The sequence below is a fragment of the Williamsia sp. Y721 genome (genome assembly GCF_059683565.1).
The window spans coordinates 1-57,671 of sequence record NZ_JCASNH010000001.1 but is presented as its reverse complement, the minus strand read 5'-3'; the positions used below and the strand labels follow the sequence as shown (position 1 = coordinate 57,671).

Here is a 57,671-nt window from a genome sequence, read left to right as displayed (position 1 = left end):
TGTCGCGCTGAAGGATCTGGGCCTGCGTCTCGACGAGGTGCGCCAGATCGTCGACGACGAGCTCACCGGTTCAGACCTGCGCGCGATGTTCCGGCTGCGCCAGGTGGAACTCGAGTCGCAGATCCGCCACGACCAGCATCGCCTCGCCCGGGTGGAAGCCAGACTCCGACTCATCGAAGGAGAAGAAGGCATGTCTGCATCCATCATCACCACCAAAACCGTTGCACCGACAAAGAATGTGGGGTTGCGCGCGTTGGCCGCCAGCACCACCAACGAAGACATCGGACCGACCATTCGCCAGCTGTACCCGCGCATCATCGAAGCACTTCATGCCGCGCGCGAGACTCCCGTGGGCCCCAGCCTGGCGTACTACTCGCCCGCCCCCGAGGAATCCGAGGACGCGGTGTGGATCCATGCCACCTTCCCCGTACTGTCCGGATCGGTACCAGGCCTCGACACCTTCGAGATCCCGGGTGGCGAGGTCGCCTCGCTGATCCACCACGGAACGATGGACTCGATCGACTCTGCGTACCAGACCCTCAACCGCTGGGTCACCGATCAGGGGTTCACCCTCACCGGGCAAGGCCGGGAAACCTATCTGGAAATGGCAGACAAGGAATCCGATTGGGTCACCGAAGTCCAGGTCGACTTCGTCCGCTGATTCGCACATTCCGAACGCACCCCTTGGGTTTCGGGCCCGACCAGCCTCATTCCGGTTGGTCGGGCCCGGGTTCGGTTTCTTCGTCTGACTCATGCGGCCGGGACGGCGGCGACACTCCACATTCGCGTTTTCGTTGTTCGAGTTGCTCGTGACGGCGGGATCGCATCAACTCCCGCGCCTCGGCGAGGGCCTCGTCAGGGTGATGGGCGCGATTGACCAGTGGTCTGCGTTCCGGATCGATGAATACCGGCGGAATCCACGCACACCGACCCGCATCCGGCCCTTCGGTGAGCATCACCGTCTGCCATTGATTGATCCCCGGGCCGATCAGCTTGTGATGCTGTGGACACGCCGGAGCCTCGTTGACGATATCCGTGAACCCGCCGAGCACCCATTCCCGAATGTGATGGGCTTCGGCCCACATCGCCGGATTCGAACATCCCGGAGTCGAGCAACCGCGATGAGCCGCAAACATCGCCAACCGCTGAGACTCGCTCGCCAACCGGCGTGCCCGCCCGAAGTACAGGATCTCGTTCGAGTGATTTTCGAAGATCGCCAACGATTTGTCGCTGCGCACAGCGAGTTCCACTGCATCACCGATGGGGAGAATCGTTCCGGTCGCCGTATACGCCACACCTGATCCCTACGGCCGCACCGGATTCCGGCTGCCACATGGCACCATCTCGACCTCGACCTCGACCTCGACCTCGACCTCGACCTCGACCTCGACCTCGACCTCGACAATGTCATCGTTGTAGTCGTCGCTGTCAATGACCACTTCTGCACCAGATGAGGGTCGCACCGATTCGTCGAGCTGATCTTTGGTCATCGAGATGATCACCTGCACCGGCAGACCACGGTGCGATTTGCCCAGTTGCCCGGACTCGATCAAATACAACAACGCGGCCTTCAGCGCATCGTGATTGCGCTGCGCCTGACTACGAATGTCGTTGTCAGCAGCGGCCTGCAGGATGTCTTTGTCCAGTGCCGGGTCATCTACCGCACCCGACGGGGACAGCGGGTCACCAGGATTGTTCATCCCTTTCGCGGCCCAGACCGTCAACATCACGTCGAGCAATGCGCGCGTCACCGGGTCCAGATGGCCCGTGATCTTCGACATCAAGTTTGTGGACTGCTTACCCAGACTCAGACCGCGATGGCGGGCGCGGTCCGCGTCGTCGGTCAACGTGCCGTCGGGATCGAGATACTCGACAATCCGCTCACCGATCCGCTCCACTTCTGTCGGGGTGTACCGCTGGCACAACTGCGCCATCGCGGCCTCGGTATTCTCCCGCTTTTCCGCATCGACCTTCGCGGGGATCTTGGCCATCACGTCCATGACGATCGCAGCATGATCGAGATCGATCGCACCGTCCCGTAACGCCGCCGCCGTCTCCGGATACCGCGGCTCGATGACCTCGCCACTGGGTGTCACCGATGCTGTCAGAGCGTCCATTGCCTCCAACCGTTTACGGGCCGCCCCGGGCCGCAGCCGCAACAGTTGTTTGAGCATCGCTACCGGTGAGCCGAAACCTGCTTTCGAAAATGCGCGTCGCACAGTCACTTCGCGCAATACCGGCAAACCAGCGGCCTGCAGCCGTCGCGTCGAGGTTTCGATGCGCTGGAGCACCCGCACACAGTCCTCATCAGACAACGGCGTCAAATCCATTGTGGCGATGCGCTCAACAGCAGCATCAAGCTCGAGCAACGCAGCATTCGTGGGCATGTCGATAGCGAACTGATCTGACACCCCGGACCCCCCAGCCCCTGTGAAACGAATACGAACAGACGTAGTGATTTCTTGGAATCGGAATCCACGTATTTCGGAAGCGCTTGAGCACCAGTGTAACCCAAAATCGCCCGCTGTTCAAACGTATGTTCGATATGATTCTCGCGGTGCCATTCCTCGTGCTCGTAAAAGCAAGAACCCCTGCACCGATGTGGCGCAGGGGTTCTTGTTCAATTACTCAGCCGGGTCAGCCGACGACCAATGTCTCGCCGTCGTCGCTGGTGGTCACCGGGACCACGTCGCCGTCGGTGATCTTGCCGGCCAGCAAAGCCCTGGCAAGCTGATCGCCGATGGCCTGCTGCACCAACCGGCGCAGTGGACGAGCACCGTAGAGCGGATCGAATCCGCGTGTGGCAAGCCACTTCTTGGCGTCCTCGGAGACCTCCAGTTGGAGTCGGCGTTGTGCCAGACGCTTGCCCAGCTGTCCGAGCTGGATGTCGACGATCGACACCAACTGTTCAGCCGTCAGCGCGTCGAACACCACGACGTCGTCGAGTCGGTTGATGAACTCAGGCTTGAATGCCGACCGGACCGCAGCCATCACCTGGTCCTTGTCGCCGCCTGCTCCCAGGTTGGACGTCAGGATCAAGATGGTGTTGCGGAAGTCGACCGTGCGGCCTTGACCGTCGGTCAACCGGCCTTCGTCGAGCACCTGCAGCAGGATGTCGAACACGTCCGGATGAGCCTTCTCGACCTCGTCGAACAGCACCACCGTGTAGGGGCGACGCCGAACGGCCTCGGTCAGCTGACCACCGGCCTCGTAGCCGACATAGCCCGGAGGCGCACCGACGAGCCGTGCCACGCTGTGCTTTTCGCCGTACTCGCTCATGTCTATGCGAACCATGGCATGTTCGTCGTCGAACAAGAACTCGGCAAGAGCCTTGGCCAACTCGGTTTTACCGACACCGGTCGGCCCGAGGAACAGGAACGATCCCAGTGGCCGGTTCGGGTCGGCGACACCGGCCCGAGCGCGACGAACCGCGTCGGACACAGCCTCGACGGCCAGTTTCTGGCCGATGACCCGGGAGCCCAGTTCGTCTTCCATCCGAAGCAGTTTCGCGGTTTCACCCTCGAGCATGCGTCCGGCCGGAATACCGGTCCAGGCTGCGACCACCTCTGCCACATCGTCGGGTCCGACCTCTTCCTGCAACATCACGTCGCCGGTCGGGTCTGCACCCGACTTCTCCATGGCGGCAGCAAGTTCCTTCTCCAGAGTCGGGATGGTGCCGTATCGCAGTTCGGCTGCCCGGCCGAGATCGCCATCGCGTTCGGCCCGCTCCGATTCACCGCGAAGTGTTTCGAGGCGTTCTTTGAGGTCACGCACCGAGTCGATGGCGTTCTTCTCACCCTGCCAGCGGGCGGAGAGCTCGTTGAGCTTCTCACGCTGGTCGGCGAGCTCCTGACGGAGCTTGTCGAGACGAATCTTCGACGCGGCGTCGGTTTCCTTCTGCAGCGCGACCTCTTCGACTTCGAGGCGGCGAACAATGCGTTCGACCTCATCGATTTCGACTGGGCGCGAATCGATTTCCATACGGAGCCGCGATGCCGCCTCGTCGACCAGGTCGATGGCCTTGTCGGGCAGGAACCGCGACGTGATGTAGCGATCGCTCAGTGTCGCGGCGGCCACCAGTGCGGAGTCCGTGATCCGGACGCCGTGGTGCACCTCGTACCGCTCCTTGAGTCCACGCAGGATGCCGATGGCATCTTCGACCGACGGTTCGCCGACGTAGACCTGCTGGAATCGGCGTTCGAGGGCCGCGTCCTTTTCGATGTACTGACGGTATTCGCTGAGTGTGGTGGCACCCACCAGGCGCAGTTCACCGCGGGCGAGCATCGGCTTGATCATGTTGCCCGCGTCCATCGCGGAATCGCCGGTGGCACCGGCACCCACGATGGTGTGCAGCTCGTCGATGAACGTGATGACCTGTCCGGCAGAGCCTTTGATCTCTTCCAGAACAGCCTTCAGGCGCTCTTCGAACTCGCCGCGATACTTGGCACCGGCGACCATCGAGCCCATGTCCAGGGACACAACGGTTTTACCCCGCAGACTCTCCGGGACGTCGCCGGCGATGATGCGCTGGGCTAGCCCCTCGACGATCGCGGTCTTACCCACACCGGGTTCACCGATGAGGACCGGGTTGTTCTTGGTCCGGCGGCTGAGCACCTGGACCACGCGGCGGATCTCGGTGTCGCGGCCGATAACCGGATCGAGCTTGCCTTCACGCGCGGCGGCGGTCAGGTCGGTGGAGTACTTCTCCAGGGCCTGATAGGTGTTCTCCGGGTCGGCGGAGGTCACGCGAGCGCTGCCGCGGACTGCGACAAACGCATCCTGGAGAGCCTGGGCGGTCGCGCCGGCGCCGGACAGAAGTTTGGCGACGTCAGAGTCACCCTTGGCCAGGCCGACAACCAGGTGTTCGGTCGAGACGTACTCGTCGTCGAGTTCGCCGGCGAGCTGTTGAGCTGCCGAAATGGCCGCGATGCTCTCGCGGCTGAGCTGCGGCGTCGAGCTGGCGCCGGAGGCCTTGGGCATCCGGTCGACGAGCTGTTGTGCCGCGGTGCGAATCTGAGCAGGATCAACGCCTACCGCCTTGAGCAGCGGCGCGGCGATCCCGTCGGACTGATCGAGAAGGCCCACAAGCACGTGAGCAGGCCGGACATCGGGGTTTCCGGATGCGGCTGCATCCTGGATCGCGGCCGACAACGCGGCCTGTGTCTTGGTGGTGGGGTTGAAGCTGTCCACGAGTCACCTTCCTTCTAACGTCAATACAAGTACATTACGACCGCCATTGCGCCCGTTCATGACCTGCAACGCACAGAGAGTTGAGTCTGTTCCACTCAATTCTAAATCAATGCAGACCTCGTCGAGTCGACTAGTTTGTGCTTGCTACACCAGCTGGATCGCGGTCGCAACATGCGCCTGTTCGATATCGCCGACGTACTCGGCGCCGGCGCCAGCGAGCTACGGCTGGGAAACTATGCCGGAGAATGCAGCCCTGCCAGAGACATAGCAAATTCCACCGGGTTCGCGGTGGAAGCTGCATACAGGCCGAGATGGCGACAGATCGCCGTCCTCGAACGGTCCATTCGTCTGCCGAGTCGGTCTCCAATTTCGCGCATGCACTTATCACGGCGCCAGGGTACGAGCGACAGTTCCGCGAAGTGTCGGACCCTTCGTGCATCCTGAACGGCTGCACGGAAGTCCCGAGCGGCAGGAGGTCACCCATGTCCACAGCACGCGTCCCGTCGGCCACTAGAGTGTCCACTGTGATTACTGGCGAGATGAAGAGCAAGATCGATCGAATCTGGGACGCCTTCTGGTCCGGTGGCATCAGCAACCCCCTCGAGGTCATCGAGCAGATCACCTACCTGCTGTTCATTCGCCGTCTCGACGACATCCAGACCCTCGCAGAGAAGAAGTCGCGCGTCACTGGAGCAACCATCGAGAGCCCGGCGTTTCTACCCGGCCAGGAGCACCTTCGGTGGAGCCAGTTCAAGAACACCTCCCCTGAGCTGATGTACAAAACCATCGCCGATGAGGTCTTCCCGTTCGTCCGCAACATCGGCGACGGCACGACCTATAGCGAGCACATGAAGGACGCCCGCTTCACCGTCCCGACCCCGGCTTTGCTGAGCAAGGTCGTCGACATGCTGGACGACATTGAGATGGCTGGCCGCGACACCAACGGGGACCTTTACGAGTACTTGCTATCCAAAATCGCTGCCGCAGGCGTCAACGGCCAATTCCGCACACCACGCCACATCATCGACCTGATGGTGAAGATGACCGCCCCACAGCCGTCGGATGAGATCTGCGACCCCGCCTGCGGGACGGCAGGGTTCCTCGTCGCGGCCAGCGAGTACTTCCGTGAGACCTACTCCGACGCGATGCTTAACGCAACCGAGCGGTCGCACTTTCACCGATCAATGTTTCATGGTTACGACTTCGACTCCACCATGCTCCGCATCGGAAGCATGAACATGCTTCTGCATGGCATCGAATCCCCAGATATTCGCTACCGCGACTCGCTATCTGAGGGGGCGAGTGAAGACGCCGAAAAGTACACCCTCATCCTCGCTAACCCACCGTTCGCGGGATCGCTCGACTACGAAGCAACGAGCAAGGACTTGCAGCGAGTCGTGAAGACGAAGAAGACAGAGCTACTGTTTCTCGCCCTCTTCCTCAAACTGCTCAAGCCCGGCGGGCGCGCAGCGGTGATCGTCCCCGACGGGGTACTGTTCGGATCATCCAAGGCGCACACGACATTACGGCAGACTCTCGTTGAAAATCAGAAGCTCGACGCGGTCGTGAAACTCCCAAGCGGCGTTTTTCGGCCGTATGCCGGTGTTTCGACAGCAATCTTGTTTTTCACCAAGACCAACTCCGGCGGCACCGACAACGTCTGGTTCTACGACGTCAAGGCCGACGGTTTCTCCCTCGATGACAAACGAAACCCACTCGATGTCAACGATCTTCCCGACGCTCTGGTGCGGTGGCAGAACCTCGAGGCCGAGAAAGAGCGGGCCCGCACCGAGCAGTCCTTCCTCGTGCCCAAGGCCGACATCGTCGCCCAGGGCTACGACCTCTCGCTCAACCGGTACAAGGAGATCGTCCATGACGATATCGAGTACCGAGCCCCCTTGGAGATTATCGCCGACATCGAGCAGCTCGAAGACGAGATCGCCAAGGGCCTCGTCGACCTGAAGGCAATGCTCTCGTGACGAAACTTGGCGAGATCATGGTGACGCGAGGCGGATCGCTGAACCCCAGCGTTTTCCCTGACGAAGAGTTTGAGCTATACAGCATCCCGGCCCACGACCGGGGTGGACCCGAGGTCATGCGCGGATCGGAAATCGGATCATCGAAGCAGATTGTTCAGCCTGGCGATGTGATGATCTCGAAAATCATTCCCCACATCCGCCGTGCACGTGTAGTAGGACCGTATAAAGGAAGGCGTCAGATCGCCTCTGGCGAATGGATAGTCTTCCGTGGCAAGGGCTTCGACGTTGACTATCTTCGCCACTTCTTGTTGAGCGACCGATTCCATGGACAGTTCATGAACACCGTAGCTGGCGTCGGCGGATCGCTCGTCCGAGCTCGTCCGGCCCAGGTGAAACTTATCGAAGCCCCTCTCCCGACTCTCCCCGAGCAGCTCCGCATCGCCGCGATGCTCGACCATGCCGACGCTCTCCGCACCAGGCGCCGCCAAGCTCTCACCCATCTCGACTCCCTCGCCCAGGCGATCTTCAACGATATGTTCGGCAACGTTCGAACCAACGAGCGCCAGCTCGCTAAGGTAACAATTGCCGAGGTTGCCGAGCGCGTCACCGACGGTGAGCACAAAACACCGCGACGGTCACAGACGGGCGTCGCGCTCTTGTCTGCGCGTAATGTACGTGATGGATGGATCGACTTCTCGAACACTGACTTCGTGGATGAGCCCGAGTACGCCGCCCTGAGCCGTCGGATCGAGCCGCGTCTCGGCGACGTTTTGATCTCATGCTCGGGCACAATCGGACGGGTAGCCCAGGTGCGTGCTGGACACCGCTTCGCGATGGTCCGGAGTGCAGCCTTGGTCCGACCCGGCCCTTCTGTCGACCCGACTTACCTGGAGAAAGCGCTCGCCACTCCGACGCTCAAAGCCATCATGATCGCTCAAGCAAACTCGTCGGCCCAAGCCAACCTTTTCCAGAACCAGATCAAACGCCTGCCGATACTTGTCCCGCCGTTCGACGAGCAGCGTGAGTTCGCCGTACGGGTCGACCGCATCAACGACGTGCGTTCGCTCATGCAGGACGCGATGGTCACCGAGGACACTCTTTTCGCTTCCCTCCAATCCCGCGCTTTCCGCGGTGACCTTTAAGCGGGCGCACCCAGATGTCGGACAGTGACTTCAAGCCAATCATCGATGACATCTGGTCTGCCTTCGAGGAGTTCGGGATCGAGGACGGCTACGACATCGTCGCTCAAGCGACCCTGCTGCTGGCGGTTCGACGGCTCGACGTGATCCACGTCGCTGCGGAAAAGAAGGCGAATCTCACCGGCAAGCCGATCAAGAATCCGATCTTCGACGCCGAGACAGACCATCTACGCTGGTCGAAGCTTAAGAACACCGCATCCAGCACGATGTTCACTTTGTTTGAGACCGAAGTTGTTCAGTTCGTGCGCGAACGCGGCGGGACTTTCTCCGACGTGATATTCACGGTCCCTTCACCCGCCGCTTTAGGTCGACTGGTCGACACAGTCGACCGAATCCCGTACTCAGACTCGCAGACCAACGGGTCCGTCTACGAATACCTAATCTCAAAGATCACGACGAAGAACAGCGCCGGTGGCTTCCCGACACCGCGACACTTGGTCGACTTGATGGTCAAAATGGTCGATCCACAGCCGGCTGACATCATCGCCGATCCAGCGAGCGGCACGGGCGGCTTCCTCATCACAGCCGCGAACTACCTGCGGGAGAAGTATCCCGAGCTCCTTCTTGATGAGGTACGCCGGAAACACTTCCACAACGGGCTATTCCACGGGTTCGACAATGACCCGGCGTTCGCACGCATGTCCACCATGAATTTGCTCCTCCATGGAGTCGATCACCCCGACGTCCGCCGCCACGACTCGATCGCACCCATGCCAGACGATGTCGGCAGCTACTCACTGGTACTGACGAACCCGCCGTTCAACGGGTCAGTCGAGAAGTCGGCCCTCGACAAGGATCTGTACCGCGATGTGAAGTCGACAACGAAAGCACCGTTGTTCGTCGGTCGGGCTCTCAGCCTTCTACAGACTGGCGGCAGAGCAGCGGTCATTGTCCCCGAGGGCGTGCTGTTTGGTTCTCAGAAGGCACAAGTAGCCCTGCGCAAGACCCTCGTCGAGGACCACAAGCTCGATGCCGTAATCAAAGTACCGCCCGCCGCCTACGAACCGTTTTCGTCAACTCAGACTGCGATCCTTGTCTTCACCAAGACCGGTGTCGGCGGCACCGATCGTGTCTGGTTCTACGAAATCCGGGCCGACGGCCGATCACTCGACAAGAAGCGCGCGCCAGTCGCGGAGAACGACCTCCCTGACGTCCTCGCTCGGTGGACGACGCTGACAGACGCTGACAGCCCGGAGTCATCCCGCGCACGAACTGATCAGAGCTTCTCCGTGTCCTGCGAGGAGATTGCTGCCAACGACTATGTGCTGACATTTAGCCGCTATCAAGAGATCCCAAGCGACGCCATGCCTACGCGTCCGCCCAGTGAGATCCTTGCCTGCATCAAGGCCCTCAACGCGGAGATCGATACGGGCATCGCCGCGTTGGAAGATTTGTTGGGATCGTGGCCTTCGGCCACGTAGGTCACGCGATACGGCAAGATCTACCACGTGAGCAATTTCGCCTTCGCCAAGCAAGCGCTGCCGTCGCTATTCGACGACTGCGCGCGGTCAGAGGCATACCTCGCTTCCGACCCGCGCGCAGCGTGCGTCTATGCCCGTCGCGTGGCTGAGTTACTCGTCGCCTACATCTACGACGTCGCCGGTTTGCCGGAGCCATACCATGCCGATCTCGCAGCGAGGGTTGCTGCGCCGGCATTCAGAAATGTGGTGGGCCAAGGCATCGCCACGAAACTCACGCTCATCCGCAAGGTCGGCAATAATGCCGTCCACGAGCAGACCCCCGTGCAGAAACAGACAGCCTTGCAAGTCCTGCGCGAGCTGCACCACGTCGTCACCTGGACGGCGTTTCACCACTCTGCTGCCCCCGGGGTTGTTCCGACTTCAGCACAGTTCGATCCGAAGCTCGCGGCGCAGCGGGCTCCTCTCTCGCGCGAGGAGGTCGTTAAACTTGCCGAGAAGTTCAACGCCCAGGACCAGGCCCACGCCACGCAGCTGGCGGAGAAGGACGAGCTTCTCAAATCCCACGAAACCGAGATCGCGGCCCTGCGCGAACAGATCAAGGCCGCCCAGGCGTCAGCCAAGACGGATGACCGCGACTACAACGAAGCCCGAACGCGGGATCTCTTCATCGACTTGCTGCTCGCTGAGTCTGGCTGGAAGCTCGACCAGGCCAAGGACCGCGAGTACGAGGTCAGCGGTATGCCCAACACAAGGGGCACAGGCTTCGTCGACTACGTACTTTGGGGTGCTGACGGGCTGCCATTGGCAGTAGTGGAAGCGAAGCGCACGAAGAAGGATCCGAAAGTCGGCCAGCAGCAAGCCAACCTGTATGCCGATTGCTTGGAAGCCGCGTTCGGGCGCAGACCGGTGATCTTCTACACCAATGGGTACGAGCACTGGCTATGGGATGACGTGGGCGGCTACCCGCCCCGGGCTGTCGCAGGTTTCTACACGCGGGACGAACTGGAGCTGATGATCCAGCGCAGAACAAGCCGCCAAGCCTTGGCTGGTCAACCAGTCAATAACGCTATTGTTGAGCGCCCTTATCAGACGCGCGCAATCAAGGCCGTCGGCGCTGCTTTCGATGCTCAGCAAACTGACGCGTTGCTGGTCATGGCGACGGGATCTGGCAAGACTCGCACGGTGATCGCTCTGGTCGACCAGCTGATGAAGGCGGGTTGGGTCAAGCGCGTCCTCTTCCTCGCCGATCGGATTGCGCTCGCAAACCAGGCGGTCAACGCATTCAAAACCCACCTATCGCAGGTGACCACCGTCAACCTCATCACCGAAAAGCGCACCGACGGCCGGGTCTACATCTCGACGTACCCGACGATGATGGGCTTGATCGACGAGGTCGAGGCCGCTGGCCGACGTTTCGGCCCTGGCCATTTCGACCTGATCGTGATCGATGAGGCTCACCGCTCGGTCTACGCCAAGTACGGCGCCATCTTCGAGTACTTCGACTCGCTTCTAGTCGGCCTGACGGCCACCCCCAAGGATGAGGTCGACCACAATACCTACCGTCTCTTCAACCTCGAAGACGGTGTTCCCACCGACTCCTACAGCCTCGATGAAGCCGTGTTCGACGGTTACCTCGCACCGCCGCGAGCCGTGAAGGTCGGCACCAACTTCCTTGAACGTGGCATCAAGTACGCCGATCTCTCCGATGAAGAGAAAGACGAGTGGGACATCATCGACTGGGGTGACGACGGCCCGCCCAGCGAGATCAACGCAGCAGCAATCAATCAGTTCCTGTTCAACGAGGACACCGTCGACAAAGTTCTCGAGACTCTGATGACCCATGGCTACAAGGTGGCGGGCGGCGATCGGCTCGGCAAGACGATCATCTTCGCCAAGAGCCAGAAGCATGCTGACTTCATCGAGGAGCGTTTCAACAAGGCCTACCCGCAGTACGCTGGGCACTTCGCCCGGACGATTACCTACCAGCAGACCTATGCCCAATCACTCATCGACGACTTCGCCTCGAAAGACAAGAACCCCCACATCGCGATCAGCGTCGACATGCTCGACACTGGCATCGACGTCCCCGAGGTGCTCAACCTCGTCTTCTTCAAGACAGTCCACTCGAAGACGAAGTTCTGGCAGATGATTGGCCGAGGCACGCGCCTGTGCCCGGACCTTTTGGGCCCGGGGCAGGACAAGCAGGACTTCTTTGTCTTCGACTTCTGCGGCAACTTCGAGTACTTCAGCCAGAACCTGCCAGCGGTCGAAGGCTACACACAGAAGTCGCTGTCGCACAGGATCTTCGAGTCCCGCCTCGACCTCATCGAAGTCCTCGACCACACCGACGAACTCGGAAAAGTGCCGGTGTCGGACGAGTCAGACGACGGACTGCGCACAGCCACCGCTCGCATTCTGCATTCGGTGGTCGCTGGCATGACGTCGGCCAACTTCCAGGTTCGCCCATATCGCAAGTCGATCGAGATGCTGGCGGAGTGGGACGTCTGGGACCAGCCGTCGATCGATGAGGTTGCCGAAGCCGCCCGAGCTGTCGCCGGGCTCCCCTCAGCCGGAACACCCGCCGACAACCAAGACGCAAAGTACTTCGACCTGGTCGTTCTTCGACGTATGCTGGCCCAGCTCGACGGCGACGTCGCGGTTGCTGAGAAGATGCGCGAGAGGATCCAGCAGATCGCGAGTGGGCTTCTGGCCAAGCTCACAATCCCCGACGTTGCGAAACAAAAGGTGCTGCTCGAAAGCGCAGCGAGCGACGAGTGGTGGGTCGACATCACCCTAGAAATGCTGGAACTCCTTCGGCTGCGAGTTCGCGCCCTCGTCCAGTTCCTCGACAAGAACCAGCTCGCGCCCGTCTACACCGACTTCGAGGACACGCTCTCCTCACCCGACGAGGTTCCCATCCCCGGTGTCTCGACCGGCGTCAACATCGCACGTTTCCGTTCCAAGGCTGAGGCATACCTCCGGCAGCACCTCGACAATGTCACCCTTGAGCGCCTCCGCCGAAATAGGCAGCTCACCGCGACCGACCTCGACTCGCTCGAAGACATGCTGGTTACTTCTGGAGCCGGCCAGAAGGTCGACATCGCATGGGTGTCCGAGCGGGCCGGCGGCTTGGGAATCTTTGTACGCGGACTGGTCGGCCTCGACCGCGCGGCCGCCGTCGATGCCTTCGCTGATTTCCTCGACGAAGGGAAATTCGCCGTCGAGCAGATCCGCTTCGTAAATTTGATCGTCGACGAACTCACCAAGAACGGCGTCGTGGAGCCCGGTCGCCTCTTTGAGTCGCCCTACACCGACTACGCCCCGACGGGACCCGACGTGGTCTTCCACGATGACCAGGTCGAAGTCATCGTCGACACTCTGCACCACATCAAGCGGACTGCGGTTCCCGAGGAGGTTGCGTGAAGTGGGGCCGCCACTCAGCAGTCCAGATCAATTCAGATTGAAGGTCGCCCCTGCGCCGCAGAATATATCGTTTAGGCACAGGTTGGCGATTCGGCGATTTGGTCCCCGTTTTACGGCTCCCCACCGAAGTCCGGAACAGCAAGCTAGGCCAGTCAGAAACTACGCAGACCTAGAACAGGAATTACCATTTATCAAACATTCTGGTGGGCCTCAGCACTGAGCCGATTTGACACCCGAGACGCATTGGCTCATGTCTTCACGCGCAATGTTGCCGGAACTATGACTACGGGGGTACCACCCGAGGAAGTCACAACCTTCAATCTGGTTCGGCGACTCGCCTACCAAGCGATTGCAGGAGGGCATCGCGCAATCGCCCTGCACAGCCGCCCTTTGGAAGGTGGGAACGCTCGTACTGGTCGACGGCCGAGCGGCATCGACCTCGAGATGGCAATCGAAGTGAGTCCAGGAAGTTGGCGGGATCTTGTATTTCAAGCCAAGAAATTCGATCCGCACTCTGGACGATATATCGGCTGGAAAACTAACCAGAATTACAATATGCAAATTTGGGCCAGGAAGCACGGCGCCCGCACACCGGCAATGCTCCTTTACAATACGATGACTCCGCCGTTCCCGACAGCAACTGGCATTTACAGCGACCTGTTCAAGAGTTGCTGCGTTCAGCCAAAGCAGTGTCACGGGGGGAAATGGCCGGGATCGATAATGCACCCGTTTGGACTCCCCGACCATAGGACGCCGATGGCAGTGAGCATTGTCCACGACAGTACGATGCTGTCGACACTGAATGACCCAAGACCCACTGATGTAGCTCAGGGCGCGTACCCGTGGGAGTGCCTATTTTGCCCTACCAGCCCGTTGGCGGGTGCGGCGTTGTCCACACCCCCCGACTGGGCGGCAGACATTCTCGAACTACAACCCGCCATTCCTGAAACCCCCGACGATGCGAGCAATTCGGACGCCGATGAACGTGACTCCAGCGCCGACGAAGTCGAGGACCTAAACATCCCGGCCTTCTCGCTCGTGCTGCCCTTCGACTAGCCTACGAAACGAGACCGGGACTGCTGCATCGAATCAGACCTGTCACGTCTCCGCACCAGCGAAGATCGCTTGCGCTAGAAATCCCTGAAGCTTATGGATCGTCGCTGGCGAAGTGCTGCCATAGTGTCGGTACCACCCGCTATCTTCCAACCGTGTCTAACTGGAGCAGCGATCCTGAAAAGTGGTTGGCTGCCGTCGATGCAACCGGCAAAGTTGGTGCGAAGCACCACATCGTTCCCCAGTTTCTTCTTAAACGTTGGGCCAACGACAGAGGACAGGTGCAGGCCTTCAGCCGTGACGACGAGCGGTACTCACGGCGAGCTGTTTCCGATGTTGCGGTCCGCGACTTCTACACGTTCATCGACCTCGACGGGCACTCGAATTCAACCTTCGAGGAACTACTCTCGCAGATCGAGGAGGATGCATCGGATGTCATAGCAACACTGCTGAGTGGATTCTTCCGGCCCGGGAGACGCATCGCGTCTGACAAGCGTGACGCTCTGGACATTTTCGTCGCCTTTCAGTTCGTACGCGGACCGCGAAGTCGGCGCGAAATCGAACTGCTCGCTGACTACTTCGCGAAAACCTCGGTCGAAGGAGAAGTCGCAGAAGACGAACTAGCGTTGATTGAGATCTCACCTCATCAGAACGAACACATCTCGGGCATGAGCGAGCGTGCGCTGAGCATCTCGCTGGCGCTTCACGCGCGCCCGATATCCATCGTCCGTCTCGACGGGCCGTTGTTGTGGTTCTCCGACGAACCGGTGGTCGTAGAACGTGAGGAGAGCAACGATCACCACCATCCTGATTGCAAACTCAGTAACACTCAGTTGAGGCGAAAGGTGAGGGCGGCCCACCGCGCCGGCACCGACTACTCCGTCGTTCGGCACGTCCGGACCGAAAGGCGGCAAGGGGTGATCGACGCGCCCGCGATCGCTATGCCCCTGGCTCCAGACATCGTTCTGGTCTACGGCCCCACACAGTCTCAACGAAACCTCGCAATTAACTTCAGTCAGGTAGCGGGACAGTCCGCCATCGGGCTAGCTCACGACCTCAATACTGAAATAGCCTCCGCCGCACTCGATGTAATCATCGGGCGTACCGACGACTCAAGTTTTCGAGCTGGTCCAATGCCTGAACGTAGACCGATCCTGCATATCTGTGGCCCACGCTCAGCCCTCGACCACGCACTCAATGCAACACCGCGACGATTACGTCCGAATCGCTACTCGAATGATGCCCAGCCTATCGGCGAGTGCAATCCCCCCTGACCGGTTGTCCTCAAAATGCAGGCGCCGCGGCGGAACGCTCTCGTTACGCGAGGTCCAACGATGTTTCAGTTCGGCAGCGATACCCGAACCCCTCGGCGCTAGAGGCTAGTTCGGACCGCTGATCGCGATTCTCTCTGCTAAGGCATCTGAGGCGTTCAAGTTTGAGGATTCTGACAACTTAGTGAGAATCCACAGGTGACAAGTTCATGAGAAAACCCAGGTCACGTCTGACGCGCACGATGAGAACCTACACCAACCCGAGGACTCACGCCATCGTGTAGGCCCACGTCCACACAAACTCCATGGGAAGAACGCCTAACCCCGAAACGATATGGACGACGGTCGCACAGATGTTGCATGCTCCGACCACCAGGCGCGCTGCGCCAGAAGTGCTTCAACTACAGCGGCCTGAGCAACGTAGTGAGGGCAGATCAGACCACGTTCTCGTGCACAGCTTGACCACCCTTCGCCGATGCGGCTCCCACCGGTGAAATCGACCATTGACCATTGACCACCGACATGCGGGACCAATCCGCTGCGCCGGGGCTATCCACCCTCTGCGTGGCCGGACCAGATGGGTCTAACATCGCTGAACGACCTCGTCGCCCTACGACTGACGCTTACCAAGTGTTGACCCGTGGCGTATACGGGTCCCGACGCACCGGGTCCGCGTCCACCTAGCGCGGTTCCTCAGACGTCGTGCACCTCATTGCCGTCGCTGTCCTTCTCCACATGGCGTCTATGTGCGAATATTGTGTACCAATGATTGAGCCGTTGCCGACAGAACCCCCGTGAAAGTCGGGAGTTTCACTCTCGGGGCCGGATGTTGATCACACACTCAACGTTTGGCGTTCTGCGGACGCGATTCTCGAAGGCTTTGCAGATCTCGTTGATCAAGTTAAACACCCGACTTCCACAGGAATTCGAAACGCGCAGCACAACTCGGCGCGAACTTCCTTGAGTTCTTACAGTGGGTGTGCCAGGAGATTCATCGACTGTTCTTCCAATCGCCAATTCCCATTCTGCCGGCATAGCGAGCCGACCCTGGTCAAGAATCAACTCCCACAGATCGTTACCTCGTTGAGTTCGTCGCGATCCCCGATGTCGAAGAACTTGCTGAATACCTACAGCAGATGCTCGGCGACTATTTTGCACGAGGAAGCAACTGGCCGGAGCATGTGACGTCATTCTTGTTGGTCTGGCTTGCTCGTGTGGCTTCCAACGGTGCCACCGCCGAGCGAGACAACCTTGGCTCCCGCGCTGGTTCACCCCGTTTCGCTGTCATGTACGAGGCCACGACCAACATGGATGCGGCCGCAAAGCAATGGCAAGCTGAACTTTCTGAGCTCGCAAGAGCGTACGACAAACGCCTGGATGACGCGCTGTCCACTGTAATCGCGGGTGCCGCAGCGGACAGCGCGATTCGTTCAGCAGAGCGAGCTCGGGAAGCAGCTGGCATCGCTGGTACAGCAACGCTCTCGCACTACTTCAACGAACTGGCAGCCTCCCGAGCGAAACACTGCTCGCTTCTGGTCAGGAGTCGTGACGATTGGTCTGCTCGGAACTGTCGCCGTTGCCGCATTGGCACTCTGGTGGCAGGCAGGAGACACCTGGACCGATCAACTTTTACATCTCGCGCTTACATTGCCCTTTGCAGCACTGGCTGCCTACGCAGGAAAACTGTCTGCACACCACCGCAGCCGCTGGTGGTGGGCAGAAGCTACTGCCGTGCAACTCAAATCAGTCGGAGTATTCGTGCGGCAGCTGAACGACGATCAAGCAGCCGAGGTGATGACTGAAGTTGCGCGCCGGGTGTTTGGTGCACCTAACCTCGACAAGACTGCCAAGATCGACGACGCGTCGATACTGGCGATCGCCACACAAGTATTTGAACGCCTCAGCACCAGCGACGATAAGTGAAGTGATACGTCCAGGACGACGCACACCACCAACGGCGATGCTCCGGGTTCCGACAAAAAAACTGCGCAGCACGCGGACCCAGACCTTTATCGATCATCGTAGATTACAAGGCAGAACGCAGGTTCACTAGTTGAAGCAGAAGTCGCAACTTGACGCTCACAAGTCATCAACCGTCAGAACATCCACGAGACCTCCAATGGCGGATCCTCCGACTGCGGCTAAGGCACGTGATACGTCGGGAACGAACATCACGATCGCAAGTGATTCCCTTGCGCGAGAAACACACACGTAGAACAAGCGACGAGTGCGCTCGATCACGGAGTCTTTGCTCTGTGCCTGATTCTCAATGTCCTTGTCGGAAAGTTCCTTTAGGCCAAAGTACTTTTCGTAAGAATAGAGCGAATACGCTCCTTCGGCGTCATCGAGTACAACGATCACTCGCTCATATTCCGAGCCCTTCGTTCCGTGCTGGGTGGAGTAAGGAGACTCTTGCTTCACGTAGGTGTAGTAGCCCTCAAGCTCGGAGAAGCGACAGCTCATCATGGCGCTGATCACTGCCAACGTCTTCTCGTCCAGAACCACGTCTTGGTGTTCGCCGTCCGGATCGAGATATGTCGCCAAGCGCGGATCCAGTTCCAAGAGCTGCCGCTCGGATGCGTGTCGCAGGAGTTGACCGAGGGTCACTTCCGAGTCACCGCGAACGAGTTCCCGCAATTCGTCGACTGCGGTGCGGCTCGCCGCTAACGCCTCCCTAAGTTGCCGAGACACACGTCCGGCCCGCAGCAATGGGCTGCGCTCCTTGAGCACGGCCAGAACAGTCGGCGAACTGGCTTCTTCCGCAAGGCAGAGCGGAAGAATCAAGTCTCGAAAGGGAGTGAGTGGCCATGCAGTTCCCTCTTCGAAGGACTGGCTAAGGCCATTGGCGCCGTTATCATTAAACGCGGAATAGAGGGTTTCGAATCCGAGCCGTCGAGCAGCCATGCGATGCACGATCATTAGGGCTTTCGAACCGCCCTCGCGCGCACTACGCGTCCAGTTGCCAGCGTCACTGTGTCTATCCAGCCATGAACGAACCAATTCCAGATTCTCGCTGCGCCGGTCGTCCGATGGCAGGACAAAACAGAATGCCTCGCCCTCCGACTGCCTCTCGCCGAGGCCACTGATTTGTTTCAGAGAGTCACCCTCGGAGCGAATCGCATTGACACACGAGAGGACACGTCGAGAGGAACGAAAGTTCTCGGGTTTGTCGATGTTGCCCCAGCCGGGCTCCGGCGGAACGGAAACGACACCCTGCTGATAGATCTGCTGCATCGGATCGCCGAAGAACCCGAGACACATCTTTCCTTCTGCAAGTGACCAGACATGCTTCAGACATTCGACAACTTGAGGGAACGTGTCCTGGCTTTCGTCAACGAAGACGAACGGGAATTGCCTCGCCATGAGCCTCGCTAACAAGGGGCGCTCTAGGAGCATCTGCGGAACCATCTTAAGTATGTCGGCGTGGCCAAGGACGCCGCGCGCGTAGTCTCCACCGATGCCATAGTTCCAGCGAGTCACGGTCTTCACAGCCAACTTTTGGTGTCGCCGCTTCTCAAGATCGGCCGCGTCCTTCTCCTTCGTGGTCGCGCGCGTGCCTGGTTTGTAGCCCTTTTGCTTGATGAGAAGGAGCTCAATCCGCTCGTCGACACGCGCGGACACCCAAGCTCCTATGTCTTTTTGGAACGGCCTCACGAGCGACCACATGAAGCTGTGGATCGTCGACACCGACGCGAGCGGGTCATTGCCAATCTCTCCGTGTATCTCTCGCGCCGCGATCTCGGTGTACGTAATGCATGCCACCCGTTGCGTCTTCGCTAGCAGGGACGGCCCGCGTGTCCTCGTGACATGCGCCAACGCCTTCACAAGTGACGTGGTCTTGCCCGACCCCGCACCTGCGACCACTGCGAAACCGATCAGGTGGTCCTGATCCAGGATCTCGCGAAGTTGACGGTCTGCGTCCGTATCCGGGGCATCGACTCTTGATGTCATTGTGACTCCGGTGCTGGGGAACTGTCGGTGTGGACTTCTTCAGGGATAACGAGTTCGAGCCTCTCGCGCAACCACTCGAGTCCTTCCACGATGTATTCGGGAGACTTCCAAGTTCGGTCGGTCTCTGCGATAACACCGAGCGCGAAACCTGTCTTGTCAAAATGCGAACCTTTGATGCGTGTGTAGAGCTTGTCGTGCAGATCTTTGACAGACAGATCGGCAGCCTTCGCAATCTTTAGACCCAAATGCTTGCCCTCGTCGGCTTGTGTCCACTCGAGATTCTGCAGCGCGAATGCTTCTTCCAAAGTTCGTCCTGCGCGGGCATCGGCAGCGCCTTGCCACGTCACTTCTTCCTTCGTTTGGTAGGCGACTCGAACAAAACCTGCAGATCCATCGGCGGCCTCTGGGGCTTTCGCATCGACGTCAGCGCATAGCAGGTCTTCGATGCCGTCGATCTTCGGCAGCCATTGCTTCAAGGTCTCATTCGACGTCAGCGCCCCAGGAGTATCGACGGTGCACGACGACGCACGCAGCGGCTCATCGTCATCAGATTCATTTCCCGATCCAGCCGACACACTGTCGAGATCAGTAATCACAAGCGTCGGTAGGCCGAGGAAGTCCACCAGCTTCTCGAAGCGATGCGCGAAGGAACCCCCCACTTCGAGAATCGTCAGGTGGCACGAACGCAGGCCCGGCACGGATTGCTCGATGACCAGTGGCAGCAGCAAACGCTCGACGTTGCCTTCGACCAGCACCGCAGCATCCGCGAAGAACAGATCGCAGTGGGTGAGCTTGATGTACTGCTGCAAGAACTCCCGGGTCGCGTCTTCCTCTTCGAGGTAGAACGTCGAGAGGTTCTTGACGTCGCTTAACTGCAGACCGTTCGAAGCCGACCGGCAAAAGTAGCGAATCGGTTTAAAACTGCTTTCGTAGATGATGTGCGGGGAGTGGGTCGTGACGAGTAGCTGGGTCTGGAACTCCGGCTCCGATTTCGGCAAGATCTCAAGGATCTTCCGGATGAACACCTGCTGCAGTTGGGCGTGCAAATGCGCCTCAGGTTCCTCAATCATGACCAAATGAATCGGCGGACGGTCCTCCTCCGAATCGGCCCACGCCTGATGAAAGTCCAGCATCTCAACCACCATGTATATGAGGTTCTTGAACCCCAAGCCGTTGTATTGGTCGGGCAGTGTCTGTTTAATCGCTGGTCCCCCCACCTGAGAAGGCAACGCATAGTGCACTTTCGCGCTCGTGCTGAGGATGCTATGCGCGTTGAACGACGCCTTGACGACTAAACCAGGGCTGGCGACGCCGGGATATCCCACCTCGCCGAGCCGGTTGAGAGTCGGCCCGAAGACCTCCGCGAAGTGCGTGTTCAATCGCTCCTCGGAGTCAGCGATGACGCCGAGCGCATCCAGATCGCTGTCGAGCTTTTGCAGGTTGCGCTCGTAGAATCGGCTCAACCGCTTCGAGAGGTCTTCGCTTCTCCCGTGCGAGTCGTAGTCGGACAGATGCCGCTGAGCATTGAGGAAGTCAACCCTGACAATCGAATCGATCACCTTCGACGCACCGCTCGTATGCGTGCCAAGGAAGAACGGTTCGTAGCCCTCGTTCGGCATGAACTCCTTGTCACACTGATGGGCGTCGAGCACGAAATACTTGATCTCGTATTCCTGCTGCAGACGCTTGCTCAGGTACTCAAACATCGTCTGGGGCCAGGGCTTGAAGGAGGACTCCTTCACGCCCTGCGCGGCCTCCGCCTTCGCGCGGGCCTCCTTATAGTTTGCGACGAGCTTCTCGCCATTCCTAGGTCCATACAACATTCGAACACCCAGGGGCTCTCCTGCCCAATCCAGGCTGGGCAGTAGATCCAATGCCCGGTGCAGGTTATTGTCGTCCACGTCGAACCAGAGGTCGAACGTAATCTCTGGGAGATCTAGGACGGAGTCACCGGAGTCTGGATCGAATGTGTTGAACGCCTGCCAACAGTCAGCTGTGAAGTCATAGATCTGGAACGGTGCCCTCGGCTGCTGGCCAAGGAACATCTGGAAGAGATGAGTGGCGGACGTCTTACCGCTATTGTTCGCGCCAACGAAGATCGTTCGGTCGTCTTCCAGATCAATACGCACGCTCTTCAGCCGCCTAAAGTTCTGCGCACGAAAAGACTTAATATGCACTCATCCCCCAGTTCTCTAAGTTCCACAATGATTCCAAACGCGTGTTCCCCAAGCCCTTGCAAATCAACAATATGCCTGCCAGACGAGAGTTGCTTTGACACGCCCACCCATCGACTCCCACGCCGTCTGGACCGCGAATCTGAGGACCAGAGGATCGCTCACGCGGGCCGGCGTCGTCGAAATCGAACTCAATTGGTGTTACACCACCGTGGCGATCCCACTCGAAGTTGAAAGGCGCGACACCGGTCTGCTTGGTGCTTCCTGAAATGACGTGGGTGCCAACGACGAGCGCGTTGGCTGCCTCACCGAATCGGAGTAGTGAAGTTTCCCAGCCCGGTTCACTATGGAACGCGTCGCGAATCGAAGAGCCTGCGGCAGGGTCCCGCATAGCAGCTAGATAGTCGTCGCGAAGCTTCGTGGGCAATCCCATCAGTTTTTCGTAGTACTCAGCGGACTGCCCTAGCGAGCAATACTTGTTATCTAGCACCGTGAAGCTGGCGGTCATGTGAGTAGGTCCTTCAGCCTGCCCATGAACGAAAATCTTGACGTTGCCCAGGGATAGCTGGCTGCCGCCTTCGAGGCAGATGTCCACCCTGAACATCTTCTTGAAATGGTAGTCATCCCAGCCGTCGCGACGGAGCAACGCGTAAGGTCGCCCCTGCCCAGGCGCTGTGTTCCTACGATCTACTGCAAATCTCAACATCGCCACGTCCTCTACGCCTGGCGAGACTCTATCGGTAAGTTCGTTGCCACGGATTGTCCGATGGGTCGGGGAGTGTGAGCGACTGTTCGGGTTCGGCACCGACCTGTCTACAGCGGTCACACGTCGGTATCCGGCCGACGAGCCGGCGGGCGCCTAGTCAGCCTCAACCGCAGGGGTGACAATTCATTCAGTCGCGCCGCACTCGTAATAGTGATCGCGGCGTAGATGCGTGTAACGCTAGATGCGCTTCCCATTGAGATCCGTTCGGCGGCAGTATCATTACTCTCGGTTTTCAGAATTCGGACGTTGCGTATTTCCCAACCCTGCGCGCCCCGACACAAAGGAGCTGGCCTTGAAATTATCCATCGTCGATCTGGGAACCGTTGCCCCCGGAACCACGGAGAAGGAGGCGCTGGCCGATTCCCTGAGGGTCGCTCGCCACGCCGAAAGTACAGGCTTTCACCGCATCTGGTTCGCCGAACATCACCTGAGCCGATCGGGCGCCTCCCATCACCCGGAACTGCTGATCGCGGCCGCGGCAATGCAGACTTCCCACATCCGACTCGGTTCCGGCGCTGTGCTGATGAACCATTACAGCCCGTTCAAGGTTGCGGAGATGTTCAAACAACTGGAAACAATGGCCCCCGGCCGCATCGACCTGGGCATGGGCCGCGCGACCACAGGTCCTGTCATCGATATGGCACTGCAGCAGAACAGGGAGCACCAGGCTCACGTCGACCACCAGCAGCAGATACTCGAGACCCTGTCGTGGCTGTATGACGCCTTCCCCGACAACCACCCGTTCGCCGGACACCAACTCATGCCGTCGGTACCCGAGGTCCCGCAGACCTGGCTTCTCGGGTCGAGTCCGAACGGTTCGAATCTGGCGGCAGGTCTCGGCATCGGCTACACGTTCGCAGGCTTCATCCGTCCGACCGATGCGGCACCGGCGCTACGCCACTACCGCAAGAACTTTCGGGCCCAGGGCTTCGGACTCGACAGTCCTCGCGCAATCCTGGCCGTCAACGTCACCGTCGGCGAAACCAGGGCCGACGGCGAACACCTCGCGAACTCCGCGAAGGGGTTCTACGCACGCCTGAGCCGAGCCGGGCGCTCTGCGGGATCGGTGAGCATTCCGTCCGCTGACGAGGCGGTCCGGGAGATGACCGATGCGGAGAAGAGTGAGCCCACGACCATCGTCGACGGACGCTGGCCCCGGTTCGTGGCGGGCGGTCCTGACGACGTGCGCGCGACCCTCGAGCAGATGGCCGAGGAGAGCGGCGCCGATGAACTGATGCTCCAAGATCTCATCGCCGAACCCATCGCCCGTCGACAGTCCCACGACCACATCGCGCAGGCGTTCGGCCTGTCGCCGCGGCACGGTTTCACCAACCCTGTTGGGCAGGCTGCTCATTGAAATCCCCCGCGCCTGTCGACACCGTCGTGACCGAGCCAGGCCCGCGGATCACGACCGGTGATGGCCACCGTCCGGTCTAGCAACGACATAGTCTCGCTGCCGTCGACCTGCTCGCCCCACAGTTCTGGTATCGGGGCATTCGGGACAAAAACCGCCACGTGGCCATGGCAGGCGCGCACCAGTTGTTCGGGTGCGGCAAACCCGCGGCCGGTGGCCACTGCCAGATCCCAGCCGTGGACGATGACCTCGGTCAGGGCAATCTTCCCCAGGTCTCGTTCGATAGTTCGAGACCACCCACGTCCGAGTCCCCGACCCAGGCCCGCGCCTGCAACCAAGCGCTTCCCAGGTCACGTACGTGGTCGCCGACCTGCAGTCGGGATGCGTGGTCCTCGACGGCGCCGACGGCGGGGCTCGACATTGCGCCATCGGCCACCGCTGTGAATCCGATGGCGCCCTCGTCGATGTGCATCAACAGGTCGGCCACGGTGTAGTCGTCGCACGGTGTCGGCCGCTCGAGATCATCCGTCCCCACCTGCGCAATGAGATCCGCCAATGCCTCCGCTGCCGCCCTGAAGTCGATCATCAACGCCGCCTTCCCGTCGACTGTCCCGAACTTATAGACCGAAGAGAATGCCCGACGTCATCGGTGGCGGCAGGCCAGGGAATTAAACGGACCGCAGTTCTATTTATATGGTCATGAAGAACATCGGATTTCTGTCGTTCGGGCATTGGTCGGACTCGCCGGGCTCACAAACGCGGTCTGCCGCGGACACTCTCCTGCAATCCATCGATCTCGCCGTTGCGGCCGAAGAACTCGGTGCGGACGGCGCCTACTTCCGGGTTCACCACTTCGCCCGCCAACTCGGCTCTCCGTTTCCGCTGCTCGCAGCGGTTGGCGCAAAAACAAGTCGGATCGAGATCGGCACCGGTGTGATCGACATGCGCTACGAGAACCCGATGTACATGGCCGAAGATGCCGGCGCAGCCGACCTCATCTCAGAAGGCCGACTGCAGCTGGGAATCAGCCGCGGATCCCCCGAGCAGGTGATCAACGGTTACCACTACTTCGGTTACGTCCCCGGTGAGGACTCGAACGATGCCGATATGGCGCGCGAGCACACCGACATCTTCCTCAAGGTCATCTCCGGCGCGAAGTTCGCCCAGCCCAACCCGTCGCCGATGTTCCCGAATCCGCCCGGTGCGCTCGGTATCGAACCGCAGTCGCCGGGTCTGCGCGACCGGATCTGGTGGGGCGCGGGCAGCCGCGCGACCGCCGAGTGGACCGCGCAGCAGGGCATGAACCTGATGAGTTCGACATTGCTGGCCGAGGACACCGGTGTCCCCTTCCACCAGCTACAGGCCGAGCAGATCGAGCGATTCCGCGACACCTGGAAAGAGGCCGGTCACGAGCGGGAGCCACGAGTATCGGTGAGCCGCAGCATCTTTGCACTCGTAGACGACCGCGACCGCGCCTACTTCGGTCGTGGCGGCGATGACGCCGATCAGGTCGGTGTCATCGATGGAGGCATCGCCCGGTTCGGTCGCAGCTACGCCGACGAACCGGACCGACTGATCGAGCAGCTCCGCGAGGACGAGGCGATCGCCGCGGCCGACACTTTGCTGCTCACCGTGCCGAATCAGCTCGGCGTCGACTACAACGCCCACGTCATCGAATCGATCCTCGAACACGTCGCGCCCGCACTCGGCTGGCGCTGACGGCCGGGCCGAGAGGAGCCGCCGACACACGTCCCGCCCGACGTACCATCACATTATGGACGAACCCGGGCGACCATGGCCGGGTCGGCGGGGTCGGCCGGAGATCCGAATTGCGCCCCCGCAGGAATCCGCCGCCGATCACCGACCCCAACTCGTCGACGCCGCCGCGGTCGTATGGCTGGTCGCGGCGGCGACGTTGGTGACCGCCGCCGTCGGGACCGCGCTCAACCAAGCAGACGTGCGCGATGCGGTGTCTGATTCCTTCGCCGCCGAGCACCCCGCGACCGATCGAAACGACACCGCCCGGACAGTGGACTTCATCATGATCGGCAACGCCACCGTGGCGCTGTTGATCGTGGCGGTCGCGGCCGTCGGGATCATCCGGGTTCGCGACCGGCTCAACTCGGGACGCACGGCGCTGGCCGTCATCGCCGCAATCGCGGTGGCCGTCGAGATCCAGTACTGGTGGGTCTCCGAGCCTGCCCATGAGGTGGTCGGCGGGGTGATCGCCATTCTGCCGCTCGTGATGGCCGGTTTCGCGGTGATCGGTAGCTCTCTCCTGTATGCACCCGCCGTGGGCACGTGGCTCGATGCACCCATACTCGCGGACCGCTGATGACCAGTGCCGAAACAATTCGCTACATAGACCTTGTATTGAAAACAGACGCGTTGTAGTTTGGGTGTGTGTCGACGGCCAAGGAAGACGCCGAGGCAGTGGGTACGCCACCAACAACACGTACCTACCGATCCCCGCGGCGACGTTTACAGGCGGCTCAAACCCGGGCCGCCGTCCTTCAGGCCGCCAACGAGTTGTTCGCCGCGAACGGGTGGGTTGGCACCAACATGGCGCTCATCGCGCGCACCGCTGGTGTGTCCGTTGAAACCATCTACGCCACAATCGGATCCAAAGCCGAAGTGTTGAAGCTTGTTGTGGACGTGGCGGTCGCCGGTGACGACGAACCCGTCGCGTTGGCAGACCGACCCGAATACGCCGCGCTCGGAAGCGGGCCCACGCTCCGAACCAGAGTCCGCGCGGCGGCCGAGTTGATGGGCGCCATCAACGAACGAACGTCCCGACTCGACGCCGCCTTGCGTCAGGGTGCGGCAACGGACGACCGCCTCGCCGAGCTTCTCTGCACGCTCGACCGAAACCGCCGCGAGCAAACTGCCGCCGGTGGTCAACTGATCGCGGGCCGCAAGCTCCGCGACACCGAATTCGACGAGATCTGGATGCTCACGAGCATCGCGGTTCACGACCTGCTCGTCCGCGACTCCGGCTGGAGCCGGGATCGGTACGAGAACTGGCTCGCCGACCGCATCGAGGAACTGTTCTCACGCCCGGCGTGACAAGCCAGGCCCGCCGAAAGGCAATAAAGATGAACACCGATCCGACCGCACCCGCCGATACGCGGATCAACAGCATCGTGCACACCGCGCTGCGCCGAGACATCACCCGAACGAAGACCGCGCTTCGACAACAACCTTCGCCAGATGCCGTCCAGCGGACGGCGATTGCCGACCACCTGATCTGGATGACCGAGTTCCTGCACCGGCATCACACTGCCGAGGATGGGTTGTGGCCACTGATCCGGCAGCGCAACCCCGCCGCCGGTCCGCTGCTCGATGAGATGGAGGCCGACCACGCGCGCGTCTCGCCGGCGATCGACCGCTTGGCCGCAGCCGCCACGAACTACCGCGCAGACGACTCGGCACTGCCGGAGCTGGCGTCTTCGGTCGAGGCGCTCGAGCATGAGCTCCTCCCGCATCTGCGTCGCGAGGAGGACGAGATGATGCCGATCGTCTCGCGCACTCTCACCCGTGCCGAGTTCGACGAGTGGGACCAGACGACGAACATCGCGCCGAAGAGCAAGCGCGAACTGGGGATCGAGGGACACTGGCTCATCGACAGTCTCGACCAGGAACGGTACGACCTCGTCGTCAACCTGGTACCCCCGGTTGTGCGTTTTGTCGTGCTCCACGGGTTTGCCCGACCGTATCGGCGTGCCTGCACCGCACGGTGGGGACCGGCTGTCGACGTTGCGCCGCGACTGCAGCGCGCCGAAGGCGGGTTTCGCACCGATGGAACGGTGAGCCTGCACATCGACGCCGAGCCGAAAGTTCTATATGACGTCATCGCCGACGTCACCAACATCGGTGAACGAAGCCCCGAATGCCGCTCGTGCACATGGCTTGCCGGATCCCAGCCGGGAACCGTCGGCGCTCGGTTCCGCGGTCACAACAAGTCCGGGCTCGCGCGCTGGTCCCGGGTCTGCGAGGTCGCCGCCGCCGATCCCGGCGTCGTGTTCGCGTTCCGCACGATCCCCGAGCGCATCGACCGGACCCGGCACGACTCGACCACCTGGACGTACACGTTCACGCCCGAAGGCAACGGAACGCTGGTCACGCACTCCTACGACATCACCGTGCTGCCCCCGCGACCACTGATCTGGCTCTATTCCAGACTCTTCCCACACCACACCGACATGCGGCCGCACATGCTACAAAACCTCACAGCTCTGCAGCGGCAGACCGTCGGCACCGAGGTTCACGCAGGCGCCCGGCACACCTGACGCTCGGATCCGTGGTCTCGGTAGGGTTCCTTCCATGGTCCGAGCCGGTACGAGCGTCAGCTGATGGAAACCGTCTTGCTCGGGTCCGGTGCCGCCGACGGATGGCCGAATGCGTTTTGCCGATGCGATTCCTGCATCTCCGCATTGCGTCGTGGTGACATACGTGGGCAGACGGCGGCCCTTGTCGACAACACACTCCTGATCGATTGCGGACCGGAGGCGCCTGCTGCCGCGAGCCGACTCGGACGCACGCTGGCGGACGTCGGCACCATCCTGATCACCCACGACCACCCGGATCATTTTGGACCGCAGGCGTTGTTGTTCCGATCATGGATCACCGACGCCGGCCCGATCGACCTGGTGGGCCCGGTTGATGCACTCGATCGGGCAAGGGACTGGATCGGACCGAACGATCCGGTCACCCTACGGCCGGTCGCTGCCGGTGATCGAATCATGCTGTCCGGCTATGAGATCCGGGCGCTGGCAGCGAACCACCACGTCTACCTCGACGGCGACTGCGTGCTGTACGACGTCACAGGTCCGGACGGCTCGCGACTCCTGTGGGCCACCGATACCGGTCCGCTGCCAGACGAGTGGTACTCCGAGATCGCCGGTGCTCACTATGACGCGGTCTTTCTCGACACCACCTTCGGCGACACACCGCACTCCCCCGGCCATCACACACTCGACGACGCTCTCAAGACGATCACTGCCCTACGGGCCTGCGAGGCCGTCGACGACCTGACGGACGTCGTCGGGGTGCACCTGAGTCATCACCATCGGTCGATCGATCACGTTGCGTCGCAACTCTCCACCGTGGGGGCACGGCCCGGCGCCGACGGCGACATCATCGGTCGTCCGGTTCCACCGGCGCGGCTTGCTCCGTCGCAACAAACCACAAGCTCAGGATGACCTCGTTGGTTGGCGCATCCAGGTAGACGGCCGCGGTCGCTATCCTGGCCCGGTGGCCCCTTCACCTGCCGGCACGCGCCGCTGTCCCTGCACCAGTGGTCTGACGTGGGAAGACTGCTGCGGACCCATCTTGGCCGGTGACCGGCAGGCCCCCACCGCCGAAGCGCTGATGCGTTCCCGCTTCTCCGCCTTCGCGGTCGGTGACGGCGACTACCTCTTGCAGAGCTGGCACCCGCGAACGCGGCCCGATTCAATGGACCTCGACGAGTCCATGCGCTGGTATCGCCTCGACATCGAATCCACAAGCAAGGGTTCGCTTTTCGACACGGTCGGAGAAGTCACCTTCACCGCGTTCTACCGGATCAAAGGCGACGGTGCCGGAACCTTGCACGAGCACAGCAGGTTTGAGCGGCTCGACGGACGCTGGGTGTACGTCGACGGCGTCGTCACCGACTGAGCCGTGACGGACTGAGCGATTTCGATGACCCGACGGTGATCAGGATCCTGTGGTCGAACCGATCGATGACCCACCACCGGTGGAACCGGAGTCCCACCCCGCGCCGAGTACAAGCGCGCCAGTTGCACCAATCAGGTCGGAACTCAGGTTGCAGATGCTCACCACCACATAAACCCCTTCGGGGATGTCCTCAAAAGTCCCGGACACCACGTTTTCACTGTTGGCACCTCGCAGCAGGTTTACCGCGGTGATCGCACCAGCGTCGTCCAGTTCCTGAAGCAGGGCAAGAACATCGATGTCGGGGTTACCCAGGATGTAGTCGACCAACACCGGTCCAACCACCGGCGCGGCTCGAACCGCGTCGACCACAGCGGTGGTACACGAGCCCGGCAATGTGAGCGATCCGATGAGCGGCACCCGCGGCACATCGGTGACCGTGTAGATGATGGAATGGCCGCTAACCTGGACGGAGTACCCGACCCCTCGTTCAATACTAATTGCCGGCACGACACCGGGTTCAGCGGGTCTCGCGTTGACGAGCGCGGGAGCTGCAAGAACGGTCGCAGCCACAGTCGCGAGGATGAGCACGATTCTTGCGAGCACGTTACGAAGCATCGCTGCACCCTTACGTCGGGTCGGTATATACCGTTTCGATCACCGATGCTAGCTGCGCATCACAATCCGCACCGCGAATCCGCTCAATGTGTCTGCTCAGCGTCTGGGTCGGGTGTGACGAAGCGGCGGGAGAGTTCGTAAATCTCCCTGAACACGCGCCTGGATGATTCGGCCCACGGCATGAGGATCGGGAAGACGTGGAACATCCCACGTTCTTCCATCGCGTGTACCCGCACGCCTGCACCCTCGAGGTTGGCGACAAACTCCCGGATGCCGTCGCGGAACATCTCGTCGGCGCCCCAACACACAAATGTCGGCGGGAACCACGCCGGATCGGCGGTGGCGTACACCGCGGACACCCGTTCGTCGTTCGGTTGGACGCCCTGCAGGTACGGCGCGGCCGGCAGGTTCCAGGGCAGGATGTCGAGCTGCGCGTTCTCAGTGATCGACGGGTGGTCGAAGTCGAAATCGACCTCAGGGGAAAACAATGCGATCGCGGCCGGAGCGGGCAGATCTTGCCGGTGGAGATGCGAGATCAGGGATGTTGTCAGTCCACCTCCACCGGAGTCACCGGCGACAACGAGGTGCTCCGCCTCGACACCACGGTCGAGGAGTCCCCGATAGACGTCCGCGGCGTCGAGCATGCCGGCGGGGAACGGGAACTCAGGGGCCATTCGATAGTCGGCGATGAAGACTTCGGCTCCGGTGATCCGCACCAACGATGAGGCAAAGGCGGCATACATGATCGGTGAAGTACCGATGTACCCACCGCCATGGAGATAGAGGATGGTCGCGCCGATCTCCTGTTTGTCGTCGGATTCATCGACGTACGCGTCGGTGCTGGCCTTCGCCCGGCACCAGATTCCATCGATCCCTCCGATCGTGTCGTCAGTGATCTCGACACTGTCGGTGGCCTCGACGAACGGCGGCACCACCACTCGGCAGATCTCGTCGAGAATCTTCTCCATCGACCGGAACTCCTCGATGGGTAGCCCCATCGAGTAACCCATGAACGAACGGACGGCCTGCCGGGTGACCGATTGGCCGATGTTGTCGAGCAGACCGCCGGGCCCTTCCCACGGTCGCCGGAAAGGCACCTTGGCCAGCCCGTTCAGCATGCTATCCGCCAGACCCATCACGGCCAGCGCAGTCACCGGCTTGGACGCTGTCTTCACATCGGGACGATCAGCCATCACCATGCCATCCATCCTATGGGCGGATGGTCACAGATTGTGGCCGTCGCGCCGTCACCGAGATCCGAACTGAACCAGGCTGTGATAATTTGCCGAAAACATCGAGGGGGGCTCCGGTGCCGTATTTCGCGTTCATGGGTACGTCTGCGCTACCCTATTCAGTGGTGATCACAGGCGTGCTCCTGTTTGCGGCAGCATTCGGGGCCATCGACGTACTAGGCAAGAACAGCAGCACAATCCGACACCTCCCCCAGTGGGGGTGGCTGTTGGTGGTCGTGGCACTGCCGGTGCTCGGATTGCTCATCTGGTGGGCCCTCGGCCGGCCTCGTAAGCGTCGTACGCGCTCGCAACAGTCCCCGGCCGTGATCTCGGCATTCCCTGAATATGACCGAAAAGGCCGCTTTGTTCCGCAGGATCCGGTGGCGGACGCCGCGTTCTTGCAGCAGTGCCGCGAACGAGCCGAAGCTCAACGCCGCGAGGCTGAACTCGAACGGCGCCGCCGGGAGTCTCGTGGCCTCTGAGATCGGGCCGAAATCGCCGCGATGACGGCACTGTCGTAGTCGCGACCCACCGCTGGCTTGTGTAAGCAATAGCCAGCATCTAGGCTCAGCTAATGGTCATAGGTCAGCCCATCGAGGCACCCACCCGCGCAGACAACTCCCGCTGGTACGCCCTCGCCGCAGTCTGTTTCGGCATGATGCTGACCTTCCTCAACATCACCGCAACCATCTCCTCTGTTCCGGCCATCGAAGAGGATCTCCAAGCGGGCAGCGCGACGATGGTCTGGATCCCGAGCATCTTCGCGCTCGTGGTGGCCAGCCTGGTGCTGTCGTCGGGAACCCTCGGCGATGTCATCGGTCGCCGGACGGCGTTCGTGATCGGATCGGCCATCATGTCGGCGGGCAGCCTCTGCTCGTTCCTCGCACACTCCAGCGGATGGGTCCTCGCCGCTCAGGCCATCACCGGAGTGGGCGCAGCGCTGGTCCTGCCCAACAGCCTCGCCATCATCAGCAACAGCTTCACCCAGCCCAAGGAGCGCACCGAGGCCATCAGCATCTGGGCCGCCTGTTCCGGACTCGGACTGGCCATCGGGCCGCTCTCCGCCGGTGCCGTTCTCGGTGAGTTCTCTTGGAACACCGTCTTCTTGGTGAATGCCGTCGCTGCTCTCGTCGTGACCCTTGTCGCGCCGTTCGTGGTTCCGCAGAGCAAGGTGGCCGGCGCACATCTCGACCTTCCCGGACTCGTCACCGCCACGGCCACGATCGCCTCCCTGACGTTTTGGGTCATCGACGGATCACACAACGGATTCTCCTCGACGCGTGCAATCATCGCGATCGTTGTATTCGTCTGTGCCCTGGCCTTGTTCATCGCATACGAGCGCGCGGTCGATGCGCCGATGCTCGACTTGAAACTCTTTCGTTCACCCTCGTTCTCCACCGTCATGGTGGTGAGCGCCACCGTTCTCTTCGGGTTCACCGGCCTGTCCTTGATCTCGGTGCTCTTCCTCGAACGGGTCGGCGCGCTGAGCGCCTGGACGACCGGTCTCCATCTCCTGGCACTCATGGCGACATACGTGGTGGTCAGCGGGATCGCGCCACGACTGCTGCCGCGCTTGGGTTTCAAGGTGATGCTCACCGGGGGATTGCTGATCACCTCTGCCGGCTCACTGCTGTTGCTGCGGGTACACCCGAATGACGGCTGGACCGACCTCTCCATCGCATTGGTGGTCCTGGGTATCGGATTCGGTTCACTCATCGCGCCCGCCACCGCCGCCGCCATGAACAGCGTGGCTCCCGCCCAAGCCGGGATGGCCAGCGGCACCGTCAACATGTTCCGACAGCTAGGCGGGGTTCTCGGGACCAGTGTGCTCGGATCAATCCTGACAGCACAGCTGGCCGGAGCCCTACAGACACAATCGCCCGCCGAAGCCTTCGAGTCCGCCTTTCACATCTGCGCGGTGGTTGCCGCGATCGTGTTCGCGGTCGTGGCGATACCTGCCGCACTGTTCGTTCACAGCCGACCGTCGCACAACTGACCCGCGTTCAGGCGAGCCTCCTTGGGGATTGGGTCGGCGGCGGGGTACGAATGGTGCACTGCCGAAAGCAAGGAGGCCAGAGATGAACGAGTGGTACTACAACCTCTCCACAGGCGAGGTCAAGGAAAAGATGCCGCGAGGTTTCGACCGGATGGGGCCGTACCCGACCGAGGACGCCGCACGCCATGCCTTGGAGATCGCAAAAGAGCGCAACAAGGCAGCTGACAAGTACGACCAGGACTGAGCATCGCCGGATGCACCCCACCGCATCGACCGCACTACGCAGATGCCTTCGAACTCTGATCCGTTCCGTGGATCGGGCAGGTGCCGCCGACGGCGCCGCCTTCGATGAGCCCGACCTCATGCGGCCGCATGTGGCCTCAAAACGGTTCGGCTGGACCCACTTCGGGATCATGATCCCCGATCTACCCGAACCGCATCGGTTCTTCTCGGTGATGTCGCTGATCGGAGCGACGGGTTCGTTGGCATTCGACAACGACCAGGCCCTGGCTGCGCAGCCCCGGAAGAACGCTGCGGTGGTCGCGGGCACTGCGGCATCACATCCCGCGCATTTCGGGAACTATGCGATCGGAAGCGACTTCGTCTCGCACCCGGACGGCTCGCTGATCAAATTCGGCAACGCCCTCTCCCTCACCGGCACCTACCCGAAGTACCAACTGACGGGCAGCCTCAATGGCGTCGACATCTCTCTTGAACTCCGCAATACAGACAAGGTGTCGTGGTTCTTTCGCACACCGGTCTACAAGCATCTGAGCCTGCTCACCGAATACCGCGGAACGTTTCGCCACCAGGGCGTCGACACCACCGTCGAAGGGTTGTGCGCGTTCGAATACGGCGCCTGCCCGAGCCCATACCTGTTGCGGTCCAAGCCTCTTCCCGCCTCCCTCAAGGCGCCGCTCGACTACTTCGTCTACCACATCGTCAACCTCGACAACGACAACCAGGTTCTGCTCAGCCAATACTCGCTCGGCGGCACCCCGTTGCTGACCACTGCGCTGCATCGATCCCGCACCAGCTACGGAACCCGTTTTGCCGACGTGCAATTCGAGGTGACCGCCGTCCGAGATGCACTCGAGCCGACACCGTATGGAACGCCCATGCCACTACCCCGGTCCACGCGCTTTGTGGTGCGAGACGGTGCCGGCAAACTCTGGCTGGATGTGCACACCGACATGGACACCCCGTTCACCTACGGCCTCGGCACCGGATTTGTCAGCGGATTCGCTTACGCCGCAACGTGGCAGGGCCGTGACATCACCGGTCGCGGATACGTCGAATACATCGACCGCCGTTCCCGCTGACCGATCAACGTCGACGAAGTGCCGGGTCGAGGAGCGACGGCGGAGTGTCAACCTTCTCATCGGGAGCGAGGTCAACACCGGGAGCGACTATCTCATCGATCGCGTCGAGGACATCACCCGGCAGAACGGTGTCCGCGGCCGCGAGTTGAGAATGCAGATGATCCATCGTGCGCGGACCGATGAGCGCACTGGTGATGGCCGGATGCGCGGTGACGAATCCGAGCGCGAGCTGGATCATCGTCAGACCTGCTTTGTCGGCGACCACCGCCAACTGTTCAACTGCTTCCATCTTTGCGCGATTGGCGGGGACGGCCGTATCGAACCGCTGCGGCATGAAAGCGGAACGGCTCGTGGTGATTTCGCGATCCTTTCGGATTGCGCCGGACAGCCAACCGGAGGCCAACGGGCTCCAGGCCAACACGCCGAGTCCATACTGCTCGGTGACCGGCAGGACATGGGATTCGATACCCCGCTGCAGGATCGAATAGCTGGGCTGTTCGGTCACATACCGGCTCGCGTGATTCGACCTGGCGGACCACTGCGCCTGCACGATTCGGTACGCCGGGAATGTCGAACTCCCGAAGTATCGGATCTTTCCTGCGCGTTGCATATCCGTGAGTGCCGACAACGTCTCCTCGTCGCTTGTAGTCGGATCCCACCGATGAACTTGGTAGAGATCCACGTGATCGACGCCCAGTCGACGCAGGCTGTCGTCGAGTGCGGTGATCAGCCAGCGGCGCGAACCACCCCGATGGTTGCGCTCATCGCCCATCGGCATGGTCGCCTTGGTGGCCAGGACGACGTCGTCGCGCCGGCCTGCGATTGCCGCACCAACCATCTCCTCCGACTCGCCCTGGCCGTACATGTCGGCGGTATCGATGAGGTTGACGCCCGCGTCGAGCGCGGCGTCGACGATCGCGGCGGCCTCCTCCGTGCTGACCCGACCGATACTGCCGAAGTTCATCGCGCCCAACGCCAGCGTGCTGACCTGCACGCCCGTCTGACCCAAAGTGCGGTACTGCATGTGATCTCTCCTCGATAGGGATTTCGGAAGGAACGCCCGACTGGTGCCGCATCAACTGCTCTGGCATCCTGAGTAAACGGATCCACGTTCCGTTAACCAACATACGGAACAAGGTTCCGTTTGCCAAGAGGCAATCCTCAGACAGGGGCGAAGTGGCCGAGAACGAGAGCAGCCAGGGGTCGCCGGTGCCGAAGAAGCGTGCCGACGCCCGCCGAAACAATGAGGCGCTGCTGGACGCGGCAGCGACCGCGTTTGCCGAGTCCGGCGTCGACGCGGCAGTGCGCGACATAGCCACCCGGGCCGGGGTCGGGGTCGGCACGATCTATCGCCACTTCCCGACACGCTCCGACCTCATCGTCGCCGTCTACCGGCACCAGGTCGAGGCGTGCGCCGAGGCAGGCCCCACACTGTTGGCCAACGACACTTCGCCGCACGCGGCCCTGGCGTCGTGGATCAATCTCTTTGCCGACTTCCTCGTGACCAAACACGGCCTCGCAGAGGCACTTCAGTCGGACGAGGCGGGCTACCGGACGCTGCACGCCTACTTCATCGACCGACTCGTACCGGTCTGCGCCGACATCCTCGAAGCCGCCCGAAAGACCGGGGAAATACGTTCTGACATAGGCGCTTACGAGCTGATGCGCGGGGTCGGGAATTTGTGCATCGGCAACGAGCACGACGAGGGGTACAACGCTCGGCGCATGGTCGGGGTCCTCATCGAGGGCCTTCGCCTCGCCTGACCGCCGACCACCGCAGAAGGCGGCCTGCGATCATGACGCCCAGCGAAGAGTCTGTCGTCGCGCGTGGTGCGCCTCCTGCATGAGAGCAATGATCTTCTCCCGCTGTACCTGAGCTCGTACGCCACCTGCGATGTCGGTGATCTGCACGGTGTCTGAGTCGACCTCTTCCGGCCCGATCACGCCGATGAGGTGATCTCTGCGTGTGCGTGCGTGGCGGATCCTGAGTCCGAGTGGACCGTTGTGCTCGATTCTGGGACGTAGTCCGCGTCGGATCGCCTCGTCGGCAAAGTCGCGCACGGAGCTGTCCTGGTCGGTATCGACGGGAAGCAGGGTGATCTGGGTTGGGGCCAGCCAGAAGGGAAGTCGGCCTTGGTAATGCTCCATCAGGGAGGCGGTGACGCGTTCCATCGATCCCACGGTTCCGCGGTGGATCATCACCGGGCGATGGGGGCGTCCGTCCTTACCGGTGTACTCCAGATCGAATCGCTCAGGTTGGTTGAAGTCGAGTTGGACGGTGGCGATGGTCTCTTCATGGCCGCGCCCGTCGCGTACCTGTAGGTCCAGCTTCGGCCCGTAGAAGGCGGCCTCGCCAGAGACTTCGATCAAAGCCAGCCTGTGCTCTTCGATGATTGGCAGGGCGGCGGTGCGCAAGCTGTCTTGGCCTTGCACCCACTGCTCGGCGGTGCCGAGCCAGGAATCAGAGCCGTCCTGCTTCGACAGCCGAACGTAATCGACTGGCAGTCCCAGTATCTGGTGTGCACGCAGTGCCGAACGCAGTGCCCGACCGGCCTCGTCGATGACTTGGTCGGACCGGCAGAACACATGTGTGTCGTCAAGGTTGATCTGACGGACTCGACTCAGCCCGGATACGACGCCGGAACGTTCGGCTCGGAACATCGAGGCGAGTTCGTTCAACCGGATCGGCAGATCACGATATGAGCGGGTTTCCGAGGCGAAGATCAGCGCGTGATGGGGGCAATTCGCCGGTCTCAGCATGACCTCGTCTTCGCCGAGGTGCATGGCCGGAAACATGTCATCGTTGAACTTTTTGAGGTGTCCGGAGCGTTCGTACAGGGCGCGTTTTCCGAGTACCGGTGAGTACACGCTGACGCAACCGTCCGCGCGGGCAAGCTCTTTGGCGAGGATCTCCAGTTCCTGCCGGATAACGGCACCGGGCGGCAGCCACATGGGCAGCCCCGACCCGACAAGCGGGTCACTGGTGAAAACGGACATGTCGCGATTGAGTTCGCGATGATCGAGGGCCATGAATGCTCCTGTGTCTGGGTAACGGATACAGACCAGGAATCAAAGAGCAGCCCCGGATCTGATCCGGGGCAAAGTGAGGCTGAGTTTTGTCAGGCCATCGTCAAGGCACCGGGAAAGCCCGGCGTCGTTGTCGAAGAACACTGATTCAGCACAGGTGGAACGTACCTGACACACCGGATGCACGCCACTGCGACCTCGATGGCCGGCGAGGTCGCAGTGTCCTGATCAGAGGCGGTTGCAGGTTGCCTCTCGCATCAAAATCCCAGAAAGCAAAAGCCCGTCAGCGCGGCACCGGGATCTCGATCGGCCCGACTCCGGGAACGGTGATCGTGGTGGGTGCAGCGGGGCGGCGACTGGTCGATTCCGCACGGCCGGTACTCACCGAAAGCGTGATCGTGCTGCCCGGTATCGCCGAATCACTCGGTGTCGCCGACACAACCGTCCCGGCTCGCTGCCCACTGGCCACGTTCTCGGTGCTCACCTTGAAGCCCTCGCCTTCGAGCGTGGAAGTCGCCAGATCTGAGGACATCCCGACCACGGACGGAACCTGTTTGCCGCCGACACCGGCGACATACCTGGGATCATTCTTCGGCAGCGCCGTGTCACCGAACTTGCCTGCGACCGGCAGCATCGCCGAGAACCAGGTGCGGGCCGGCTCGTTTCCGCCGTACAGGCTGCCGTAGCCACACTGCCGCAACGGACTCGAGCAGAGTTCGGAGATCACCGGTGAATCGTTGTAGACGTAGGTGGCACCGGCCAGGTTGTTGGTGAAACCAAGGAACGCCGATGACCGGTTGGCCTCCGTGGTGCCGGTCTTACCGGACATCGGAAGACTCCAACCCACCGAACCCGCGGCACCCGCCGCGGTTCCGGAACCACGGTCGTCCTCGCTCATCACGTTGGCCAGGGTGTCGGCCAGACCTTGGTCGACCACGCGCTCACAGGCCGGGCGCTCGAAAGGCACCTCCTGCACAGCCGGACGGCCCTCGGCATCGAGGATCTGATTGCCGCTGGCATCGCGCTTCGGCTGGGTGATCGACGCGATCGGATTCGGCGGGCACCACACACCACCCGAAGCCAGTGTGGCGGCGACGTTGGACAGTTCCAGGGTGTTGACGGCTGTCGGTCCGAGAGTGAACGAGCCGAGGTTGTTCTCTTTGATGTAGTCGGCCAGGCTCTGGTCGCCGTAACCCGATGAGCCCGGGTCCGTGTACGAGCGCAAGCCCAGACGGACGGCCATGTCCACGGTGGGCTCGACTCCGACGTCCTGCAGCAGTTTCACGAACGCGGTGTTCGGTGACTGGGCCATCGCCTGGGTCACCGTCATCTTCGCCGGATAGTTTCCGTCGTTCGCGACGCAGTAGGTATTGGCGGGGCAGCCGTTGACGCCGCCGCTACTGCCCATGCCCTTTGCCTGCACGGTCTTCGGCACCTGCAGCGACGAGCCGGCACCCAGGCCACGCTCCATCGCGGCGGCGACGGTGAAGACCTTGAACACGGACCCGGCCCCGTTACCGACCATCGAGTAGGGCTGCGGCTGAACGGTCTGCCCGGCATCCCGATCCAGGCCGTAGTCGCGACTCGATGCCATCGCCAAGACGTCGTGCGCCTCGGTACCCGGGCGGATCACGTCCATCACATTGGCAACACCCTCGAGGTCCGGCGATGCGTACGTCCGGACCGAGTCGTGCGTTGCCTTCTGGACCTCGGGGTCGAGTGTGGTGCGGATCAGATAACCGCCGCGGGAGATCTCATCCCGGCTGATCCCGTTGTCGGCGAGGAACTGCAAGGCGTAGTCACAGAAGAATCCGGCGTCACCGGCCGCGATACAACCCTGGTCGATCGTGCGCGGCGCCGGCAGCACCCCGAGTGGAAGGTCTTTCGCCGCTTGATACTCGGCGGCACGGGCCGGGAAGTTCGCGATCAACGTGTCGAGCACGATGTTGCGTCGTTCCAGAACACCTTCGGGGTTGGTGTACGGATCAAGCGCCGAACTCGACTGCACCATGCCTGCGAGCATCGCCGATTCGGGAACAGTGAGGTCTTTGGCGGGTTTACCGAAGTAGGTGTCGGCGGCGGACTGAATGCCGTAGGCGCCGTTGCCGAACGGGACCAGGTTCAGATAGCGGGTGACGATCGCCTTCTTGGCCTCTTGCTTTGCCGCGTCTGCATCAAGGTTCTTCTCGCGCATGGCCTGCTCGGTCAGGCCCGATTCCAGCGACTGCGCCATCCGGATCTCACGGAGTTTGCGAGCCGCGGTGGTCTCCGTCGCGGCTCGACGTTCGGCGTCGGTGCGGGCCAGGACCAACAGCTGGTAGTTCTTCACATACTGCTGGTCGAGGGTCGATGCGCCCTGCTGCACCTCACCGGAAGCCTGGTTGGTGACGAATGCGCGGATGGTCCCCTTCCAGTCGACACCGTCGTGTTCGAGGAATCGGCGGTCTTCGACGGAGATGATCGCGCGGACCATCTCCGGAGAGATGTCGTTGTAGCCGACCTGGAAGCGACGCTGATCGTAGAGATACGCGATCGGCGTGCCATTGGTGTCGGTCATGGTGGTCACCTCGGGCACCTGACCCCCGACCAATTCCGACTCCACGTTCTCGAGAGTTCCGGCAGCACGCCCGGCCGTGAACCCCACGCCACCGGCTATCGGGAACAACAAACCTGCGACAAGAACGCCCGCCAGCACACAACAGCCCACCAAGCTCCACAACGACCTAGATTTCGACACCATCGATACATTACGGACAAATCGGATCGCGGAAACTTTGAGAGGCGAATCCGCGCGCTATCGCAAACCCGGTGTGGCGTCGTGAACGAGGGAAAGGGTGTCTTTGATCATCGCCTGAGCGACCCCTGCGGGACTGTTGTCGCCGCCGAACATCGTGATCGATCCGAAGTCACCGCAGTCGAAAATCGCTGCTTTGTCGGGCCACCGGAGCAGGCCCAGTTGCGAATCGGCCGGAACCACACGCAAAGACACCGTGACCAGGTCTGGGATGTCGTGGTCGGCGACAGCGACCTGCCGCAGGCGCAATCCCCGTCGTCCGGACCGGAACACCGAACGCTCGATCTCCGAGGTGATCGGTTCGAGGAGCACTTCGGCATCGGCGGGATCACGCGCCCACAACAGTCCGGTCAGAATACGGAGCTGGGTTGCCACATCTTCCCCCGACAGTTCCGCTTTGGCATCGTTGGCCACCACTCCGGTCTGCCGGGCGGTGGCGGTCGCCAGATCCAGGGTCACACCCTCACTCAACTGGTCGAGAACATATGTGGCGGTGGCACTGAGACATCCGCTCACCGACGTCACCGATATCCCCTGCCCGAGGGACCGCGCGAGGTCGACGGCCGGCAACATCGCGCCGACCGCACCGGAAATCCTTACCGCGCAACCGAAGTCGACTGCCAACTGTTCGAGTTGTTTCCATCCGTATAGCGGCGTCGACGTCGTTGCCGTGACCAGATGCGCACCGCACCGGATCGCGACGGCGGCGTCCGACACCGCCTGCGAGGCGACCGCATCGGCCGACGGCACCGCCTGCACCACGACCTTCGCCTCGACTGCACCCAAGAAATCGGCGAGATCGGCGAGATCCTCCCACTCGGACAGAGGCGGAACGTCGCCGTCGCACACCACCTGCGATCGGCCGGTGCGCACCGCAACCACACTCAGATCGACGTCATGCCGCTTCCGGCATTCGTCGCGGAGCGCGCCGATCTGGTTGATGTAGGCCCGCGCAACCGGCCCATATCCAAGAACAGCTATCGGAAGTTCGCGCATGGCCCCTCCCTCGTTCTCCCGTCCACCAAGCCCCGACGTGCGTGAACGGTTCCGATCAACGTTCGCATACCGAGCCCGAAACCCGCACGTCGTTCACGTCGCCTCACTAGAGTGACTCAAATCACATTACGGCGCGAGCAGAAGGAACCACCATGAAAACGAAAGCCGCGATCCTGACGGAACTCAACACCGCTTGGAAGATCGACGAGGTCGAGCTGGGCGACCCGGTGTTCGGCGAGGTCCAGGTGCGGTTGGCGGCATCGGGCCTGTGCCACTCAGACGCTCATATCGTCAACGGTTCGAGCCCCATTCCGATCCTTCCGGTCCTCGGTGGCCACGAGGGCGCAGGCGTCGTCACCAAGGTCGGACCGGGCGTGGTCGATCTCGAAGAAGGCGATCACGTGGTGCTAGCCTTCGTACCCGCCTGCGGCACCTGCCCCTCGTGCGCTCGCGGCCTGCAAAACCTCTGCGACAAGGGCGCCGGATTGCTGACCGGCCAAGCCATTGCCGACGGCACGTTCCGGGTCACGAAAGACGGTGCACCCGTTGTTCAGATGTGCCTGCTGGGCACCTTTGCCCCCTACGTCACCGTGCATCAGGCATCCGTGGTGAAAATCGAGAAGGACATCCCGTTGAAAACGGCCGCCCTACTGGGATGCGGCGTCTCGACGGGCTGGGGTTCGGCCACCGAGATCGGAAACACCCGGCCCGGCGACACCGTCGTTGTTGCCGGTATCGGTGGCGTCGGCATCAACTCGGTCCAGGGCGCTGCCTACGCCGGCGCGCGTCATGTGGTGGCGATCGACCCCGTCGAGGGCAAGCAGAAGACCGCACTCGACTTCGGCGCCACCCACGCCTTCTCCTCGATGGAGGAGGCACTGCCCCAACTGGTCGACCTCACCTGGGGCACGATGGCGACCACGGTCATTCTCACGATGGGCGAGATCAAGGGCGAGTACATCCAGCAGGCCCTGTCTCTGACCGGCAAGGGCGGCCAGGTGATCGTCACCGCGATGGGTCCTTACGACCAGATCGCCACCGACCTGAATCTGTTCGAACTGACATTGCTGCAGAAGCGGGTGCAGGGAGCGATCTTCGGAGGCGTCGGACCGAGGACCCAGATCCCCAAATTGCTCAACCTCTACCGCTCGGGCGCCCTCAAGCTGGACGAGCTCGTCACCACCACCTACCGGCTCGAGGACATCAACCAGGGCTACCAGGACATGGCCGACGGGAAGAATCTCCGAGGCGTCGTCGTCTACGGAGACGACGACTACTGACCGGCCGGCCCGCGGCGACCAAACCTCTCCGACAACGTCGCACAGCAGAAACACCCACCGCCACGTGCGGTGGGTGTTCGCGTTTGGGCCGCTAGGACCCCCTGAGCGACCCAACTTACTTCAATCCTCATAAGGATAGCAATACTTGTAAACCTGATGGAATCACGCTTACACTTCCTCCAGAATTGTGGTCTGCGTCACGACCTCACTTTGCGTCATCCGTAGAACCGGCGTCATTCCTCACGACAGGAGGCCCACCTTGGTACAGGCGGCCCGCTACACAAGCCCAAGCTCGTTCGGTCTCGCCGAGGGGTGGAATCTGAGCCGAGTCACCGAACCGAGCCGACTGTTCGGCGCCAACGGAATCCGATCCGGCCCCGACGGACGCGTCTATATCGCGCAGGTCGCGGGCAGCACGATCAGCGCACTCGACATCGAGACCGGCGATGTCGAGACCATCAGCGCCCAGGGCAGTGACATCGTCGCGCCTGACGACATGGCGTTCGATGCGAGTGGCGACATGTACATCACCGAGTACTACGACGGCCGCGTCAGCGTCCGGAGCCCTGATGGGAGCACCCGGCTGCTGCGCGACGATCTGCCCGGCGCCAACGGCATCACCATCCACCAGGACAGGTTGTTCGTCAACGAATGCCGCATCGGCGGACGACTGATGGAGATCAACCCCGGCGGCGGTGCCCCCAAGGTGCTCGCCGACAACCTCCCGATGCCCAATGCCATGGAGGTCGGCCCCGACGGGATGCTCTATTACCCGCTGGTGGCCACCAACGAGATCTACCGGATCGACCCCGATGGTGGAGAACCCGAACGCGTCGCCGCCGACCTCGGTGGCCCGACCGCGGTCAAGTTCGACTCCGCCGGATTCATCATCTCCACCCAGGTCGGCTCCGGCCAGGTCCTGCGGATCGACCCCCGCAGCGGCGACAAGACCGTGTACGCCGACATCGGCCCCGGCCTCGACAACCTCACCTTTGTCGGCGATCGGCTCTTCGTGTCCGGCTTCACCGGTCAGATCACCGAGATCCTCGGCCAGGGCCAGACCCGCACCGCACTCGACGACGGCCTGACCTGGCCCCTCGACCTGACCGTTGGACCGGACGGCACCCTGTACATCGCCGATGGAACGTTCCTGCTCGCACTCGAGGCCGACGGCGAACTGCGGACTCTGGGAATGCTTTTCAGCCCCGGCTACCCCGGTTACATCCGCGGCATGACGGCAATCGGCAAGGACCAGTTCATCGTTGCCGGCAACGGCGACGTGTCGCGGTACGACGCCGCGCAAGCCGAAAGCGAAGTCCTGGTCACCGGGCTCGATCAGGTCTACGGTGTGGCGGTCTCGGGTACCGGCGCCATCGCGGTCGCCGACTTCGGTGCCGGCGAGGTCCACTCCGTCGGATCCGGCAGCTCAGAAGTCCTGGCCAGCGGGCTCGACCATCCGACCGGCGTCGCCTTCACTGCCTCCGGAACTCTCCTGGTCTCCGAATCCGGTGCGGGGCAGGTCGTTGCGGTGACCGGTTCGGGCACCGACACCGTCGTCGACGGACTCGAACGTCCACACGGCCTCCTGGTTCAGGGTCAGACGCTGTACATCGTCGATGTCGGGGCCAAGACGCTCATCGCCTTCGACCTGGAAACCAAGAGTCGCCAGACCATCGCGACCGACCTCCCGGTCGGCGCTCCTCCCGGGGTCACTCCGAAGCCACTGCTCGGCCTGGTGCCGTTCTCCGGGCCCCAGGGTCCGTTCACCGGTATCGCTGCCGGCCACGACGGCACCATCTACATCTCCGGTGACGCCGAGGGCAGCGTCCTGGCACTACGCAAGGAGGCCTGATCACAGCCATGGCGAACACTCCAACCGACAGCAATGGTTTCGTCGATCTCACCGGCCGGGTCGTCATCGTCTCGGGCGCCGCCGGAGGTGGGATCGGCACCTCGGTGACCAGTCTGATCGCCAGGGCCGGCGCGACCGTCATCGCGGTGAGCCGGTCGAAAGACAACCTCAAAACCCACATCGATCCGCTTGTGGGCGAGGGACTCTCCGTCATCCCGGTCGCCGCCGACGCCGCCACCGACGAGGGCATCGCCACCGTCATGGATGTCGCACGCCGCACCGAGGGCCGGCTCTACGGGCTGGTCAATGTCGCGGGCGGCGCCGCACCGGCCACCTGGATGCCCGCCACCCGGGTGACACGCGCCGACTGGCGAGACCTGTTCACACAGAACCTCGAGACGATGTTCTTCATGAGCCAGGCGGTCGCGGCCGAACTCAAAGCACAGGAACTGCCCGGTTCGATCGTGTCGATCTCATCGATCAGCGGAATGAACACCGCGCCTTTCCATATCGCATACGGCACGGCCAAGGCGGCGCTGGTGGCCGCCACGCGCACCATGGCCGTCGAGTTGGCCACCGACAACATCCGGATCAACGCGATCGCGCCCGGAGTGACCGCAACGCCCTCCTCGGAGATGTATGTCGACAAGGATCCGGAGCGGGATCAACGCGCAATCGCGATGGGCCGCCGAGCCCGTCCGGAGGAACAGGCCGGCGCCATCCTGTTCTTCTTGTCCGACCTCTCGAGCTACATCACCGGACAAACCCTGCTGGTCGATGGGGGCCTGAACCTCAAGTGGACACACATGGGCGCCGACCACACCTCGCTCTTCCTCAAGGACGAAACGTTCCGCGCAGCCATGACGCACTGATACGAGCCACCAGACCAATCGCTGAGTAAGCAAGCACGACAATAAATTTCAGGAGAATGTCATGACCGACACAGTCGACAATATCCAGAGAATCGTTACCACCACCGACGACGAACCCCCCGTCACCCCGCTGGAGATCGGTGTCGAGGCGTATACCTCGAAGGACTACCTGCGCGCCGAGCAAGACAAGCTGTGGAACAAGGTGTGGCAGCAGGTTGGCCGAGTCGAAGAGATTCCCAACGTCGGCGACTTCCTGACCTACGAGATCATGGATGACTCGTTCATCATCGCCCGTTCCAGCGCGGACAAGATCAACGCGTATCACAACGTCTGCTCGCATCGGGGTCGTCGGCTCGTCGACACCCCGGACGGCAAGCACGAGGCCAAAGGCAATTGCCGGACCTTCGTGTGTGGCTTCCACGGGTGGACCTACGATCTCGAGGGCCATAACACCTGGGCCGCAGAGCGTTCGGATTGGCCGACCGGGCTGACCGATGAAAAGGCCCGGCTCAAGAACATTCAGGTGGACACCTGGGGCGGTTGGATCTGGATCAACATGGATCCGGACTGTGAACCATTGCGGGACTACCTGGAACCGGCGGCAAGCCTGCTCGACCCGTTCCAGCTCCAGAACATGCGGTACCGGTGGCGCAAATGGCTTGTGTTCGACTGCAACTGGAAGATCGCACTCGAAGCATTCATGGAGACCTACCACGTCCCCTACACCCACCCCGAGTTCCGGGCCTACGGCACATTCCTGGGATGGTCACGCGCACAGGGCAAACACAGCAACATCGGTTATGACGCCCCCAAGGGCATGGAAGACAATCAGGCCAAGCTGCGGGTGGCCGACGGTCCCGACGCACGCATCTCGACGATCGACCTGCAGAACTTCACCTGGGAGAACGCCAACACCAACACCACCCGCACACTCGTCGATGCCGCACAGCGGCTGATCGACGAGTTGCCAGAGGGCACCCCGCCGGGTGAGGTACTCGCACACTGGCTCGCCTCGGCCCGCAAAGACGATGCCGATCGCGGCGTGATCTGGCCGACCGTCGATCCGGCGACCGTCTCCCAGAGCGGAACTGCCTGGCAGATCTTCCCCAACTTCCAGATCGGTCACGCCCTCAACAACATGCTCTGCTACAGCGCCCGGCCCTACGGCGACGATCCCGACAAGTGCTACTTCGAGGCTGCCGTCTTCGAGTTGTTCCCGGAAGGTGAAGAGCCGCAGACGGAGTGGGAGTACGCACCGCCGGACGACCCGGGCTGGCGCACGGTTCTGCCCCAGGACTTCGTCAACATGGCCGCGATGCAAAAGGGCGTGAAGTCGCGCGGATTCTCCGGCCCCAAGCCCAATCCGTATCGCGAGCGCAGCATCGTCAACCTGCATCACAACCTCGCCAAATACCTGGGCACCGGCGCACCCACCGATCTGGCCTGACCCTTCCCACCCCACACACCACCACAAGCCCCCGAACCCCGAGCTTAGGAATCACCATGCAGAACTGCGCACCTACGCAGACCCCGGAAGTCGACAAAGCGGCGCTACGGGAAAAGTACCTCCTCGAACGGGACAAGCGCCTGCGGCCGGAAGGTCAGCAGCAGTACCTGGAGGCGGAGGGCGAGTTCGCGGACTTCTATGAGGGCGATCCGTACATGCCGGTGGTGCCCCGTGAACCGATCACCGACGACATCGAGGTGGTGATACTCGGTGGCGGTCTGTCCGGACTCATCACCGCGCACCGTCTGCAGGAGTCCGGTGTCACCGACTTCAAGATCATCGAGCTCGGTGGAGACTTCGGTGGTGTCTGGTACTGGAACCGGTACCCGGGGATCCAAATCGACTCCGACGCTTACTGTTACCTGCCCCTACTCGAAGAGACCGGCTACATGCCCAAGGAGAAGTTCTCCAAGGGCGACGAGTGCTTCGAACACGCGCAACGGATCGGTAAGCAATTCAACCTCTACGACCACGCCATCTTCCACACTCTGATCCAGTCGTTGCAGTGGGACGAAGAGATCAACCGCTGGCAGATCAAGACCAACCGTGGCGATGAGATCCGCGCTCGCTTCGTGATCATGTGCCAGGGCCCCTACAACCGTCCGAAACTCCCGGGTATCCCCGGTATCAAGGACTTCAAGGGCCACACGTTCCACACCGCCCGCTGGGACTTCGACTACACCGGCGGCGACCTCCATGGCGGGCTCGACAAGATCGGCGACAAGAAGATCGCCGTCATCGGCACGGGTTCCAGTGGCATCCAGGCGATCCCGCACCTGGCGAAGGGCGCAAAGCACCTGACCGTCTTCCAGCGGACGCCGTCGTACATCTTCGAACGTGCCAACTACCCCACCGACCCCGAATGGGTCGCGAGCCTCGAACCCGGTTGGCGCGCAGCACGTCAGCGCAACTTCCACAACGCGGCGTTCGCGTTCTACAACCCCGGCGAGCCGGACCTCATCTGTGATGGCTGGACCGAGGTGGCCCGAAACCTGGCAGCGAAGCTGAACGCGACCGAAAACTTCTCGGGTTGGGCCGAATTGGCGGATCCGGCCAGGTTCCTCGAACTCAAGGAGGACGAGGACTACCGATCGATGGAACGGCTGCGCCAGCGCATCGAGTCCATCGTCGAGGATCCTGTGACCGCGGAGACCCTGAAGCCGTACTACCGCAACATGTGCAAGCGTCCGGTCTTCAACGATGAGTACCTGCCGACCTTCAACCGCGACAACGTCACGCTCGTCGACGTGTCCGAGACCAGGGGTGTCGAGCGCATCACCGAGAAGGGCATCATCATCGGCGGCGTCGAGCACGAGTTCGATTGCATCGTGTTCGCCAGCGGCTTCGAGATCACCACCGCACTGGAGCGGCAGTACGACATCGCGCCGTTTGCCGGCAAGGACGGAACCTCGCTGTATGACCACTGGGGCAAGGGTTTCCGCACCTTGCACGGCATCATGGCCAACGGGTTCCCCAACCACTTTGCCACCGGCTTCATCCAGGGTGGTGTAACCGCGGCCACGACGCTGATGTACGAACAGCAGGCCGATCACATCGCGTACATCGTCAAGGAAGCACAGGATCGCGGCGCCACCTATGTGGAGCCGACCCCCGAAGCCGAAGACGGCTGGGTGCAGACCGTCCGCCAGTATTCGGTGGACAACAGCACATTCACCACCGAATGCACCCCCGGCTACTACAACAGTGAGGGCGAACCCAACGGGCGTTCGTTCCTCGGTGATCCCTTCTGGGGCGGCTTCTACGAGCTCACCGAACTGCTGGAGGGGTGGCGCAGCACCGGCAAGCTGGAAGGTCTGGTGCTGGACAAATGACCACCGAACTCAGGTTCGACGATCGGGTCGCCGTCATCACCGGTGCCGGTCGCGGTTTGGGCCGGGAGTACGCATTGCTCCTGGCGTCCAAGGGCGCGAAGGTGGTGGTGAACGACCCGGGCAGCGCGATCAGCGGCGAGGACGGCGACAGCGGTCCGGCGAATGAGGTGGTCGCAGAGATCAAAGCCGCAGGTGGCGAGGCTGTCGCCAACACCGACTCGGTGGCCACCGCTGAGGGTGGCCAGGCGATCATCGACACCGCGATCAACACCTACGGCAAGATCGACATCCTCATCCACAATGCAGGCAACAACCGCTACGCACCGTTGACGGAGATGTCGTACGAGGATTTCGATGCCGTCCTCGACGTCCATCTGCGGGGCGCGTTTCATGTTGTGCGACCGGCGTTTCCGCTGATGTGCGAGGCCGGCTACGGACGTGTGGTCCTGACCTCGTCGATCGGCGGGATCTACGGAAACAAGAACGTCGCCAACTACGGGTCCGCCAAGGCCGGGATCATCGGGCTCTCGAATGTCACGGCACTCGAAGGCCACGACCATGGTGTGACATCGAACGTCATCCTTCCCGCGGCCCTGACCCGGCTCGCCGAGGGCCTGGACACGTCGGCGTATCCGCCGATGGGCCCGGAGCTGACCGCTCCCGCCGTGGGATGGCTTGCGCACGAAACCTGTTCGATCACCGGCGAAATGCTGGTTGCGATCGCCGGCCGCATCGCGCGGGCGTTCATCGCGGAAACACCGGGTGTATACCAACCGTCCTGGACGATCGAGGAGGTCGGCGAGCAGATTGCCACCATCCGCGACACCAGCGACCCCTGGATTCTGCCGGTGGTGCCGTCCGGGCACACCGAGCACATCACGAGAAGCTTCACGACAGCCATGGAGGGCAGTGCACGTGTCAGTTAAGGTCTACGAACGAATTCTCGACCTCTTCGAGGCCGAGGGCATCAACACGATCTTCGGTATCCCCGATCCGAACTTCGTTCACCTGTTCCACCTCGCCGAAGAACGCGGCTGGAATGTTGTTGCACCGCACCACGAAGAGTCGGCCGGATTCATGGCCGAAGCCGTTTCCCGGATGACCGGCAAGGCCGCGGTGTGCATCGGCACCCTGGGCCCGGGCCTGGCCAACCTCGCAGGCGCCATCATGTGCGCCAAGGTCGAGAACTCCCCCGTCATCTTCCTCGGCGGCCAGCGGGCCCGGATCACCGAACAACGAGTCCGCCGCGGACGGATCCAGTTCGTCCAGCAGACCGCGCTGGTCGAGAACTCCGTCAAATACAACGCAAGCATCGAATACGCCGACCAGACCGACGAGATCATTCGCGAAGGCTTGCGCAAGGCCCTGTCGGGCACACCGGGACCGGTGTACATCGAATACCCGCAGAACGTGATCCTCGAAGAGGTCGAGGACCGGCCGATCCTTCCCCCGTCGAAGTACCGCCTCGTCGGTCAGACCGCGGGCCAGGACTGGATCGACAAGGCCAAGGCGCTCATCGGCGCGGCCAAGCAGCCCGTTCTGCTTGTCGGGCACGGCGTTCACACTTCCCGTGCCGGCGCAGCGGTCAAGGAACTCGCCGACCTGATGGCCTGCCCGGTCATCCAGACCTCGGGCGGCACGTCGTTCATCGAAGGTCTCGAAGACCGCACGTTTCCCTACGGCTTCTCGAAGTCCGCAGTCGACGCTGTGGTCAAGTCCGATCTGTGCCTGGCGGTCGGCACCGAACTCGGCGAACCGGTCCACTTCGGGCGCGGGCGCCACTGGGTACCGAACGAAGCGAACCGCAGCTGGATCCTCATCGAACAGGACCCGTCGGCCATCGGCGTGAACCGGCCGATCGATGTTCCGCTGGTCGGAGATCTTCGCGCGGTGGTTCCTCAGCTCGTTGCCGCACTGAAGGATTCGCCTCGCAAGGCGACACCGGAACTCGCGCAGTGGATCAAAGATGATGCCGCCCAGCTCGCAGAGCTGGCCGAGACGGCACCGTCAGGCCAGACACCGGTGCATCCGGCACGTCTGATCGTCGAGGCCACCAAAGACTTCCCGGCCGACGGGATCATGGTCCGCGACGGTGGTGCCACCACCATCTTCGGCTGGACCTACTCGCAGGCCAAACCGCATGACGTGATGTGGAACCAGAACTTCGGTCACCTCGGTACCGGACTCCCGTATGCCGTCGGCGCCGGTGTTGCCGATGGTGGCAAGCGGCCGATGATGCTCATCACCGGCGACTCGTCCTTCCAGTTCCACATCGCAGAGCTCGAAACCGCGGCGCGGCTGAAGCTTCCGCTGGTCTGCGTGGTGGCCGTCGACTACGCATGGGGCCTGGAAGTCGGTGTCTACAAGCGCACCTTCGGCCACGGGTCGCGGGAGACCGGCGTCCATTGGAGCACCGAGACCCGCTTCGACAAGATCGCCGAGGGCTTCGGTTGCTACGGCGAGTACGTCGAACGAGACGAGGACATCGCCCCCGCCATCAAGCGGGCCTACGCCAGCGGTAAGACAGGCGTCATCCATGTGGCCGTCGACCCGAAGGCCAACTCGGAAGAGATGCCCAGCTACGACGAGTTCCGGACCTGGTACGCCGAAGGTCAGCAGTGAGTCATACAGCGCAACAGAGGTATCGGGCAGTATCGATGAATTGGGGAAATCATGCGTGAGTATCTGAAGTTCTACATCGATGGCCAGTGGGTGGATCCGGCGCAGTCGGGCACCTTCGACGTCATCAACCCCGCCACCGAAGAGGTCGCGGGCACTGTGGCCGCCGGCAGCGCCGGTGACGTCGACCGGGCGGTTGCCGCTGCCCGTAAGGCTTTCCCCTCGTGGTCGGCGACCTCCGTCGCCGAACGGGTCGCTGTGCTGGAAAACATTGCGGTCGAGTACCAGAAACGCATGCCCGACATCGGTGCTGCCCTGACCGAAGAGATGGGTGCACCAAAAGAGCTGGCAGGCGGATTCCAGGTGAATCTGGGTGCCGGACACCTGAACACCGCCATCGAGGTCCTCAAGGGCTTCACCTTCGAGGAGCAGCAGGGCAGCGCGCTCATCGTGAAGGAACCGATCGGTGTCTGCGGGCTGATCACGCCGTGGAACTGGCCGCTGAACCAGATCGCGGTCAAGGTGTTCCCCGCCCTGGCCACCGGTTGCACCATGGTCCTCAAACCGTCGGAGCGTTCGCCGTTCGACGGTCAGATCTTTGCCGAGATCCTCGAGGCCGCCGGCGTCCCCGCCGGTGTCTTCAACCTCGTGCAGGGCGACGGGCCGGGTGTGGGTGTTCCGCTCTCGAGCCATCCCGACGTCGACATGATCTCGTTCACCGGATCCACCCGGGCCGGAATCGAGATCGCGAAAAATGCTGCGGCCGGCGTCAAGCGGGTCACCCAGGAACTCGGAGGCAAGGGCCCCAACGTCATCCTCGACGACGAAGCATTCGCCGACAACGTCAGCGTCGGTGTGGTCACCATGATGCTGAACTCGGGACAGACCTGCAGCGCGCCCGCGCGCATGCTGGTCCCCAACGAGCGGATGGAAGAGACCATCGGCATCGCCAAGGCCGCGGCCGCCACGGTCACCGTTGGCGATCCGAACGGTGATTTCTCCATCGGCCCGGTGGTCGCGAAGTCGCAGTTCGACAAGATCCAGGAACTGATCCAGCAGGGCATCGACGAAGGTGCCACCCTGGTTGCCGGTGGCCCCGGCCTGCCGGAGGGGATCACCAAGGGTTACTTCGTCCAGCCCACCGTCTTCGCAGATGTCAAGAACGACATGACCATCGCCCGCGAGGAGATCTTCGGCCCGGTGCTGACGATCCTGGGTTATGACAGTGTCGACCACGCCATCGAGATCGCCAACGACACCGAATACGGCCTGGCCGGATTTGTCGCAGGCGCCGATCTCGACGCCGCGCGCGCAGTGGCCCGCAGGATTCGTGCGGGGTCGGTGGCGATCAACTCCGCCTTCGATTTCGGCGCTCCGTTCGGCGGATACAAGAAGAGCGGCAACGGACGCGAATGGGGCGAGTTCGGATTCCACGACTACCTGGAGATCAAAGGCATCATCGGATACGCGTCGGAGGGTGACGGCGAATAGCGATGAGCGGCAACGATCTGGAGACTCTGCTCGACCACCACGCAATTCGCACGTGCCTCGCCCGGGTCGCCCGCGGCGAGGACCGGCGAGATGCGGAACTGATCACTGCCTCCTATTGGCCGGACGCCACCACCGACTTCGGGATCTTCGCCGGCTCTTTCGACGAATACCTGGCGTGGGTGGTGCCGGGCTCGCCGGCGATCACGGTCACCCAGCACACCCTCGGGCAGACACTGACCGAGCTGAACGGTGATGTGGCACTGAGCGAAACCCACGTATCGGCCTATCACCGGGTCAACATGGGTACCGAGGAAAGCGATGCCGTGATCGGCGGGCGGTATCTCGACCGGATGGAAAAACGGGGCGGCGAATGGCGTATCGCGCACCGCACCATGCTCTATGACTGGGTCCGTAACGACGGCGCGTCGGCGGACTGGTCGCAGGGACTGATGGGTGCACCGCTCTCCGGTGACCACTACACCGCCAGATCGGTCGGCGATCACAGTGAGCACTTCTTCGCTGCAGCCGATCGGCACTGAGGGTCTGCGGTGAACTCCCTCCATGGCCGGGTCGCTGTTGTGACCGGCGCCAGCCGCGGTATCGGAAAAGGTATCGCGCTGGCGCTGGCACAGCAGGGCGCCACGGTGTACGTCACCGGCCGCACGGTGCGGGCCGGGATCGACCCGTTGCCCGGGACCATCGGCGAAACGGCCGAAGAATGTGACCGCCGGGGCGGCAAAGGTATTGCCGTCGCGGTGGATCATTCGCAGGACAACCAGGTTGCCGCACTGTTCGACCGGGTTCGGCAGGAGCAGGGGCGCCTGGACCTCCTGGTCAACAACGCCTTCGCGCTGCCCGACGATCTGACCGATCCTGATCCCTTCTGGGAGAAACCACTGTCCAACTGGCAGATGATGGACGTCGGCGTGCGATCGAACTTTGTCGCCGCCTGGCACGCCGCCAAGATCATGGCGCCACAGAAGTCCGGCCTGATGGTGGCGATCTCGGGATATACCGGGGTGTCCTACACCTATGGGGTCGTGTTCGGTACCGCCAAGTCGGCTGCCGACCGCATGTCGAGAGACATGGCCATCGAGTTGAAACCATTTGGGGTCACGTCGATCTCGCTGTGGCAAGGGCTGACCTTCACGGAACGGGCGGAGCGGAACCTGGCTGCGATCGAGCACCTGGGCGAACAGGCCGCGACCCGGCCCGAAAATGGGTGTTCCCCCGAGTATCCGGGACGAGTGATCGCGGCCCTGCTCAACGATCCCGTTCTCCTCGATCGCACCGGCGGAACCTTCATCACCGCCGAACTCGGTGACGACTACGGCATCAAAGACATTGACGGCAGGGCGATTCCGTCGCTGCGTTCCACTCGTGGATCGCCGATCTGGTCACCCGTCTGACATCACATGCAGCGCATCAATCACCAGAACTGGAGGACATCGTGAGCACGTTGGCCACGCCGGAACGGCAAGCAAAGCTGGAAGAACTTATCGACCGCCAGGAGATCCTCGACGCCCTGACCCGGTTCTCCCGGGGCATGGACCGATTCGATCGTGAACTGTTCCTGTCGGCATTTCATGCCGATGCCACGATCGCGGCCGGCGAGTTCGTCGGCGGTCCGACAGACCTGTACGACTGGGCCTCCCCCATGCACGAGCAGGGCCAGATCGCCACCCACCACAACCTGCTGAACCACACCTGCGACATCGACGGCGATGTGGCCCACACCGAGACCTACTACCTGTTCGTCGGCCGGAATCGCGACGACAGCAACTGGATAGCCGGCGGGCGCTACATCGACCGGGTCGAACGTCGCGACGGACAGTGGAAGATCGCTCTGCGCACCAACGCGATCGAGTGGTCGGGCCTGGTTCCGACCATGGACATCCCGTTCAGCGATGTTCCGGATGTCTTTCTCAACGGCACCCCGTCACGCAGTACCGACGATCCGTCGTACCAGCGTCCGCTGACGAATATCCGGACCGCCTTCATTCCCACCTGATCCGGCAACCGATTCACCGAACCCCAGCATCTAGGAGAACGACCATGACCACACTTGCCGTCGAGCGGCTTTCGGACACCGTTGGAGCGAAGGTGCTGGATGTCGACCCCGCTCGTCTGACCACTGATCCCGATCTGGCCGATCAGGTCGCCGAGGCCCTCGAAACCCATTCCGTCCTACTGTTTCCGGAGCTGAACGCCGACGATGAGACACTGGTCGAGTTCTGCCGGAAGCTGGGCAAGCTGATCAACTTCTCCCACCTACCGCCGGAGACCGCCGAGGTAATGGAGATAAGCTTCGATCCCAGCAACCCGAATGCCGAATACTTCGCCAGCAACTGCTTTTGGCATATCGACGGGCTGCTCGACGAGATCGCGCCGAAGACATCGATGTTGACCGCTCGGGTGACGTCGGCCGAAGGCGGTGAGACCGAGTTCGCCAGCACCTACGCGGCCTACGATGCGCTGACCGACGAGGAGAAGGAGCGGTTTGCCGACCTGCGGGTGGTCCACACCTTCGAGGCCATCCAGCGGCTGACCTATCCGAATCCGACACCGGAACAGGTGACCGAGTGGGCTTCTCGTTCCGTTCGTGAACATCCGCTGGTGTGGGAGCACGATTCCGGTCGGCGCTCACTGGTGCTGGGTGCGACGGCATCCCACATCGTCGGCATGGACATCGACGAAGGCCGCGCACTGCTGAAGGAACTGCAAGAACGCATCACGGCCCCCGGCCTGGTCTGTCAGCACAGCTGGTCCGAGGGTGACACGGTGCTCTGGGACAACACCGGCCTGGTCCACCGCGTCCGAGACTTCGACAGGCGCAAGCCACGAACAATGCACCGATCCACCGTCGCAGGCCAGGAGAAGATCAAATGAGTGACCGGACAGCAATTGTCACCGGGGGCGCCTCCGGGATCGGCAATGCCATAGCCAAACGTTTTGCCGCTGATGGCAATCTGGTGGCCATCTTCGATATCAACGGCGACGCAGCCGAAGCCGCGGCGATCGAGATCGAAAAGGCAGGTGGAAAGGCCATCGGGCTCGCCGTCGACGTCACGGACCGCGAGCGTGTCGATGCGGCGATCGGCGAGGTCGAGTCAACGCTGGGACGTCCGACCGTCCTCGTGAACAACGCCGGTTCAACCGTCGCCGAACCATTCCTCGACATCACCCTCGAGACCTGGAATCGCGCACTGGCGCTCAACTTGACCAGCGCGTTCCACTGCTGTCAGGCGGTTATCCCCGCGATGCTCGAAGAGGGCTGGGGCCGGATCGTCAACATCTCATCCTCCAGCGTCCACAGCGGATCGCCAGGTCTCGGCAGCTACGTGACGGCCAAGTCCGGTGCGGTCGGACTGACCAAGGTACTGGCACTCGAATTCGGCAGGCGCGGAATCACTGTCAACACCGTGCCGCCCGGATTCATCGACACCCCGATGCTCCGCCGGACCGTTGATACGGGGTTGGTCGACGTCGAGGCGCAGGTTGCCAAGACGCCGGTCGGCCGGATCGGACAGCCCGAAGACATTGCGGCCACGTGCGCGTTCCTCGTCAGCGAGGAAGCCGGCTACATCACCGGACAGATCATCGGTGTCAACGGTGGGCGGAACACGTAGTGCCCGAACATGTACGCGTACCGGTTGTGCCCAGGATCCCACCGGCCCGCAGAGCGGATTGGTCTGCCGAGATGCAGGCCTTTGTCGACGGATTTCGTTCGTCGGTCGCGAGTGCCGGACCGGAAGAGGGTCGTCAAGCGGGCGACAACCTGCTCGGCACGCTGGCCCGCTACCCGTCGCTGGCAATGGCTTTCCTGACCTTCAACAAACACCTGCTGTCCGGATCTGCGTTGTCGGTCCGTGAGCGTGAGCTATTGGTGTTGAGGGTGGCGCACCTACGGGAGGCCGAGTACGAATGGGCACAACACGTCATCCTCGCCGACCGGGCCGGTATGACCGCCGACGAGATAGCCCGTATCGCCATCGGTCCTGATGCCCCGGAATGGATTCCGACCGAACGCGCCCTTCTGCAATCGGTGGACCAATTGCTGAACGACGGCATCGTGAACGAGCAGACGTGGGGTGTGCTCGCCGGTGAGTTCGACGAGCAGAAACTGATGGACGTGGTCTTCACCGTCGGCTGCTACTCGATGCTGGCAATGTCGTTGCGGTCCTTCGGGATCGAGCCCGAAGACGGGTTGCGCCCCTTCCTACCTGCTGCCCGCTAGCCCCTGGACGAACATCAGTACGTCGGCGGCGGACTGTCGCGTCCCCGTTCCTCGCGGCGTTTCTGAGTGAGTTGCTCTTCCCATTGACGCTGTCGGCGGTTGGCCATCCGCTCCTGTTGACGGCGTGCGTGTTTCGCTGCGGTGCGTGACTGTTGGCGGGTTTCCGGTTTGCCGCACGGTGTGGTTGGCGGCCGGCTTGGTGAGCCTCGTTTGTTGTCGAAGACGATGAGCCTCAATGTGGGGAACAGATCGTCGCCGGTCCATCCCGGGCCGCGATAGTGGCGGCGTTCGGGTGTGGTGAAGATCAACCGGGTCCGCCCGGTCTCGGGGTCGGGGTACTGATCATCAAGCCAGTCGGAGTAGGTCTTGAGCAGGTGGTGAAAACGGCACAGCGTCTTCATCTCTGACGGATGGGTGCAACCACCGGCATCGGGGTCGTTGTGGTTGTACTCGCAGGTGTGGTCGAGATCGGCTCCCCAGGCCTTGTGCTCACAGCCGGGCCACATGCAGTACACATCCCGGATCCGGAGGTAGGTATCCAAGACGACTGACGGCCGGTA

At 62.0% G+C, this 57,671-nt stretch carries 49 protein-coding genes (1 of these 49 running past the window's edge); 34 read left to right on the top strand and 15 right to left on the bottom strand.

Annotated elements, in window-relative coordinates:
- Positions 1–661: the 3' portion of a MerR family transcriptional regulator gene (locus AC56PL_RS00245; RefSeq protein ID WP_495514442.1), read on the top strand. It extends 155 nt beyond the left edge of the window; 661 of the gene's 816 nt are visible here — the last part of the coding sequence; its start codon lies off the left edge, out of view; its stop codon occupies positions 659–661.
- Positions 662–707: 46 nt separating this feature from the next.
- Here AC56PL_RS00245 and AC56PL_RS00240 read toward each other — a convergent pair whose 3' ends face one another.
- From AC56PL_RS00240 to clpB, 3 genes are all read right to left on the bottom strand, one after another.
- Positions 708–1,295 (bottom strand): HNH endonuclease signature motif containing protein, encoded by a 588-nt coding sequence (locus AC56PL_RS00240; RefSeq protein WP_497152695.1) that lies wholly within the window; start codon positions 1,293–1,295, stop codon positions 708–710.
- Between the two features lie 9 nt (positions 1,296–1,304).
- Positions 1,305–2,387, bottom strand: a complete 1,083-nt coding sequence (locus tag AC56PL_RS00235; RefSeq protein ID WP_497152694.1) for a DUF222 domain-containing protein — start codon at positions 2,385–2,387, stop codon at positions 1,305–1,307.
- A gap of 250 nt (positions 2,388–2,637) precedes the next feature.
- Positions 2,638–5,190 carry an ATP-dependent chaperone ClpB gene (gene clpB / locus AC56PL_RS00230; RefSeq protein ID WP_497152693.1) on the bottom strand — a complete coding sequence of 851 codons (2,553 nt, stop codon included), beginning with the start codon at positions 5,188–5,190 and terminating at the stop codon, positions 2,638–2,640.
- A 524-nt stretch (positions 5,191–5,714) separates the two neighbouring features.
- Here clpB and AC56PL_RS00225 point away from each other — a divergent pair.
- The 7 genes from AC56PL_RS00225 (at position 5,715) to AC56PL_RS00195 (ending at position 17,459) form a co-directional block, all read left to right on the top strand.
- A complete protein-coding gene (locus AC56PL_RS00225; RefSeq protein WP_497153537.1) occupies positions 5,715–7,169 on the top strand; it encodes a type I restriction-modification system subunit M in 1,455 nt (484 codons plus the stop codon).
- Positions 7,166–8,311 carry a restriction endonuclease subunit S domain-containing protein gene (locus AC56PL_RS00220; protein ID WP_497152692.1) on the top strand — a complete coding sequence of 382 codons (1,146 nt, stop codon included), beginning with the start codon at positions 7,166–7,168 and terminating at the stop codon, positions 8,309–8,311. Before AC56PL_RS00225 ends, AC56PL_RS00220 begins: the two co-directional genes overlap by 4 nt.
- Positions 8,312–8,325: 14 nt before the next feature.
- Entirely contained in the window at positions 8,326–9,789 is a 1,464-nt protein-coding gene (locus tag AC56PL_RS00215; protein ID WP_497152691.1) for a class I SAM-dependent DNA methyltransferase, read from the top strand.
- 27 nt (positions 9,790–9,816) lie between these two features.
- Positions 9,817–13,212, top strand: a complete 3,396-nt coding sequence (locus tag AC56PL_RS00210; RefSeq protein WP_497152690.1) for a DEAD/DEAH box helicase family protein — start codon at positions 9,817–9,819, stop codon at positions 13,210–13,212.
- 279 nt (positions 13,213–13,491) lie between these two features.
- The gene (locus AC56PL_RS00205) at positions 13,492–14,268 is read left to right on the top strand and encodes a DUF6615 family protein (protein ID WP_497152689.1); all 777 of its coding nucleotides are present in this window, start codon (positions 13,492–13,494) and stop codon (positions 14,266–14,268) included.
- 152 nt (positions 14,269–14,420) lie between these two features.
- Positions 14,421–15,539, top strand: a complete 1,119-nt coding sequence (locus AC56PL_RS00200; RefSeq protein WP_497152688.1) for a DUF4238 domain-containing protein — start codon at positions 14,421–14,423, stop codon at positions 15,537–15,539.
- Positions 15,540–17,081: 1,542 nt separating this feature from the next.
- Positions 17,082–17,459, top strand: coding sequence for a hypothetical protein (locus tag AC56PL_RS00195; protein WP_497152687.1), 378 nt, complete (start codon positions 17,082–17,084; stop codon positions 17,457–17,459).
- A 156-nt stretch (positions 17,460–17,615) separates the two neighbouring features.
- Here the strand turns inward: AC56PL_RS00195 and AC56PL_RS00190 are convergent, their stop codons facing one another.
- From AC56PL_RS00190 to AC56PL_RS00180, 3 genes are read right to left on the bottom strand one after another with little or no spacing between them, the layout of a single operon-like run.
- The gene (locus AC56PL_RS00190; RefSeq protein WP_497152686.1) at positions 17,616–19,487 is read right to left on the bottom strand and encodes a UvrD-helicase domain-containing protein; all 1,872 of its coding nucleotides are present in this window, start codon (positions 19,485–19,487) and stop codon (positions 17,616–17,618) included.
- A complete protein-coding gene (locus tag AC56PL_RS00185; RefSeq protein WP_497152685.1) occupies positions 19,484–21,616 on the bottom strand; it encodes an ATP-dependent nuclease in 2,133 nt (710 codons plus the stop codon). The genes AC56PL_RS00190 and AC56PL_RS00185 overlap by 4 nt, the downstream gene beginning before the upstream one ends.
- Before the next feature lie 37 nt (positions 21,617–21,653).
- Positions 21,654–22,367 carry a hypothetical protein gene (locus tag AC56PL_RS00180; RefSeq protein ID WP_497152684.1) on the bottom strand — a complete coding sequence of 238 codons (714 nt, stop codon included), beginning with the start codon at positions 22,365–22,367 and terminating at the stop codon, positions 21,654–21,656.
- A gap of 352 nt (positions 22,368–22,719) precedes the next feature.
- Here AC56PL_RS00180 and AC56PL_RS00175 point away from each other — a divergent pair, with 352 nt between their 5' ends.
- Positions 22,720–23,784: an MsnO8 family LLM class oxidoreductase gene (locus tag AC56PL_RS00175; protein ID WP_497152683.1), complete on the top strand. Its 1,065-nt coding sequence runs from the start codon at positions 22,720–22,722 to the stop codon at positions 23,782–23,784.
- On the opposite strand, the gene AC56PL_RS00170 is transcribed toward AC56PL_RS00175, so the two are convergent.
- Together AC56PL_RS00170 and AC56PL_RS00165 are read right to left on the bottom strand one after the other, a co-directional pair.
- Complete coding sequence (locus AC56PL_RS00170) at positions 23,778–24,002, bottom strand: hypothetical protein (protein ID WP_497152682.1); 225 nt, start codon at positions 24,000–24,002, stop codon at positions 23,778–23,780. The two genes, AC56PL_RS00175 and AC56PL_RS00170, sit on opposite strands and share 7 nt — an antisense overlap.
- 32 nt (positions 24,003–24,034) lie before the next feature.
- Positions 24,035–24,367, bottom strand: coding sequence for a maleylpyruvate isomerase N-terminal domain-containing protein (locus AC56PL_RS00165; RefSeq protein ID WP_497152681.1), 333 nt, complete (start codon positions 24,365–24,367; stop codon positions 24,035–24,037).
- Positions 24,368–24,480: 113 nt separating this feature from the next.
- On the opposite strand from AC56PL_RS00165, the gene AC56PL_RS00160 reads away from it, so the two are divergent.
- The 6 genes from AC56PL_RS00160 to AC56PL_RS00135 all read left to right on the top strand — a co-directional run bounded on the left by AC56PL_RS00160 (position 24,481) and on the right by AC56PL_RS00135 (position 29,439).
- On the top strand, positions 24,481–25,500 hold the full coding sequence (locus tag AC56PL_RS00160; protein WP_497152680.1) for an LLM class flavin-dependent oxidoreductase: 1,020 nt from the start codon (positions 24,481–24,483) through the stop codon (positions 25,498–25,500).
- 55 nt (positions 25,501–25,555) lie between these two features.
- Entirely contained in the window at positions 25,556–26,116 is a 561-nt protein-coding gene (locus AC56PL_RS00155; protein ID WP_497152679.1) for a hypothetical protein, read from the top strand.
- 68 nt (positions 26,117–26,184) lie between these two features.
- The gene (locus tag AC56PL_RS00150) at positions 26,185–26,847 is read left to right on the top strand and encodes a TetR/AcrR family transcriptional regulator (protein WP_497152678.1); all 663 of its coding nucleotides are present in this window, start codon (positions 26,185–26,187) and stop codon (positions 26,845–26,847) included.
- 29 nt (positions 26,848–26,876) lie between these two features.
- On the top strand, positions 26,877–28,070 hold the full coding sequence (locus tag AC56PL_RS00145; RefSeq protein ID WP_497152677.1) for a hemerythrin domain-containing protein: 1,194 nt from the start codon (positions 26,877–26,879) through the stop codon (positions 28,068–28,070).
- 63 nt (positions 28,071–28,133) lie between these two features.
- Positions 28,134–28,982: an MBL fold metallo-hydrolase gene (locus AC56PL_RS00140; RefSeq protein ID WP_497152676.1), complete on the top strand. Its 849-nt coding sequence runs from the start codon at positions 28,134–28,136 to the stop codon at positions 28,980–28,982.
- A 52-nt stretch (positions 28,983–29,034) separates the two neighbouring features.
- Positions 29,035–29,439, top strand: coding sequence for a YchJ family metal-binding protein (locus tag AC56PL_RS00135; protein ID WP_495514422.1), 405 nt, complete (start codon positions 29,035–29,037; stop codon positions 29,437–29,439).
- A 39-nt stretch (positions 29,440–29,478) separates the two neighbouring features.
- Here the strand turns inward: AC56PL_RS00135 and AC56PL_RS00130 are convergent, their stop codons facing one another.
- Both AC56PL_RS00130 and AC56PL_RS00125 read right to left on the bottom strand, forming a co-directional pair.
- Positions 29,479–30,054: a hypothetical protein gene (locus AC56PL_RS00130; protein ID WP_497152675.1), complete on the bottom strand. Its 576-nt coding sequence runs from the start codon at positions 30,052–30,054 to the stop codon at positions 29,479–29,481.
- An 83-nt stretch (positions 30,055–30,137) separates the two neighbouring features.
- Positions 30,138–31,253, bottom strand: a complete 1,116-nt coding sequence (locus AC56PL_RS00125; RefSeq protein WP_495514420.1) for an alpha/beta hydrolase fold domain-containing protein — start codon at positions 31,251–31,253, stop codon at positions 30,138–30,140.
- A 158-nt stretch (positions 31,254–31,411) separates the two neighbouring features.
- On the opposite strand from AC56PL_RS00125, the gene AC56PL_RS00120 reads away from it, so the two are divergent.
- The 4 genes from AC56PL_RS00120 (at position 31,412) to AC56PL_RS00105 (ending at position 34,604) form a co-directional block, all read left to right on the top strand.
- Positions 31,412–31,768, top strand: coding sequence for a PLDc N-terminal domain-containing protein (locus AC56PL_RS00120; protein ID WP_497152674.1), 357 nt, complete (start codon positions 31,412–31,414; stop codon positions 31,766–31,768).
- Between the two features lie 92 nt (positions 31,769–31,860).
- The gene (locus AC56PL_RS00115; RefSeq protein ID WP_497152673.1) at positions 31,861–33,282 is read left to right on the top strand and encodes an MFS transporter; all 1,422 of its coding nucleotides are present in this window, start codon (positions 31,861–31,863) and stop codon (positions 33,280–33,282) included.
- Positions 33,283–33,364: 82 nt separating this feature from the next.
- Entirely contained in the window at positions 33,365–33,526 is a 162-nt protein-coding gene (locus tag AC56PL_RS00110; protein WP_495514417.1) for a hypothetical protein, read from the top strand.
- Positions 33,527–33,593: 67 nt separating this feature from the next.
- The gene (locus AC56PL_RS00105) at positions 33,594–34,604 is read left to right on the top strand and encodes a DUF6670 family protein (protein WP_497152672.1); all 1,011 of its coding nucleotides are present in this window, start codon (positions 33,594–33,596) and stop codon (positions 34,602–34,604) included.
- A 4-nt stretch (positions 34,605–34,608) separates the two neighbouring features.
- Here the strand turns inward: AC56PL_RS00105 and AC56PL_RS00100 are convergent, their stop codons facing one another.
- The gene (locus AC56PL_RS00100; RefSeq protein ID WP_497152671.1) at positions 34,609–35,628 is read right to left on the bottom strand and encodes an aldo/keto reductase; all 1,020 of its coding nucleotides are present in this window, start codon (positions 35,626–35,628) and stop codon (positions 34,609–34,611) included.
- A gap of 152 nt (positions 35,629–35,780) precedes the next feature.
- On the opposite strand from AC56PL_RS00100, the gene AC56PL_RS00095 reads away from it, so the two are divergent.
- Positions 35,781–36,368, top strand: coding sequence for a TetR/AcrR family transcriptional regulator (locus AC56PL_RS00095; RefSeq protein ID WP_497152670.1), 588 nt, complete (start codon positions 35,781–35,783; stop codon positions 36,366–36,368).
- 30 nt (positions 36,369–36,398) lie between these two features.
- On the opposite strand, the gene AC56PL_RS00090 is transcribed toward AC56PL_RS00095, so the two are convergent.
- The 3 genes from AC56PL_RS00090 to AC56PL_RS00080 all read right to left on the bottom strand — a co-directional run bounded on the left by AC56PL_RS00090 (position 36,399) and on the right by AC56PL_RS00080 (position 41,421).
- Entirely contained in the window at positions 36,399–37,634 is a 1,236-nt protein-coding gene (locus tag AC56PL_RS00090; protein ID WP_497152669.1) for an aminoacyl--tRNA ligase-related protein, read from the bottom strand.
- A 280-nt stretch (positions 37,635–37,914) separates the two neighbouring features.
- Complete coding sequence (locus tag AC56PL_RS00085; RefSeq protein WP_497152668.1) at positions 37,915–40,371, bottom strand: transglycosylase domain-containing protein; 2,457 nt, start codon at positions 40,369–40,371, stop codon at positions 37,915–37,917.
- Positions 40,372–40,425: 54 nt separating this feature from the next.
- Positions 40,426–41,421: a hypothetical protein gene (locus AC56PL_RS00080; protein WP_495514411.1), complete on the bottom strand. Its 996-nt coding sequence runs from the start codon at positions 41,419–41,421 to the stop codon at positions 40,426–40,428.
- A gap of 152 nt (positions 41,422–41,573) precedes the next feature.
- On the opposite strand from AC56PL_RS00080, the gene AC56PL_RS00075 reads away from it, so the two are divergent.
- From AC56PL_RS00075 to AC56PL_RS00010, 14 genes are all read left to right on the top strand, one after another.
- Positions 41,574–42,701, top strand: a complete 1,128-nt coding sequence (locus AC56PL_RS00075) for an NDMA-dependent alcohol dehydrogenase (protein WP_495514410.1) — start codon at positions 41,574–41,576, stop codon at positions 42,699–42,701.
- Positions 42,702–42,960: 259 nt separating this feature from the next.
- A complete protein-coding gene (locus AC56PL_RS00070) occupies positions 42,961–44,553 on the top strand; it encodes a Vgb family protein (protein ID WP_497152667.1) in 1,593 nt (530 codons plus the stop codon).
- Positions 44,554–44,561: 8 nt separating this feature from the next.
- The gene (locus tag AC56PL_RS00065; RefSeq protein ID WP_495514408.1) at positions 44,562–45,425 is read left to right on the top strand and encodes an SDR family oxidoreductase; all 864 of its coding nucleotides are present in this window, start codon (positions 44,562–44,564) and stop codon (positions 45,423–45,425) included.
- A gap of 61 nt (positions 45,426–45,486) precedes the next feature.
- Positions 45,487–46,872, top strand: coding sequence for an SRPBCC family protein (locus AC56PL_RS00060; protein ID WP_495514407.1), 1,386 nt, complete (start codon positions 45,487–45,489; stop codon positions 46,870–46,872).
- Between the two features lie 56 nt (positions 46,873–46,928).
- A complete protein-coding gene (locus tag AC56PL_RS00055; protein WP_495514406.1) occupies positions 46,929–48,764 on the top strand; it encodes an NAD(P)-binding domain-containing protein in 1,836 nt (611 codons plus the stop codon).
- Positions 48,761–49,690: an SDR family NAD(P)-dependent oxidoreductase gene (locus tag AC56PL_RS00050; protein WP_497152666.1), complete on the top strand. Its 930-nt coding sequence runs from the start codon at positions 48,761–48,763 to the stop codon at positions 49,688–49,690. Before AC56PL_RS00055 ends, AC56PL_RS00050 begins: the two co-directional genes overlap by 4 nt.
- The gene (locus tag AC56PL_RS00045) at positions 49,680–51,386 is read left to right on the top strand and encodes a thiamine pyrophosphate-dependent enzyme (protein ID WP_495514404.1); all 1,707 of its coding nucleotides are present in this window, start codon (positions 49,680–49,682) and stop codon (positions 51,384–51,386) included. The genes AC56PL_RS00050 and AC56PL_RS00045 overlap by 11 nt, the downstream gene beginning before the upstream one ends.
- 51 nt (positions 51,387–51,437) lie before the next feature.
- Positions 51,438–52,874, top strand: a complete 1,437-nt coding sequence (locus AC56PL_RS00040) for an aldehyde dehydrogenase family protein (protein WP_497152665.1) — start codon at positions 51,438–51,440, stop codon at positions 52,872–52,874.
- Positions 52,875–52,876: 2 nt separating this feature from the next.
- Entirely contained in the window at positions 52,877–53,413 is a 537-nt protein-coding gene (locus AC56PL_RS00035; protein WP_495514402.1) for a nuclear transport factor 2 family protein, read from the top strand.
- Positions 53,414–53,422: 9 nt separating this feature from the next.
- Positions 53,423–54,283 carry an SDR family NAD(P)-dependent oxidoreductase gene (locus AC56PL_RS00030; RefSeq protein ID WP_495514401.1) on the top strand — a complete coding sequence of 287 codons (861 nt, stop codon included), beginning with the start codon at positions 53,423–53,425 and terminating at the stop codon, positions 54,281–54,283.
- Between the two features lie 41 nt (positions 54,284–54,324).
- The gene (locus AC56PL_RS00025) at positions 54,325–54,885 is read left to right on the top strand and encodes a nuclear transport factor 2 family protein (RefSeq protein ID WP_495514400.1); all 561 of its coding nucleotides are present in this window, start codon (positions 54,325–54,327) and stop codon (positions 54,883–54,885) included.
- A 44-nt stretch (positions 54,886–54,929) separates the two neighbouring features.
- Complete coding sequence (locus AC56PL_RS00020) at positions 54,930–55,763, top strand: TauD/TfdA dioxygenase family protein (RefSeq protein WP_497152664.1); 834 nt, start codon at positions 54,930–54,932, stop codon at positions 55,761–55,763.
- Positions 55,760–56,503, top strand: a complete 744-nt coding sequence (locus tag AC56PL_RS00015; RefSeq protein ID WP_497152663.1) for an SDR family NAD(P)-dependent oxidoreductase — start codon at positions 55,760–55,762, stop codon at positions 56,501–56,503. The genes AC56PL_RS00020 and AC56PL_RS00015 overlap by 4 nt, the downstream gene beginning before the upstream one ends.
- A complete protein-coding gene (locus AC56PL_RS00010; RefSeq protein WP_495514397.1) occupies positions 56,503–57,111 on the top strand; it encodes a carboxymuconolactone decarboxylase family protein in 609 nt (202 codons plus the stop codon). The genes AC56PL_RS00015 and AC56PL_RS00010 overlap by 1 nt, the downstream gene beginning before the upstream one ends.
- A gap of 14 nt (positions 57,112–57,125) precedes the next feature.
- Here AC56PL_RS00010 and AC56PL_RS00005 read toward each other — a convergent pair.
- A partial coding sequence (locus tag AC56PL_RS00005) for an HNH endonuclease signature motif containing protein (protein WP_497152662.1) occupies positions 57,126–57,671 on the bottom strand: 546 nt, incomplete at its 5' end.

Coding starts and splice junctions, on each gene's coding strand:
- AC56PL_RS00235 (WP_497152694.1), bottom strand. CDS start 2,387: ATGCCCACGAATGCTGCGTTGCTCGAGCTTGATGCTGCTGTTGAGCGC.
- AC56PL_RS00215 (WP_497152691.1), top strand. CDS start 8,326: ATGTCGGACAGTGACTTCAAGCCAATCATCGATGACATCTGGTCTGCC.
- AC56PL_RS00205 (WP_497152689.1), top strand. CDS start 13,492: ATGACTACGGGGGTACCACCCGAGGAAGTCACAACCTTCAATCTGGTT.
- AC56PL_RS00190 (WP_497152686.1), bottom strand. CDS start 19,487: ATGACATCAAGAGTCGATGCCCCGGATACGGACGCAGACCGTCAACTT.
- AC56PL_RS00180 (WP_497152684.1), bottom strand. CDS start 22,367: ATGTTGAGATTTGCAGTAGATCGTAGGAACACAGCGCCTGGGCAGGGG.
- AC56PL_RS00165 (WP_497152681.1), bottom strand. CDS start 24,367: ATGATCGACTTCAGGGCGGCAGCGGAGGCATTGGCGGATCTCATTGCG.
- AC56PL_RS00160 (WP_497152680.1), top strand. CDS start 24,481: ATGAAGAACATCGGATTTCTGTCGTTCGGGCATTGGTCGGACTCGCCG.
- AC56PL_RS00155 (WP_497152679.1), top strand. CDS start 25,556: ATGGACGAACCCGGGCGACCATGGCCGGGTCGGCGGGGTCGGCCGGAG.
- AC56PL_RS00145 (WP_497152677.1), top strand. CDS start 26,877: ATGAACACCGATCCGACCGCACCCGCCGATACGCGGATCAACAGCATC.
- AC56PL_RS00140 (WP_497152676.1), top strand. CDS start 28,134: ATGGAAACCGTCTTGCTCGGGTCCGGTGCCGCCGACGGATGGCCGAAT.
- AC56PL_RS00130 (WP_497152675.1), bottom strand. CDS start 30,054: ATGCTTCGTAACGTGCTCGCAAGAATCGTGCTCATCCTCGCGACTGTG.
- AC56PL_RS00125 (WP_495514420.1), bottom strand. CDS start 31,253: ATGGTGATGGCTGATCGTCCCGATGTGAAGACAGCGTCCAAGCCGGTG.
- AC56PL_RS00115 (WP_497152673.1), top strand. CDS start 31,861: ATGGTCATAGGTCAGCCCATCGAGGCACCCACCCGCGCAGACAACTCC.
- AC56PL_RS00110 (WP_495514417.1), top strand. CDS start 33,365: ATGAACGAGTGGTACTACAACCTCTCCACAGGCGAGGTCAAGGAAAAG.
- AC56PL_RS00100 (WP_497152671.1), bottom strand. CDS start 35,628: ATGCAGTACCGCACTTTGGGTCAGACGGGCGTGCAGGTCAGCACGCTG.
- AC56PL_RS00090 (WP_497152669.1), bottom strand. CDS start 37,634: ATGGCCCTCGATCATCGCGAACTCAATCGCGACATGTCCGTTTTCACC.
- AC56PL_RS00085 (WP_497152668.1), bottom strand. CDS start 40,371: ATGGTGTCGAAATCTAGGTCGTTGTGGAGCTTGGTGGGCTGTTGTGTG.
- AC56PL_RS00080 (WP_495514411.1), bottom strand. CDS start 41,421: ATGCGCGAACTTCCGATAGCTGTTCTTGGATATGGGCCGGTTGCGCGG.
- AC56PL_RS00075 (WP_495514410.1), top strand. CDS start 41,574: ATGAAAACGAAAGCCGCGATCCTGACGGAACTCAACACCGCTTGGAAG.
- AC56PL_RS00065 (WP_495514408.1), top strand. CDS start 44,562: ATGGCGAACACTCCAACCGACAGCAATGGTTTCGTCGATCTCACCGGC.
- AC56PL_RS00060 (WP_495514407.1), top strand. CDS start 45,487: ATGACCGACACAGTCGACAATATCCAGAGAATCGTTACCACCACCGAC.
- AC56PL_RS00055 (WP_495514406.1), top strand. CDS start 46,929: ATGCAGAACTGCGCACCTACGCAGACCCCGGAAGTCGACAAAGCGGCG.
- AC56PL_RS00050 (WP_497152666.1), top strand. CDS start 48,761: ATGACCACCGAACTCAGGTTCGACGATCGGGTCGCCGTCATCACCGGT.
- AC56PL_RS00040 (WP_497152665.1), top strand. CDS start 51,438: ATGCGTGAGTATCTGAAGTTCTACATCGATGGCCAGTGGGTGGATCCG.
- AC56PL_RS00035 (WP_495514402.1), top strand. CDS start 52,877: ATGAGCGGCAACGATCTGGAGACTCTGCTCGACCACCACGCAATTCGC.
- AC56PL_RS00020 (WP_497152664.1), top strand. CDS start 54,930: ATGACCACACTTGCCGTCGAGCGGCTTTCGGACACCGTTGGAGCGAAG.
- AC56PL_RS00015 (WP_497152663.1), top strand. CDS start 55,760: ATGAGTGACCGGACAGCAATTGTCACCGGGGGCGCCTCCGGGATCGGC.